At 70.2% G+C, this 55,943-nt stretch carries 53 protein-coding genes (2 of these 53 only partly in view); 29 read left to right on the top strand and 24 right to left on the bottom strand.

Annotation, left to right across the window (positions count from 1 at the left end):
* A protein-coding gene (locus AB0I12_RS06410; RefSeq protein ID WP_359925422.1) for a VOC family protein crosses the window boundary here: on the top strand, positions 1-246 show its 3' portion. The gene continues 102 nt to the left of window position 1, outside the view; 246 of the gene's 348 nt are visible here — the last part of the coding sequence; the start codon falls outside the window, past its left edge; it ends in the stop codon at positions 244-246.
* A gap of 101 nt (positions 247-347) precedes the next feature.
* On the top strand, positions 348-971 hold the full coding sequence (locus AB0I12_RS06405) for a hypothetical protein (RefSeq protein WP_359925419.1): 624 nt from the start codon (positions 348-350) through the stop codon (positions 969-971).
* 4 nt (positions 972-975) lie between these two features.
* Here AB0I12_RS06405 and AB0I12_RS06400 read toward each other — a convergent pair whose 3' ends face one another.
* Complete coding sequence (locus AB0I12_RS06400; RefSeq protein ID WP_359925416.1) at positions 976-1,536, bottom strand: TetR family transcriptional regulator; 561 nt, start codon at positions 1,534-1,536, stop codon at positions 976-978.
* Positions 1,537-1,569: 33 nt separating this feature from the next.
* Between AB0I12_RS06400 and AB0I12_RS06395 the strand changes: the two genes are divergently transcribed.
* Positions 1,570-2,313, top strand: coding sequence for an SDR family oxidoreductase (locus tag AB0I12_RS06395; protein WP_359925413.1), 744 nt, complete (start codon positions 1,570-1,572; stop codon positions 2,311-2,313).
* Here the strand turns inward: AB0I12_RS06395 and AB0I12_RS06390 are convergent.
* Positions 2,293-3,030, bottom strand: a complete 738-nt coding sequence (locus AB0I12_RS06390) for a 6-phosphogluconolactonase (RefSeq protein ID WP_359925410.1) — start codon at positions 3,028-3,030, stop codon at positions 2,293-2,295. The genes AB0I12_RS06395 and AB0I12_RS06390 overlap by 21 nt on opposite strands.
* 142 nt (positions 3,031-3,172) lie before the next feature.
* On the opposite strand from AB0I12_RS06390, the gene AB0I12_RS06385 reads away from it, so the two are divergent.
* The 3 genes from AB0I12_RS06385 to AB0I12_RS06375 all read left to right on the top strand — a co-directional run bounded on the left by AB0I12_RS06385 (position 3,173) and on the right by AB0I12_RS06375 (position 5,385).
* Positions 3,173-3,853: a DedA family protein gene (locus AB0I12_RS06385; protein WP_359925407.1), complete on the top strand. Its 681-nt coding sequence runs from the start codon at positions 3,173-3,175 to the stop codon at positions 3,851-3,853.
* 72 nt (positions 3,854-3,925) lie between these two features.
* Positions 3,926-4,540 (top strand): NAD(P)H-dependent oxidoreductase, encoded by a 615-nt coding sequence (locus tag AB0I12_RS06380; RefSeq protein ID WP_359925404.1) that lies wholly within the window; start codon positions 3,926-3,928, stop codon positions 4,538-4,540.
* A 47-nt stretch (positions 4,541-4,587) separates the two neighbouring features.
* The gene (locus AB0I12_RS06375) at positions 4,588-5,385 is read left to right on the top strand and encodes a class I SAM-dependent methyltransferase (protein ID WP_359925401.1); all 798 of its coding nucleotides are present in this window, start codon (positions 4,588-4,590) and stop codon (positions 5,383-5,385) included.
* Positions 5,386-5,502: 117 nt separating this feature from the next.
* On the opposite strand, the gene AB0I12_RS06370 is transcribed toward AB0I12_RS06375, so the two are convergent.
* The 3 genes from AB0I12_RS06370 to AB0I12_RS06360 all read right to left on the bottom strand — a co-directional run bounded on the left by AB0I12_RS06370 (position 5,503) and on the right by AB0I12_RS06360 (position 9,434).
* Complete coding sequence (locus AB0I12_RS06370) at positions 5,503-7,980, bottom strand: FtsX-like permease family protein (protein ID WP_359925398.1); 2,478 nt, start codon at positions 7,978-7,980, stop codon at positions 5,503-5,505.
* A complete protein-coding gene (locus AB0I12_RS06365; protein WP_359925395.1) occupies positions 7,977-8,762 on the bottom strand; it encodes an ABC transporter ATP-binding protein in 786 nt (261 codons plus the stop codon). Before AB0I12_RS06365 ends, AB0I12_RS06370 begins: the two co-directional genes overlap by 4 nt.
* A 75-nt stretch (positions 8,763-8,837) precedes the next feature.
* The gene (locus tag AB0I12_RS06360) at positions 8,838-9,434 is read right to left on the bottom strand and encodes a TetR/AcrR family transcriptional regulator (RefSeq protein WP_359925392.1); all 597 of its coding nucleotides are present in this window, start codon (positions 9,432-9,434) and stop codon (positions 8,838-8,840) included.
* A 109-nt stretch (positions 9,435-9,543) separates the two neighbouring features.
* On the opposite strand from AB0I12_RS06360, the gene AB0I12_RS06355 reads away from it, so the two are divergent.
* From AB0I12_RS06355 to AB0I12_RS06335, 5 genes are all read left to right on the top strand, one after another.
* Complete coding sequence (locus AB0I12_RS06355) at positions 9,544-10,545, top strand: hypothetical protein (RefSeq protein WP_359925390.1); 1,002 nt, start codon at positions 9,544-9,546, stop codon at positions 10,543-10,545.
* A 192-nt stretch (positions 10,546-10,737) separates the two neighbouring features.
* Positions 10,738-12,123: an extracellular solute-binding protein gene (locus AB0I12_RS06350; protein WP_359925387.1), complete on the top strand. Its 1,386-nt coding sequence runs from the start codon at positions 10,738-10,740 to the stop codon at positions 12,121-12,123.
* Between the two features lie 22 nt (positions 12,124-12,145).
* On the top strand, positions 12,146-13,087 hold the full coding sequence (locus AB0I12_RS06345; protein ID WP_359925385.1) for a sugar ABC transporter permease: 942 nt from the start codon (positions 12,146-12,148) through the stop codon (positions 13,085-13,087).
* Positions 13,084-13,911 (top strand): carbohydrate ABC transporter permease, encoded by an 828-nt coding sequence (locus tag AB0I12_RS06340; protein ID WP_359925383.1) that lies wholly within the window; start codon positions 13,084-13,086, stop codon positions 13,909-13,911. Before AB0I12_RS06345 ends, AB0I12_RS06340 begins: the two co-directional genes overlap by 4 nt.
* A 1,449-nt stretch (positions 13,912-15,360) precedes the next feature.
* A complete protein-coding gene (locus tag AB0I12_RS06335; protein WP_359925380.1) occupies positions 15,361-16,941 on the top strand; it encodes a DUF222 domain-containing protein in 1,581 nt (526 codons plus the stop codon).
* A gap of 544 nt (positions 16,942-17,485) precedes the next feature.
* Here AB0I12_RS06335 and AB0I12_RS06330 read toward each other — a convergent pair.
* Genes AB0I12_RS06330 through AB0I12_RS06320 form a run of 3 tightly spaced genes read right to left on the bottom strand, consistent with a single transcriptional unit; the run spans position 17,486 to position 19,900 of the window.
* Positions 17,486-18,145, bottom strand: a complete 660-nt coding sequence (locus AB0I12_RS06330; RefSeq protein ID WP_359925377.1) for a hypothetical protein — start codon at positions 18,143-18,145, stop codon at positions 17,486-17,488.
* Positions 18,142-19,353, bottom strand: coding sequence for an MFS transporter (locus tag AB0I12_RS06325; protein ID WP_359925374.1), 1,212 nt, complete (start codon positions 19,351-19,353; stop codon positions 18,142-18,144). Before AB0I12_RS06325 ends, AB0I12_RS06330 begins: the two co-directional genes overlap by 4 nt.
* A gap of 52 nt (positions 19,354-19,405) precedes the next feature.
* Complete coding sequence (locus AB0I12_RS06320; RefSeq protein WP_359925371.1) at positions 19,406-19,900, bottom strand: GyrI-like domain-containing protein; 495 nt, start codon at positions 19,898-19,900, stop codon at positions 19,406-19,408.
* A gap of 99 nt (positions 19,901-19,999) precedes the next feature.
* Between AB0I12_RS06320 and AB0I12_RS06315 the strand changes: the two genes are divergently transcribed.
* From AB0I12_RS06315 to AB0I12_RS06305, 3 genes are all read left to right on the top strand, one after another.
* On the top strand, positions 20,000-21,322 hold the full coding sequence (locus tag AB0I12_RS06315; protein WP_359925368.1) for a sensor histidine kinase: 1,323 nt from the start codon (positions 20,000-20,002) through the stop codon (positions 21,320-21,322).
* Positions 21,323-21,329: 7 nt separating this feature from the next.
* Complete coding sequence (locus tag AB0I12_RS06310; RefSeq protein ID WP_359925365.1) at positions 21,330-21,980, top strand: response regulator transcription factor; 651 nt, start codon at positions 21,330-21,332, stop codon at positions 21,978-21,980.
* A gap of 335 nt (positions 21,981-22,315) precedes the next feature.
* A complete protein-coding gene (locus AB0I12_RS06305) occupies positions 22,316-22,741 on the top strand; it encodes a CBS domain-containing protein (protein ID WP_359925362.1) in 426 nt (141 codons plus the stop codon).
* A 37-nt stretch (positions 22,742-22,778) separates the two neighbouring features.
* On the opposite strand, the gene AB0I12_RS06300 is transcribed toward AB0I12_RS06305, so the two are convergent.
* Both AB0I12_RS06300 and AB0I12_RS06295 read right to left on the bottom strand, forming a co-directional pair.
* Positions 22,779-24,128 (bottom strand): pitrilysin family protein, encoded by a 1,350-nt coding sequence (locus AB0I12_RS06300; protein ID WP_359925360.1) that lies wholly within the window; start codon positions 24,126-24,128, stop codon positions 22,779-22,781.
* On the bottom strand, positions 24,125-25,420 hold the full coding sequence (locus tag AB0I12_RS06295; RefSeq protein ID WP_359925359.1) for a pitrilysin family protein: 1,296 nt from the start codon (positions 25,418-25,420) through the stop codon (positions 24,125-24,127). Before AB0I12_RS06295 ends, AB0I12_RS06300 begins: the two co-directional genes overlap by 4 nt.
* Positions 25,421-25,536: 116 nt before the next feature.
* Here AB0I12_RS06295 and AB0I12_RS06290 point away from each other — a divergent pair, with 116 nt between their 5' ends.
* Entirely contained in the window at positions 25,537-25,884 is a 348-nt protein-coding gene (locus tag AB0I12_RS06290) for a YciI family protein (RefSeq protein WP_359925356.1), read from the top strand.
* Entirely contained in the window at positions 25,877-27,088 is a 1,212-nt protein-coding gene (locus AB0I12_RS06285) for a DUF6596 domain-containing protein (RefSeq protein WP_359925353.1), read from the top strand. Before AB0I12_RS06290 ends, AB0I12_RS06285 begins: the two co-directional genes overlap by 8 nt.
* Here AB0I12_RS06285 and hisN read toward each other — a convergent pair.
* Entirely contained in the window at positions 27,072-27,851 is a 780-nt protein-coding gene (hisN, locus tag AB0I12_RS06280; protein ID WP_355698758.1) for a histidinol-phosphatase, read from the bottom strand. The genes AB0I12_RS06285 and hisN overlap by 17 nt on opposite strands.
* A gap of 146 nt (positions 27,852-27,997) precedes the next feature.
* Between hisN and AB0I12_RS06275 the strand changes: the two genes are divergently transcribed.
* Complete coding sequence (locus AB0I12_RS06275) at positions 27,998-28,468, top strand: DUF2231 domain-containing protein (protein WP_359925350.1); 471 nt, start codon at positions 27,998-28,000, stop codon at positions 28,466-28,468.
* A 14-nt stretch (positions 28,469-28,482) separates the two neighbouring features.
* Here the strand turns inward: AB0I12_RS06275 and rsgA are convergent, their stop codons facing one another.
* The 4 genes from rsgA to AB0I12_RS06255 all read right to left on the bottom strand — a co-directional run bounded on the left by rsgA (position 28,483) and on the right by AB0I12_RS06255 (position 32,169).
* Complete coding sequence (rsgA, locus tag AB0I12_RS06270) at positions 28,483-29,460, bottom strand: ribosome small subunit-dependent GTPase A (RefSeq protein ID WP_359925347.1); 978 nt, start codon at positions 29,458-29,460, stop codon at positions 28,483-28,485.
* Positions 29,460-30,746 (bottom strand): 3-phosphoshikimate 1-carboxyvinyltransferase, encoded by a 1,287-nt coding sequence (gene aroA / locus AB0I12_RS06265; RefSeq protein WP_359925344.1) that lies wholly within the window; start codon positions 30,744-30,746, stop codon positions 29,460-29,462. The genes rsgA and aroA overlap by 1 nt, the downstream gene beginning before the upstream one ends.
* 70 nt (positions 30,747-30,816) lie before the next feature.
* On the bottom strand, positions 30,817-31,395 hold the full coding sequence (locus AB0I12_RS06260) for a DoxX family protein (protein WP_359925341.1): 579 nt from the start codon (positions 31,393-31,395) through the stop codon (positions 30,817-30,819).
* A gap of 57 nt (positions 31,396-31,452) precedes the next feature.
* Positions 31,453-32,169, bottom strand: coding sequence for a DsbA family oxidoreductase (locus AB0I12_RS06255; RefSeq protein ID WP_359925340.1), 717 nt, complete (start codon positions 32,167-32,169; stop codon positions 31,453-31,455).
* Between the two features lie 70 nt (positions 32,170-32,239).
* Between AB0I12_RS06255 and AB0I12_RS06250 the strand changes: the two genes are divergently transcribed.
* The 5 genes from AB0I12_RS06250 (at position 32,240) to AB0I12_RS06230 (ending at position 37,003) form a co-directional block, all read left to right on the top strand.
* A complete protein-coding gene (locus AB0I12_RS06250) occupies positions 32,240-33,076 on the top strand; it encodes an aminoglycoside phosphotransferase family protein (RefSeq protein ID WP_359925337.1) in 837 nt (278 codons plus the stop codon).
* Positions 33,077-33,124: 48 nt separating this feature from the next.
* Positions 33,125-34,354: a helix-turn-helix domain-containing protein gene (locus AB0I12_RS06245; RefSeq protein WP_359925335.1), complete on the top strand. Its 1,230-nt coding sequence runs from the start codon at positions 33,125-33,127 to the stop codon at positions 34,352-34,354.
* 148 nt (positions 34,355-34,502) lie between these two features.
* Complete coding sequence (locus AB0I12_RS06240) at positions 34,503-34,949, top strand: hypothetical protein (RefSeq protein ID WP_359925333.1); 447 nt, start codon at positions 34,503-34,505, stop codon at positions 34,947-34,949.
* A gap of 113 nt (positions 34,950-35,062) precedes the next feature.
* A complete protein-coding gene (locus tag AB0I12_RS06235; protein WP_359925330.1) occupies positions 35,063-35,725 on the top strand; it encodes a DUF4097 family beta strand repeat-containing protein in 663 nt (220 codons plus the stop codon).
* A gap of 45 nt (positions 35,726-35,770) precedes the next feature.
* Positions 35,771-37,003 (top strand): serine hydrolase domain-containing protein, encoded by a 1,233-nt coding sequence (locus tag AB0I12_RS06230; RefSeq protein WP_359925328.1) that lies wholly within the window; start codon positions 35,771-35,773, stop codon positions 37,001-37,003.
* A gap of 47 nt (positions 37,004-37,050) precedes the next feature.
* Here AB0I12_RS06230 and AB0I12_RS06225 read toward each other — a convergent pair whose 3' ends face one another.
* From AB0I12_RS06225 to AB0I12_RS06210, 4 genes are all read right to left on the bottom strand, one after another.
* Positions 37,051-37,830 carry an alpha/beta hydrolase gene (locus AB0I12_RS06225; protein WP_359925325.1) on the bottom strand — a complete coding sequence of 260 codons (780 nt, stop codon included), beginning with the start codon at positions 37,828-37,830 and terminating at the stop codon, positions 37,051-37,053.
* A complete protein-coding gene (locus AB0I12_RS06220) occupies positions 37,827-38,546 on the bottom strand; it encodes an alpha/beta hydrolase (protein WP_359925322.1) in 720 nt (239 codons plus the stop codon). Before AB0I12_RS06220 ends, AB0I12_RS06225 begins: the two co-directional genes overlap by 4 nt.
* 128 nt (positions 38,547-38,674) lie before the next feature.
* Positions 38,675-41,230: a BREX system ATP-binding domain-containing protein gene (locus tag AB0I12_RS06215; protein WP_359925319.1), complete on the bottom strand. Its 2,556-nt coding sequence runs from the start codon at positions 41,228-41,230 to the stop codon at positions 38,675-38,677.
* 12 nt (positions 41,231-41,242) lie between these two features.
* Positions 41,243-42,472 carry a M20/M25/M40 family metallo-hydrolase gene (locus AB0I12_RS06210; RefSeq protein WP_359925317.1) on the bottom strand — a complete coding sequence of 410 codons (1,230 nt, stop codon included), beginning with the start codon at positions 42,470-42,472 and terminating at the stop codon, positions 41,243-41,245.
* A gap of 125 nt (positions 42,473-42,597) precedes the next feature.
* Here AB0I12_RS06210 and AB0I12_RS06205 point away from each other — a divergent pair, with 125 nt between their 5' ends.
* From AB0I12_RS06205 to AB0I12_RS06190, 4 genes are all read left to right on the top strand, one after another.
* Complete coding sequence (locus AB0I12_RS06205; RefSeq protein ID WP_359925314.1) at positions 42,598-43,035, top strand: hypothetical protein; 438 nt, start codon at positions 42,598-42,600, stop codon at positions 43,033-43,035.
* An 82-nt stretch (positions 43,036-43,117) separates the two neighbouring features.
* Positions 43,118-44,242, top strand: coding sequence for a hypothetical protein (locus AB0I12_RS06200; protein WP_359925311.1), 1,125 nt, complete (start codon positions 43,118-43,120; stop codon positions 44,240-44,242).
* Positions 44,239-45,327 carry a hypothetical protein gene (locus AB0I12_RS06195; RefSeq protein ID WP_359925310.1) on the top strand — a complete coding sequence of 363 codons (1,089 nt, stop codon included), beginning with the start codon at positions 44,239-44,241 and terminating at the stop codon, positions 45,325-45,327. Before AB0I12_RS06200 ends, AB0I12_RS06195 begins: the two co-directional genes overlap by 4 nt.
* Positions 45,327-46,769, top strand: a complete 1,443-nt coding sequence (locus AB0I12_RS06190) for a hypothetical protein (protein ID WP_359925308.1) — start codon at positions 45,327-45,329, stop codon at positions 46,767-46,769. The genes AB0I12_RS06195 and AB0I12_RS06190 overlap by 1 nt, the downstream gene beginning before the upstream one ends.
* Here the strand turns inward: AB0I12_RS06190 and AB0I12_RS06185 are convergent.
* The 3 genes from AB0I12_RS06185 to AB0I12_RS06175 form a co-directional block, all read right to left on the bottom strand.
* Entirely contained in the window at positions 46,766-47,617 is an 852-nt protein-coding gene (locus tag AB0I12_RS06185) for an aminoglycoside phosphotransferase family protein (RefSeq protein WP_359925305.1), read from the bottom strand. The genes AB0I12_RS06190 and AB0I12_RS06185 overlap by 4 nt on opposite strands.
* Complete coding sequence (gene aspS / locus AB0I12_RS06180) at positions 47,617-48,906, bottom strand: aspartate--tRNA(Asn) ligase (protein WP_359925302.1); 1,290 nt, start codon at positions 48,904-48,906, stop codon at positions 47,617-47,619. Before aspS ends, AB0I12_RS06185 begins: the two co-directional genes overlap by 1 nt.
* Positions 48,907-49,166: 260 nt before the next feature.
* The gene (locus AB0I12_RS06175) at positions 49,167-51,467 is read right to left on the bottom strand and encodes a sigma-70 family RNA polymerase sigma factor (protein ID WP_359925299.1); all 2,301 of its coding nucleotides are present in this window, start codon (positions 51,465-51,467) and stop codon (positions 49,167-49,169) included.
* Positions 51,468-51,748: 281 nt separating this feature from the next.
* On the opposite strand from AB0I12_RS06175, the gene AB0I12_RS06170 reads away from it, so the two are divergent.
* Positions 51,749-52,573 (top strand): hypothetical protein, encoded by an 825-nt coding sequence (locus tag AB0I12_RS06170; protein WP_359925296.1) that lies wholly within the window; start codon positions 51,749-51,751, stop codon positions 52,571-52,573.
* An 87-nt stretch (positions 52,574-52,660) separates the two neighbouring features.
* On the opposite strand, the gene AB0I12_RS06165 is transcribed toward AB0I12_RS06170, so the two are convergent.
* A complete protein-coding gene (locus AB0I12_RS06165; RefSeq protein ID WP_359925293.1) occupies positions 52,661-53,653 on the bottom strand; it encodes an ATP-grasp domain-containing protein in 993 nt (330 codons plus the stop codon).
* Positions 53,654-53,669: 16 nt separating this feature from the next.
* A complete protein-coding gene (locus AB0I12_RS06160) occupies positions 53,670-54,878 on the bottom strand; it encodes a pyridoxal phosphate-dependent aminotransferase (protein ID WP_359925290.1) in 1,209 nt (402 codons plus the stop codon).
* Positions 54,879-54,963: 85 nt separating this feature from the next.
* On the opposite strand from AB0I12_RS06160, the gene AB0I12_RS06155 reads away from it, so the two are divergent.
* Both AB0I12_RS06155 and AB0I12_RS06150 read left to right on the top strand, forming a co-directional pair.
* Complete coding sequence (locus AB0I12_RS06155) at positions 54,964-55,599, top strand: helix-turn-helix domain-containing protein (protein ID WP_359925287.1); 636 nt, start codon at positions 54,964-54,966, stop codon at positions 55,597-55,599.
* A 9-nt stretch (positions 55,600-55,608) separates the two neighbouring features.
* A protein-coding gene (locus AB0I12_RS06150) for an SOS response-associated peptidase (protein WP_359925285.1) crosses the window boundary here: on the top strand, positions 55,609-55,943 show its beginning. 451 nt of this gene lie beyond the right edge of the window; 335 of the gene's 786 nt are visible here — the first part of the coding sequence; it begins with the start codon at positions 55,609-55,611; the stop codon falls past the right edge of the window.

Below are 55,943 nucleotides of genomic sequence, written 5' to 3'. Positions count from 1 at the left end.
AACGAATTCTTCGCGACCGTGAACCGGGAGGCGTCCGGGCCGACGCTGATGTTCCTCCAGGTCCCGGAGCCGCGCAACGGCAAGAACCGCCTGCACGTCGACCTGGCCGCGACCGACTGGGCCGCCGAGGTCGACCGCCTCGTCGGCCTGGGCGCCAAGCGCGTCGACGAGCACAACGAGTACGGCACGCATTGGATCACGCTCGCCGACCCGGAGGGCAACGTCTTCGACGTCGCCGAGCACTAGGCCCGGGTCCGGGGGATTGCCAGGTCGTCGCCCGGGGAGGAGGGTGAGAAGTGTCCGGCGGCGCCGCCGGGGCGCTGCCCTGAGCGTAAGGGGGGTGGATCGTGTACGCGCGTTCCACCACGATCAATGCCGCGCCGGCGTCGGTCGATGCCGGCATCGCGCAGGTGCGCGACGAAGTGATGCCGATGCTGCTCGACCTGGACGGCTGTATCGGCCTGTCGATGATCGTCGACCGGGAGTCCGGCCGATGCATCGCGACCAGTGCCTGGCAGTCGGAGGAGGCGATGCGGGCCTCCGACGAAGCGCTCCGGCCGGTCCGCGAGCGGATCGCGGAGACCATGGGCGGGTCGGGTCCGCAGGTGCAGGAGTGGGAGATCGCCGTACTGCACCGTGACCACCGTTCGTCCGCCGGCGCGTGCGTCCGGGCGACCTGGGTGAAGATCGACCCAGCGACGATGGACCGGGCGATCGACGTCTACAAGCTGGCCTCACTGCCGCGGCTCGAGGACCTGGCCGGGTTCTGCAGCGCGAGCCTGCTCGTCGATCGGGCCTCGGGCCATGGGGTGTCCTCGGTGACGTACGACAGTCAGGAGGCGATGAACAGTAACCGGGAGGCCGCCGCCTCGATGCGTGCCTCGACCTCCAAGGACGCCGGCGCGGAAGTCCTGGACGTCCGCGAGTTCGAGCTCGCCATCGCGCACTTACGGGTGCCCGAGATGACCTGACAGCTCAGGGAGCGTGACCGAAGGTGGCGGTGAACGCCTCCCGGAACAGGTCCGCCAGGTCTGGCTCGCCGTCGTCGGCGGCCCAGCGCAGCAAGGCGGTGTGAGTCACTCCGAGTACGGCGCTCGCGGCCGCGCGAGCGCCGTACTCCTGGCTGGGGCCGATCGCGTTCACGAACGCCTCCTGCAGGCGGAACTGGCTGTCCAGGTGGCGGGCCTGGAGCGCCGGGGTCGAGATCATCAGCCGGAGGCGTGCGAGCAGCAGGTCGTGCTCGGTGGTTGCCACCAGGTCGAGGATGGTCACGACGGTGCGGCCGATGCGGTCGGTGAGTGAACCGGTGGCCGGGAGCTCCGCGATCGTGGCCGCGGTCAACTGGTCGAAGTCGTCGTACAGGACCAGGTCTTCCTTGGTGGGGAAGTTCCGGTAGACCGTCATCGCCGAGACGCCGGCCGCGTCGGCGACGTCGTTCACCGTGGTCGTGTCGTACCCGCGGTCGGTGAACAGGCGCAGCGCCTGCCGCTGGATGCGTTGCCGGGTGTCGGCACGCTGGCGGTCCCTCAAGCTCATGTGGTAGATACTAACAACATGATAGTTTCTAACATGAATGACAGGGTGGCGTTGGTGACCGGGGCCTCGCGCGGCATCGGGCGAGCGATCGCCGAGCGGCTGGCCGCGGCGGGAGCCGAGGTGGCTGTGCACTACCACCAGGACAAGGCCGGTGCGGAGGAGACGCTGGAGCGGATCGGCGGGCGTGGGTTCGTGATCGGCGCCGAGCTCGGTGTGCCGGGGGATACCGACGCCGTCGTCGATCAGTTGACCGTGGGGCTGGCAGGCCGGCGGTTGGACGTGCTCGTGAACAACGCGGCGGCACCGCCCGCGGGTCCGATCGGTACGGACACAGAGGCGGCTTTCGACCGGTTGATGGCAGTGAACGTGCGCGCGCCGTACTTCCTGATCCAGCGCTTGCTGCCGGTGCTGTCGGACGAGGGCCGGATCGTGTCGATCTCGTCGGTCGCGACCCGGATGGCGAACCCGGCGCAGACGTCGTTCGCGATGACCAAGGGTGCGCTCGAGACGATGACACGCACGTTGGCGCAGCAGCTGGGTGCGCGAGGGATCACGGTCAATGCCGTCGCGCCCGGTGCGACCCGGACCGAGGCGAACGGGACGTTCTTCGAGGCGCCGGGGCTGACGGAGTTGATCGTCGCCCAGACGGCGCTCGGCCGGCTGGGCGGTGGTGACGATGTCGCCGAGGTGGTCGCGTTCCTCGCCTCACCCGCGGCGCGATGGATCACCGGGCAGGTCGTGGACGCTTCCGGCGGGCTACACCTCGGCGTCGGCTGATTCGCTGTCGAGGTAGAGCTGTACGTCGGGGTGGGTACGTAGCGCCGTACCGGGGTGGTCCGGGCCGATCGGCTGCGTGAGGGTGTCGTGGACGGCCTGGCGCTTGACTGCTCCGGGGACGGATCCGATCAGCGCGCGGGCGTTCAGCAGACGGGGGATGGTGACGGTGATCGCGTGGGTCGGTACGTCGTCCATCTCCGGGAAGTTGCCCTCGTCGACCTGCTGCTTGCGGCTGGTCTCGTCCAGTGCGACCAGCCGGACCGCCTCGGCGGCGCCGAAGTCGGCGGGCGGGTCGTTGAACGCCAGATGCCCGTTCACGCCGAGGCCGAACAGGACCAGGTCGAACGGCTCGTCGCCCATCAGCTTCGCGTAGGCGTCCGGGCCGTCCTCGGGATCCAGCGGGTGGAACGTTGCCTGCGGCACCTTGTCGAGGAAGTTCCGGCGCAGCCAGTTCCGGAACGACTGCGGCGCGGCGGGATCCAGCCCGACGTACTCGTCCATGTGGAAGCACTCGACCCGGCTCCAGTCGAGGCCCGGTTCGGCGGCGAGCGCGGTCAGCGTCGCGGTCTGGCTGGGGGCGGCGGCGAGCATGATCCGGGCCCGTCCGTCGGCCGCGATCGCCTTCAGGATCTCCCCCGCGGCGGCGGTCGCGGCAGCGCGGCCGAGCTCCTCGCGGCTCGGGTGCGTGCTGATGCGCGGAGCGTGCTCGACTGTCATGGACCCTCCCGGCGGCGTGTGTGCTGGGGAAAGCCTCGCACAACCGGGGGTTTTCCCCCGCTCGGTACGGTGGAGGACCAGACCCGAAGACGGCGGCTGGCTCCAGTGTGTGGACAGTGTCCACGGACATAGCGTCGTCCGCATGCTGACGACGACGAATCAGGTGATGATGGCCGCGCTGCAGGCGACGCAGGAACCGACCGGTGGGGTGGCCGGGTGGGCGATCGATCTCATGGAGCGGCTGGGGCCGGCCGGAGCGGGGGTCGCGGTCGCGCTGGAGAACCTGTTCCCGCCGTTGCCGAGCGAGGTGATCCTGCCGCTGGCCGGGTTCGCGGCGGCGCGCGGTGACTTCGGGCTGGTCGCCGCGATCGTCTGCACCACGCTCGGGTCGGTGGTGGGCGCGCTCGCGCTGTACGGCGTGGGCGCGGTGCTGGGCCGCGACCGGATGCGGGCGCTCGCCGGGAAGCTGCCGCTGGTGAAGGTGCGCGACGTCGACAAGGCCGAGGAGTGGTTCCTGCGGCACGGCGCCAAAGCGGTGCTGATCGGGCGGCTGGTTCCGGTGGTGCGCAGCCTGATCTCGGTTCCGGCCGGTGTCGAGCGGATGCGGGTCGCGCTGTTCCTGCCGCTGACCGCGATCGGGAGCCTGGTGTGGAACTCGTTGCTGATCCTGGCCGGGTATCAGCTCGGTGAGCGGTGGCATCTGGTGGAGTCCTCGGTCGGCGTGTTCCAGAAGCTCGTGATCGTGGCCGCAGTGGCGGCGGTCGGGTGGTTCGTCGTGGTGCAACTCCGGGCCAGGCGTTCGGATAGTGAGAAAGTCCAGTAGACGGCTCGACTTTGACTACTCTCGAGACTGTTGCTGCACAGTTGCCGCCGAGGTTTCCGGGAGATGGGTCAGATGCCGTCAGTCGCGTTCGAGTCGAAGGTCGCGCCGGAACCACCGGTCTGGCCCCAGTCGGTGGTCACGGTGGTGGGCAACCCGCGCGCCGGATCACGGACCGCGGCCGCTGCGGCGTCCGTCGCGGAGCTGCTCGCCTCCGAGCTCGGGACGCCGTACCGGATCGACGAGCTGATCGACCTGGTGACGCTGGCGCCGGCGATCTTCCAGGGTGACCAGGCGGGCGCCGAAACGCAGTCCGCGCTGGAGAACGCGATCGAGCTGGTGTCGTCGGCGTCGGTCATCGTCGTCGCGACACCGGTCTACAAGGGCAGTTACACCGGCCTGCTGAAGAGCTTCCTCGACGTGCTGCGTCCTTCGGCGTTGGCGGGCTCCGTGGTCGTCCCGGTGACGGTGTCGGCCGCGCCGAGCCACAAGCTGCTGGCCGACCAGCATCTGCGACCGGTGCTGGCGGAGCTGGGCGCGAGTGTCCCGGTGCCGGGCGTGATCCTGGAGGAGCGCGATCTGGAGGACCTGCAGGTCGTCCTGTCCGGCTGGATCCGCGACAACGCCGGCATCATCCAGGCCACCACGATCGCCCTGCAGCCGGTCGCCGAGCCGACGCCTGCCCGATAGCGCACAACCCGGCGCGTGCCGGGTGGTCCAGGACCTATCGTCGGTCTGTGGACGATCGGGCGCGGGTGGAGCGGAACCGGGCGGCCTGGGACCTGCGCGCTGCCGCGCACGTGTCGTCCGGGTTCTACGACGTCGACGGGTTCCGGGCAGGCGGCAGTTCGCTGCGGCCGTACGAGGTCGAGGCGGTGGGCGACGTCCGCGCGCGGCGACTGCTGCACCTCATGTGCCACTTCGGGCTGGACACGTTGTCGTGGGCACGGCTGGGCGCCGACGTCACCGGCGTGGACTTCTCCGCCGAGGCGATCAACTCGGCGCGACAGTTGGCCGACGAGGTCGGGTTGCCGGCGCGGTTCGTCCAGGCGGACGTGTACGACGTGCCCGACGTACTGGAGCCGGCGTCGTACGACGTGGTGGTGGCGACGTACGGGGTGCTGGTGTGGCTGCCCGATCTGGGCGAGTTCGCGCGGGTGGTGGCGCGGATGCTGCGCCCCGGTGGGACCGTCTTCCTCGCGGAGTTCCATCCGCTGCAGGCGATGGTGGACGAGGAGCTCCGGGTCCGTACGTCGTACTTCCGCACCGGCGCCGTCGATCGCGAGGTGACGACCAGCTACACCGGGCAGGACGTACCTGAACACGTGCAGAGCACCTGGCCCTGGACGGTCAGCGGATTGGTGAACGCACTGGCGAGCGCCGGCCTGCACATCGACCGCCTCGACGAACTCCCCGTGGACCTACGCCGGCGAAGCCCGTCGATGCTGCAGGACACCGCCGGGCTGTGGCGCCTACCGGGTGATCCCATACCGCTGCTGTTGACATGCCGAGCTCACCGCCCCGACGCGGGATAGACGCCGAGGACGCCGAAGCGTGCGCTCAGGTCGTCAAGTGCAGCCCGACCTTGAACACCCGGCGGTGGGTGTGGACGGGTCATGCGCTGTCCACACCCACCAGGAGGTGTCCAAGGTTCAGTCGTTGTGGGTGGGTTGGGTTGGGGCGTGGCGGAGGGTTGCTGTTGCGGGGATGAGGGTGGAGGCGAAGGTGAGTGCGGCGGCTGCTCCGATGATTACCAGGTAGATCCAGAGCGGGCCCGTCGGGAGGGCGTCGTTCGCGACCTTGGCGGAGAAGGGGAGCAGGCAGGCCAGCGCCACCGCGGTGCCCAGCGTGATGCCCGTGAGGGTGACCAGCGTGCTTTCGGTGGTCAGCATGCGGAGCACCTGGAAGCGGGTCGAGCCGGTCAGCCGTTGCAGGGCGAACTCGCGGCGGCGGCGCAGCGTGGTGGACACCAGCGTGTTGACGACCGAGACCGCGGTGTACGCGATCAGCATGCCGACCAGCATGTAGTTGATCCACGCCTGCGTCTGCAGGTCCTCGACGTTCGAGGCGACGAGCGTGCTGCGGTCGGCGACCTGGACACCTGGGTGGGCGGCAGCGAGCTTGGCCAGAGCCGGTCGTACGTCGGCACCGGGCTCGGCGCGGACCAGGACCTGCTTGGTCAGGCCGTCGGTCGTGTGGGCGGAAACCAGGGAAGCGGGCAGGATGATCGACTCGTATCCACGCTCGGCCGCGAACGTCGCAACCACCCGCAGCTTCACAGTGGTCCCGTCGCCCAAGGTCATCGTGATCTCGGAGCCGACGCCGCGACCGGTCTTGCTGGCCATGTACTCCGGGATCGCCGCGGTCGACCCGGTCAGCCCGGCGAGCGATCCGCTCGTCAGCCGCACCGGCGCCGTACCGTTCGCGCCCTGCGCGTCCACGCCGATCACCGGCGCACCGTCCTCGTCGAACGGAGCCTTCCGCGGGTCGTCGACCGCGCCCATGCTCCGGACGAACGCCGACGCGCTCGCCACGCCGGGGACCGCTCGCACCTCGGAGACCAGCCTCGGTGACAGGCCCGCGTCCGACACCAGTACGGCGTCGGCCCGCAGGTCCCGCGTGAACGCCTCGGAGGACGCGTGGACCTGGGTGGTCTGCATGTACAGGTTGGCGGTCGAGATGCCGACGGCAAGCATCACCGGCATCGCCGCGGCGGACAACGCCACCGTGCGCGCGGACAGGTTGCGGATCGCGAGCCGGCCGCTCACCCGGGTCAGTGCCTGGACCGGCCAGCGCCAGATGCCCAGCACCAGCTTGGTCCAGAACGGGCCGAGCAGCGCGACACCGATCGCCCAGCACAGGATCGACGGTCCGGCGGTCGACGCGGCGAGCGGGCCGGTCATCACGGTCGCGGTCACGATCAGGAGCGCCAGGCCGCCGCCCAGGAACAGCAGGCCGAACAGCAACCGGACCCAGCTGAACCATTTGCGCTGCAACGACGCCTCGACGAGCGCCTCGACCGGCTTGATCTTCGCCGATTTGCGCGCCGCGATCAGTGCGGCGCCGATCGCCGCGAGGACCGCCGCGCCGGCGCCGGCCGCGAACGGGATCCAGCCCTGGGCGAACTCGATCACCGGCGACGCGACGCCGTGCGAGCTGAGCTGGTCGAAGAGGAACCGGCCGAGGAAGATCCCTGGCACGCATCCCACGACGACAGCCGGCAGCGACACCATCAAAGCCTCACCGAGGATCATCCGCCGCACCTGGCCGGGCGTCGTACCGATGCCGCGGAGCAGCGCGAACTCACGCTCGCGGTGCTGAGCGGCGAGCGCCAGCGTGGACGCGACCACGAACATCATCGTCATCGCCGCGATACCGCCGAACGAGCCGGCGACCGCGATCAACGCCGTACGGCGGGACTCGGCGTCGGGGTGCTCGGCCAGGCCGCGGTCGACGCCGGCGCGGACGGTCAGGTTTCCGTCCACCTCTTGCAGCTTGTGCTTCACCTCGTCGAGGTCGGTGCCGGGGGCAACCAGTACGCCGACGTCCGCGAAGCGGGACGGGTTGCGGACGAAGCTCGCGGCGTCCCGGTCGGCGAAGAAGGCGTGGCCGGAGGCTTGCGGGGCGATGCCGCTGATCGTGAAGCGCTTCGGCTCACCGTTGATCAAGAGCGTCAGCTGCTCGCCCACTTTCCCCGACGAGACCACTACCTGACCGGATCGCGGCGCGTGCCCGGTGCCGAGGTGGTACGGCGCGAGCGCAGCGCTCGACCAGTTGTGACCCTCGGCAACCACAGGTCCGGCCGAGCCGTTGATGGCGGTGAAGGTGTAGTCGCCCACGGCGGAGGTGACGCCTTCGGTGGAACGGATCTGGGGGAGCAGGTCGACGGGGACGCCGACGCGTTCTGACAGGGGAGTGGGGTCTTCGACGCCGGGGCGGTGGTGGGACTGGTTGCCGGTGACGACCAGGGAGGTCGCGGCCAGCCGGTCGGGCTCGACGTTGGAGCGGATGCCGGTTTCCATCAGGCCGCCGCACGCCATCACGATCGCCGTACCGAAGACGACCGCGACGAACGTCGCGATGAATCCGCTCTTGCGGTGCCGCAAGGTGCGGACGGCGAGGCGCATCATCCCGCCACCGCCTGCAGGTTGGACCGTGCACCCAGGTGAGTCATCCGGTCGGCGACGGCTTCGGCGGTCGGCGCGGTCAGGCTGCCGGCCAGCGCACCGTCGGCGAGGAAGACCACCTGGTCGGCGTACGACGCGGCGACCGGGTCGTGCGTCACCATCACGACCGTCTGGCCCTGGGAGCGCACGGGCTCGCGGAGCAGTTCGAGGACGTCGGCGGCGGTCTGGGTGTCGAGCGCGCCGGTCGGCTCGTCGGCGAAGATCACCGCGGGCCGGGCGACGAGCGCGCGGGCGATTGCGACCCGCTGCTGCTGGCCGCCGGACAGTTCGCCGGGGCGGTGCTTGTGCCGGTCGCCGAGGCCGACGCGGTCCAGGACCTGCCGTACGGCGGCCTTGTTCGGCCGGCGCCCGTCGAGCTCCTGCGGCAGGCAGACGTTCTGCCAGACCGTCAGCGCGGGCAGCAGGTTGAAGGACTGGAACACGAACCCGATCCGCTCCCGCCGCAGCTCGGTCAGCCTGCGCTCGCTCAGGCCCGCGAGCGGCTGCCCGTCGATGTGCACGCTGCCGGACGTCGGCCGGTCGAGCCCGGCGGCACAGTGCAGGAAGGTGCTCTTGCCCGACCCGGACGGGCCCATCACCGCGGTGAAGGTGCCGGGGGCGAATTTCATCGAGATCCCGTCGAGGGCGGTGACGGTGCTCCCGCCACGGCCGTAGACCCGTCGTACATCCTGCAGGACGACCGAGTATCCGGCCCCGTCGACTGCTTCCTGCGTCCGTTTCTTCATGCCGCCGACGCTACGGAGCCGGGACGCCGCGCCCCATGGTGCTGAGCCGACGAGAGGGGTGGACGAAAGTCCACCCTAGGAACGGAACAGGGCCCGCGCTCCGGCGAGGTAGGTGTCGGGCGTCACGTCACCGATGATCAGCCGTTGCAGGACGAAACCGGGGATCAGCGCGAGCAGAACCTGGGCGATGTACTCGGGGGCGACATCGGGGTCGACGGTGCCGTCGGCCTGGGCCCGGCGGGCGACCGCCTCGAAGTTCCCGCGGAGCACGGTGTACTTGTCGCAGGCGGTGGCCATGATCGCCGGATTCCGCAAGGCCTCGGCCCAGGCCTGGATCGCGACCCGGGTGACGTCGCCGCCCGGGCGTTCGGCGACCGCCACGACGTGGTTGATCGCCGCTTCGAGAGCCATCAGCGGTGTGACGGCCTGCTCCGTCGCCAGGATCTTCTGGAACAGCTCGTCGATCGTGCTGAGCGCGTCCTCGGCGATCGCGGCGACGATCTCTTCCTTGCTCTTGAAGTAGCCGTAGACGGCGCCCGCGGACAGCCCGGACTCGCGGATCACGTCGGCCATCGTCGTCTTGTGGAAGCCCTCCTCGATCACGCAGGTGCGGGCCGCCGCGACGATCTGCGCGCGGCGCGCCAGGCGGTGTTCCTCGGTGACCTTGGGCACGTCCGCAACATAAAACGAATGTCCGTTCTTGACAAGTCGCCGGGCCGTTGCCAGGCTCGGAGTCATAAAGAACGATCATTCGGTTTTATTGCCCGAGGGAGTACCCGCCATGACCACTGAGGCGCACGCGGCCGACCGTCGCCGGCCGCCCCTGATCGCCGTCATCACGCTGCTGACCGCGGTCCTCACCGTGTTCCTGATCGCCTTCGCGTGGCCGGCCGCGCGCTCCGAGCCGCGCAACGTCCGGCTCGCGGTGTCCGGTCCGGCGCCGGCGGTCCAGCAGATCGAGACCGCGCTCGGCCAGGCGATGCCCGACGGCTTCGAGCTCACCGCCGTACCGGACCGGCAGGCGGCGGTGCAGCGGATCGAGGACCGGAAGGCGTACGGCGCCATCGTGCTGGACGCGGCGCAGCCCGAAGTACTGACCGCGTCCGCGGGCGGACCCGCCGTCGCGCAGGTGCTGACCCAGTTGTCCGCCCGGATGTCGCCGGAGAACCCCGCGAAGGTGACCGACATCGTGCCGCTGCCGAAGGACGACCCGCGCGGCGCCGGGCTGGCGGCCGGTGCGTTGCCGCTCGTGCTCGGCGGGATCATCGCGGCCGGCGCCCTCACCCAGCTGGTGCGGTCGGGGGCGAAGCGGATGATCGGGGCGATGACCTTCGCGGTCACCGGTGGTCTCGCGCTGGCCGCCGTACTGCAGTACTGGCTCGGCTCGTTCGAGGGCAGCTACCTGGGCAACGCGGGCGTGATCGCGCTGTCGATCGCGGCGATCAGCCTCACCCTGCTCGGCCTCGAGTGGCTGCTCGGTACGGCGGGGCTCGCGCTCGGCGGCGCCATGATGATGCTGCTCGGCAATCCGCTGTCCGGGATGACGAGCGCGCCCGAGATGCTGCCGACCGGATGGGGCACGCTCGGGCAGCTCCTGCCGCCCGGCGCGGCCGGTACGGCGTTGCGCTCGGTGAGCTTCTTCGACGGTGCCGGGGCCGCGCGGCCACTCGCCGTACTGGGGTGCTGGCTGCTCGCCGGGCTGCTGCTGTGCGGGGTCGGCTCGGTCCGTGCCCGGGGACGCGCCGTACCCGCTCGCCACGAGGCGCCGGCGGTCGCAGCCTGACAAAGTAGGGGTATGACACCGCGGTGACCGGATCGTTACGTCCCGGTCTCCGTGGTGCCGTGCGTTTGGGGCGACAACGTTGTCTGTCAAGCATTGACTTCGGCCGTTCAGGACTCCTACGGTCGCGGGAAAGCCCGCAGGTTTGGGTCGTGGTACCGGGATGACAACGATTGCCCGAAGGTGGACCTGATGATGTCTAGGAAACGTTTCAAGGTGGCAGCCGTCGCGAGCGCGCTGCTGCTGGCGGTCACGGCCTGCAGTCAGGGGTCGACGACCAAGCAGCCGGACGCCGGCGGTGCGCAGAGTTCCGGCCCGGCGCACATCAAGATCGCGTACCAGCAGTGGGGTCCGGGCGTGGTGATGAAGAACTTCCTCACCGGCGTGAAGTCCGAGTACGAGGCCGCGAACCCCGGCTCGACGGTCGAGATCCTGCCGATCGTCGCCTCGGAGAACGACTACTACACCAAGCTGCAGCTGATGATGCGGTCGCCGAACACCGCGCCGGACGTGGTCTACGAGGACACCTTCCTGATCAACTCCGACATCACCGCGGGCTACCTGAAGCCGCTGGACGACTACATCAACAAGTGGGACCAGTGGGGCCAGTTCGAGGACACCGCCAAGGGCGCGGCGAAGGCGCTCGACGGCAAGACCTACGGCGTACCGGACGGCACGGACACCCGCGCGCTCTGGTACAACAAGCAGATTTTCGCCAAGGCCGGCCTGCCCGCCGACTGGCAGCCGAAGAGCTGGGACGACGTTCTCAGCGCGGCCCGGACCATCAAGCAGAAGGTCCCCGGCGTGATCCCGATGAACGTGTACTCCGGCAAGCCGATGGGTGAAGCCTCGGCGATGCAGGGCTTCGAGATGCTGCTGTACGGCACGAAGGACACGCTGTACAACAACGACCAGCAGAAGTGGGTCGTCGGCAGCCAGGGCTTCAAGGACTCGCTGAACTTCGTCAAGACCGTCTACACCGAGGGCCTCGGCCCGTCGCCGAAGCAGGCGCTCGACCCGAACATGGGCAGCAAGGTCGGCACCGAACTGCTGCCCGGCGGGAAACTGGCGATCGCGCTGGACGGCTCCTGGATCTACGGCAACTGGCAGAAGACCGGCGCGAAGCCGTGGCCGCAGTGGTCCGAGGTGCTCGGCCAGACCGCGATGCCGACCCAGGACGGCAGCGGCAAGGGCAAGGTCAGCCTCTCCGGCGGCTGGACCTGGGCGATCCCGGCCAAGTCGAAGAACCCGGACGCGGCCTGGAACCTGATCAAGACCCTGCAGACCCAGAAGAACGCGGCCAAGTACGCGACCGAGGGCGCGCAGATCGCGGTCCGCAAGGACGTCGCCTCCGACGCCACGTACAAGAGCTCCTCGAAGAGCACCCAGTTCTTCACCGACCTGGTCTCCGTCACCGTCTACCGCCCGGCGTACGCGGAGTACCCGAAGGTCTCCAACGAGATCATCACCGCGATGGAGGCGGTGATGACCGGACAGTCCTCGATCGACAAGGCCGCGAAGAACTACGACGAAGCGGTCGAAGGCATCGTCGGCAAGGACAAGACGACTTCGGGCCAGTAGCCCGGGCGAAGGAATCTCCCCTGTGACGACGACTGTCGCACCCACGGCCTCGGCTCCCACTCCCTCCGGCAAGACGTCCGGGGGGAGCGGGAAGCCGCGGGCCGCCATGTTGCTCAAGATGCTGCCGCTGTCGCCGGCCATCGGACTGATGCTGGTCTTCCTGGCCGGTCCGATCATCTACTGCGTGTACGCCGCGTTCACGAACATGGCGCTCACCGGGACCGGCGCCGCGAACGTCAAGTTCGTCGGGCTGGACAACTTCCGCAAGGCGTTCGGCAGCGGCGCGTTCACGAACGCGATCTGGCTGACGCTGGTGTTCACGCTGATCTCCGCGATCATCGGTCAGAACACGCTCGGCCTCGGTCTCGCGCTGCTGATGCGCAAGTCCACCAAGGTGATCCGCAACTTCGTCGGCACCGCGGTGATCGGCGCCTGGGTGCTGCCCGAGGTGGTCGCGGCGTACCTGCTGAGCGCGTTCTTCAACGACGAGGGCACCCTCAACGTGATGCTGCACGCGGTCGGCCTGCCCGGGCAGGACTGGTTGTACGCGGCACCGATCATCGCGGTGTCGCTGGCCAACATCTGGCGCGGTACGGCGTTCTCGATGCTGGTGTACTCGGCCGCCCTGAGCGAGATCCCCAAGGAGATCGAGGAGTCCGCCGAGATGGACGGCGCGGGCGGCTGGCGGCGGCTGGCGTTCGTGACGCTGCCGATGATCACCCGCGCGATCATGACCAACCTGATGCTGATCACGCTGCAGACGCTGAGCGTGTTCGGCCTCATCTACGCGATGACCCGCGGCGGCCCGGGCACCAAGAGCCAGACGTTGCCGCTGTACATGTACGAGCAGGCGTTCAGCTTCTCGCAGATCGGCTACGGTACGGCGATCGCGCTGGTGATGCTGGCGATCGGCGCGATCTTCTCGCTGATCTACCTGCGTGGACTCAACTCGGAGGCAGCGTGATTGCGCGCGACCGTCTCAGCAAGGTGACGTCGAACCTGATCCTGCTGGCCATTGGTGTGCTGTTCGTGCTCCCGCTGCTGTGGGTGCTGTTCGCGTCGATCAACCGGACCGCGGGACTGCGGGTCGAGTTCCCGACGCACCCGACGCTCGGGAACTTCAAGGCGGTGCTGAACACCAACACGACGTACCGCCCGGTGCTCAACGGCGTCGTGCTGTGCGGTGGGGCCGCGCTGCTGACGATGGTGTGCGCCGTGCTCGCGGCGTACCCGCTGTCGCGGTTCAAGACGCGCTTCAACCGGCCGTTCCTGCTGACAGTTCTGTTCTGCACGGGGTTGCCGATCACTGCGGTGATGGTGCCTGTTTACGGGCTCTTCGTACAGCTGAACCTGGTGGACACGCTCGGCGGCACGATCATGTTCATGGCGACTGCGGCGTTGCCCTTCGCGATCTGGCTGACGAAGACGTTCATGGACGGCGTACCGCTGTCTCTCGAGGAAGCTGCGTGGGTCGACGGCGCCGGCAACATGCGCGCGCTGTGGGCGATCGTGCTGCCGCTGATGTGGCCGGGGATCGCGGTCGTGCTGATCTTCACCTTCATCGGCATGTGGGGGAACTTCTTCGTCCCGTTCATGCTGCTGCTGTCGCCGGAACGGCTGCCGGCGTCGGTCAGCATCTTCACGTTCTTCGGCCAGTACGGCGAACCGAACTACGGCCAGCTGGCGGCATACTCGCTCATCTACACCACCCCCGTCCTCCTCCTCTACCTCCTCCTCAGCCGCAAACTAGGCGGCGCCTTCGCCCTCGGCGGAGCCATCAAGGGCTAACCGGACACCGGCTGTTCTTTGGCCGGCTTCGCCGGGGTGCGGGGCAGGTGTTGAGCGGTTGAGGTATTGGCGTCGGCCGCTGTGGCGCGAAAGGACGCCGCTTCGCGGCGGCTGTTGTTTGGCCGGCTTCGCCGGGGTGCGTGGCGGGTGCTGGGCGATTGAGGCAGTGGTGTCGGCGGGTGTGGTGTGAGCGGCTGCTGCGTCGCGGCCGGCTGTCGTGCTGGGCTTCGGCTGGTGCGTGGGAAGGTCGCCGCTTGCGCCGGCTGTTCTTTGGCCGGCTCCGCCGGGGTGCGGGGCAGGTGTCGAGCGGTTGAGGTATTGGCGTCGGCTGCTGTGGCGCGAAAGGACGCCGCTTCGCGGCGGCTGTTGTTTGGCGCGGAACGTAGTGTGCAGCTTGCTGGCGCGGCCGTTGAACTTGGGCGCCCCGCTGCGCGGGTGACTGTCCTTCCCGCCTGGGCTATGCGGCGAAGCATGCGCGGTGCGCCGAGTCGTGGGATTTGGTTGGCTAGGACGACCAGGATCCACGACTCGGCGATCGGGGTGTGCGCCAATCGCCACGACCCGGCGACGGTGGCGGCGGGATGCTGGCCTGACGCTGGAAACGGGCGGAGGCGACGGGATCGGTTGTGGGGCTGGGTTGGCTGGTGGGCGCGCGTTGCGCGTCGCGGTGCAACGGCGAGCCCAGCGCATCTCATCTGCCGCGCTACCACCGCACCGCGACGCCACCGCACCGCCACAGGGGCTGGCGTCGATTGCCTCTGACGTTCGCCGCGAATTGCGCGCGGCGCCGGAGGCGGCTGATGGACTGTCGCCGCGAAGCGGTGTCATTTCAGCTGTTTGTGTGGGTCGGTGTCGGCTGCTGGGGTGTGGCGGCCGACGCCAAGGACGCCACTGCTCCGCAGCCCTTCCGGCGCGTGCGCGCGTGGCGGCGGGCCGTTGGCGGGATGAGCGTCGGCGAGAGAACACCGCTTCGCAGCGCTGTCGTTGGCCGGCCTGGCCGATGGGCGCGGATCGTGCTGGTGTTACACAGAGGCCCGTTGGCCAGTGCACTGGTGCGTGACCCACCGCGGGGAGCGCTTTCGGGGCGCGCTCTACTGCTGCGTCATCGAGCTCGACGCGGAGGCCGAGTGGCGGGGCGGGGGCTCCCAGGAGATTGCCCAGAGCAACATCTCCGCTACCTCACCACTCTCGGGCACGCCGGGCGAAGCCGACAGTCACCCTGTAGCGGTGTGCGTCGGCGGCCGTATGACACCCCTGCACCCGACGCCACCATCAGATGCTCTGCGCGTGCCGGGCCAAGAGAGCGTCGCCGCGTCCTGTCGTACGTCGCCGAGGACGCGGAGCCGTGGCGACTTGAGTGGTGTTTGCTGGTGTGGGCCCCCGAATAGCCCACAAAATAAGGGAATTCCGGCTCGGAAACTGTCGGTGGCACCGTCTAGAGTCGGTGGCATGGAACTCCTAGGCGAGCGACCGGCGTGGTCGATGAGTGGCAGCGAACTGCTGTCCACCCTCGACACAGTCGAGGCCGAGCTCGCCCGCCTGGAGGCCTACCGGCTGAGCGTGGTCGCCGCGATCGAGTCCACCGGGTACGCCGAAGAGCTCGGCGCCCGCGACACCGCCGAACTCCTGCGCTTCCGCTACCGCCTCGACCCCCCGGCCGCCCGCCGCACCCTCCGCCTCGCCCAGACCGCCCCGCACTACCCAGCCGTGGCGACCGCGCTCGAGGACACTGCCTCCTGCGAGGAGCCCGGCGAGGAATCCGGCGTGGCGGACGCCGGCGCTGGTAGTGGGTGGCTGTTGCGTCCGGCGCAGGCGGCCGCGATCGTGTTCGGGCTGGACCGGGTCCGGTCGCGGGTGCCGGTGGAGCACCTGGACGCGGCCGCGGAGCAGCTGGTCGGGTTGGCCGGTCACCTGTCACCGGGCGAGCTGCGCACTGCCGCGAAGGAGATCGCCGACCTGCTGGACTCCGACGGCCCCGAACCCGAAGAACTGAAGGCGTATGAACGCGAGTCCCTGACGCTTTCGGCTGCGGACAACGGCGTGAAGTTCAAGGGCTTCTTAGCCAACGAGAACGCCGAACTCCTGCGCGCGGTCGTGCACGCCGGTGCCCGCCCGCACAAGACCGTCGACGGCGAACACGACCCGCGGCCCCGTGACAAGCGCCAGGCCGACGCGCTGTCGGATGCCTTGAGCATCGCCGCCGCCGTGTGGGACACCACCGGCCCCACCACCGGCCGCGCAGCCGGTCCCGCCACGGGCACCGAGGGCACCGCGGGTACAGGTGGTGCCGGGAGCACCGCGGGCACAGGTGGCGCCGAGAGCACCGCGGGTACAGGGGACATGGCCGGCGCCGCGGGCGCCCCGGGCACAGCCGGCGCCCCGGGCACGGGTGGTCGGGTGGGTCGGTATGGCGCGAAGGCGAACATCACGGTCACGATCGACCTGGACGACCTCAGGTCGGCGACCGCGGACGCGGTCGGACGTACCGTCTACAGCGGCGGGCTGTCGGCGGCCACGATCCGGCGGCTGGCCTGTGACGCGAACATCATCCCGCTGGTGCTGGGCTCGAACTCCGAACCGCTGGATGTCGGGCGCCTCGAACGGCTGGTCACCAAGGCGATGCGCCGCGCCCTGGAGGCCCGTGACCGGGGCTGTGTGGTGTGTGGTGCGCCGCCGGTCATGTGCGACGCTCACCACCTGATCTCCTGGATCGACGGCGGCGACACCAAAGTCGACAACCTGGCACTGCTGTGCCGCCGCCACCACACCGACCTGCACAGGGGCCGCTGGCACGTCACCATCGTCGACGGCGTCGTCCACGTCGCCCGTCCAGCCTGGGCAGAAACACCACTTGGACGCCACCACGGCTACCGCCGACGCGCCGTCGAGCACCCGTCCCCGCCAATCCCCACCCCGCCGACCGCCCCACCGGCCGACGGCGATCCAGACCTGCCCAGCCCCCATCATTCGAAGTGGCGAGCTGATGAGGCAGCCCTTCAGCAGGCCGCCGACTTCGCGCTGACCGGCTAGCTCAAACACGACAGCCCCCGGCCACGGGCACGCGGGTGGGGAGGCCGGTGTGGTCAGAGAGGCAGGAGAGGGCGCAGCCTGCCTTGTAGGCGGCCCAGGGGCGTCCGCGGAACAACCAGTGCCGCCAACGCCGGCATCAGATGCTGTGCATGTGCTGCGCACCCACCGAAGGTGGCCGGCAAAATTACCGCTGCGGAGCGGAGTCCGTTGGCGTCGGCGCCACGCCAGAGCAGCCGATGCCAACACCCAGATGCTCGCCGCGTACTGCGCTCGCCGGTGGGGTCGTCGGTGAGGCTGCCGCCGCGGCGTGGGTTCGTGGGGGCGCAGCACGTCGCGGGAGGCGACGCCAACACCCAGATGCTCGCCGCGTACTGCGCTCGCTGGTGGGGTCGTTGGTGAGGCTGCCGCCGCGGGTTCGTGGGGGCGCAGCGCGTCGCGGGAGGTGACGCCGGCAGTAGATGCTCGCCACGTGCCGTGCTCCGCGGGTGGGGGCCGGCCGGTAGGACTGGCGCCGTGGAGCGGGGTTCTTTCGGGGCGGTGGGTTTCAGGGGGTGGTGAGGGTGTGGCGGATGTTCTGCCAGGTGGTGAGTTTTTCGGGGAAGGTGGCGGTCCACTGGGGGTCGGGGAGGCCCTGGGTGTAGCGGGCGAGGGCTATGGGGGCCAGTGCGGGGGCGGAGTCCGGGGCGGCGTCCAGGACCATGGCAAGGCGGATGGTGAAGGTCGTCAGGCGGGTGAGGCGGGCGTGGTCGGGGGTTGCTTCCAGGTCCTTCAGTTGGGTGCGGAGCTGTTTCAGGGTGCGTACGGCGGTGCGGTGCGGCGGTGGGGTGAGGTCGTCGGACGGGATGCCGAGGAGGGCCGCGGCCTCAGGTGACGGCTCGGGCGGAGTTGTCTTGCCGAAGAGGCGGGGCTTGCCGGCTTGGAGGTGGTCGGTGATCTCGGACAGGAGGGTGTCGAGAGCGGCGACAAGCTCGCCCACAGCGCTGTCGGCGGTCTTGCGGCGGTTGGATTCCAGCGCGGTGACGCGGGCGTACTCCGCCTCGACCGCGGCGCGCAGAGTCTCGGGCCAGTCGTCGAGTCCGGTCAACTCCTCGACACGGGGTGCCGACGCGTTGAGGTCGCCCGCGTTCAACGGTTTGGCGCCGGAGCGGGCCGCGTCGATCTCCTCGCCGATCTTCTTCTGTGGTCCCGGAACGATTGAGCTCACACGTCCAGCCTACGCAGGTTCCAGACCGACGGGACCACCAGCGTGACGACGGTGATCAGGACGAAGAGCGCGGCGCCGTACAGTTCGACGGCCTTCGCGCTGATCGCCACCGCGACGTACCCGACGGTGAGTTGGCCGACGGGACCGGCGATGAACGAGCCGAGCATGTCGTACGACGACACGCGCGACAGCTTGTCGATGGGTACGTGCTGGCCGAGCGCGGTCTCCCAGCTGATCCCGAAGATGTCGAAGCCGACGCCGAGGACGAAGGCCGCGATCGCCATCGCCCAGAGCTGCGGCACCAGCGCCAGGCACAGCATCACCGGGACGGTGAGCAGCATGCCGAGCATCCCGGTGCGCAGCGGGCGGCGGGGTTTGAGCCGGAGCATGATGATGCCGCTGGCAACGAGTCCGGCGCCGAAGCAGGCGCTCACGACACCCCAGCCGGCCCGGCCGAACGTGCGGTCCGCGATCACCGGTCCGAGGACCTGGTAGCAGGCCGTGTAGATCAGGTTGAGCAACGCGAACGCGAGCACGATCACCCAGAGCCACTGCCGGGAGACGAACTCGTGCCAGCCTTCGCGCAGATCGGTCACGAGCGAGCTCGCCTGCCGCGTGATCCGTGGGATCCGCAGCCGGAGCAGCAACAGCGCGCCGATCAGGAACGTGACGCCGTCGACCGCGAGGCCGACGCCGGGGCCGGTCAGGCCGACGATCACACCCGCGACCGCGCCGCCGCCGATCATTGCCGCGGAGCGCGCGAATCCCGAGATCGCGTTCGCCTGCGGGAGTTCGGCGCGGTCCACGATCGACGGCAGGATCCCGGTCATGGCCGGCATCACGAACGCCGCCGCTACCCCGTTCACCGCCTCGATCGCCGCCAGCTGCCAGATCGTCGCGTGCCCGGTGAGGACGAGCGTCGCGGCGAGTCCCTGGGTGAGGCCGCTGATCGTGTTGGCCGCGACCAGGACCAGGTGCCGGGGCAGCCGGTCGGCGATCACGCCGCCGATCAGCAGGAAGACGATGTTCGGGATGCTCCGCGCCGCCAGGACGGTACCGACCGCGCCCGCCGAGTGCGAAACGTCCAGGACGGCGAACACCAGCGCCACCGGCGCGATCGCCGACCCGAGGATCGAGACGAACCGCGCCGACACGAAGATCCGCACGTCGCGATGCCGCAGTACGGCCAGATCCTGCCGAAACCCCACCGAAGCCCCCTCGACCGACGCGCGAACCCGCAGATCCTACGGGTCGCGCGCGTCAGTCAGCGAGGCGAATACCGAGTTCGACCGCCCACTTCGTCTTGCGCGGTTCGGTCCGCGGGTCGGTCCGGTACGCCTCGTACCGGCAGCCGAAGACGTCGCCGGCCGCGCTCTCGTGCCGGTCGAGGACGAGCCCTTCGGCGGCGGCCCAGTCGAGCAGCGCTCGGTTGGCCCGCAGCGAGTGGTTGCGGTAGGTCAGCGTCGCGTAGCGCCCGGTGGGCAGCGTGCCGGCCCGCACGCGTGCGTCGCCGCGCAGGGGCGCCGGTGTCACCACGCCGACCTCCAGGTCCATCGGTCCGCTCATGTCGATCACGTGCAGGCGAAGGAAGAACGGGCCGGCATCGTCGATCGTCCGGTCGTCCAGCCAGGCGATCAGTTCGTCGAGTAGTTCGTCGCGCTTGCCCAGCATGCCGCGGAACGGCGTCACCACCCGGATTCCGAGACAGTCCCGAGCGGCCCGTTCGACGACCCGGCTCGGCTCCAGCACCTCCATCAGCCACCTCCTGCGACAACTGTGCCATTGAGTTCGGGTGTTTCCGGACAGTGCCGGTTCGGCGTACGGTCGGTGATTGTGAGAGGCAGGGTCTGGGGCATGCGGGGGAGCGTTGCGCTGGGGATCCTGGTGCTCGGGATGGCCGCGGCTGTCGGGGTGGGGCGCTGGGAGCAGGAGTTCGGCGAGCAGAGCGCCGCGGCGCATCTTGTGCTCGAGACCGTCAACGCCTGCGTCGCGCTACTGCTCGCGTTCCTGGTGTACGGGCGCTTCCTGCGGACCTACACGCGTCAGGACCTCCTGCTGTTGCAGGGACTGGTCGTCCTCGGTACGGCGAACGCGCTGCTCAGCGTCACCCTCGTCAAGAACAACCCGGCCGGTGCGTTCGGCAACTGGCTGCCGCCGGCCCTGCGGATCGTCGGCACCCTTCTGATCGCGGCAGCGGCTCTCGTCCCGAACCGCCTCGCGCGCCGGCACGGCTGGCGGCACTGGGCGCTGGCACCCGCCGTCGTCGCGATGCTCGTGGTCGGTGCCGTCGTGTACTGGCGGAAGGATTGGCTGCCGGCCGATGCCACCAGCAACGCGCTGCTGATCCCGCAGATCCTCACGCTCGTGTGCTTCGCGCTGGCCGCGGTGGCGTTCACGGTGCAGGCGCGCAGCCGGGACGACGTACTGCTGCGGTGGCTCGGTCCTGCCTGCGCGCTGGGGGCATTCGCGCGTTTGAGCTACCTGCTCTTCCCACCGGAACGTGCCGACCTGCTGTACTCCGGCAGCCTGCTGCGGACCGGCTCGTACCTGCTGCTGCTCATCGCGGCGGGCCGGGAGATCAGCCGGCACTGGGCGCTGCAGGCGGAAATCGCGGTCGTCGAGGACCGGCGACGGGTCGCCCGCGAGATGCACGACGGCGTACTGCAGGAGCTCGGCTACATCCGCTCCGAGCTCTCGGGGTTCGCGGCCACCGATCGTTCGCGGGTCGACCGGATCCTCGGCGCCAGCGAACGCGCGATGGACGAGGCGCGGCAGATGCTCGAGGCGCTCGGTCGATCGGACGACGAGCCGCTCGGTCTCGTGCTGCACCGGGCGGTCGAGCAACTGGCCCAGCGGTACGGCGTGGGGCTCGATCTCGAGCTGGACGAGTCGATCGTTGTCGACCGCCCGCAACGGCACGCGCTGGTGCGAATCGCCCGGGAAGCCGTCCTGAACGCGGTCCGGCATGGCAGGGTGGAACGTGTCAGGGTCGAGCTGGGGCGTGACCCCGAGGGGAGCCACCTGGTCGTCTCCGACAACGGGCCGGGCTTCGACGCGGTCGCCCGGCACGCGGGGTTCGGACTGGTCAGCATGCGGGAACGCGCGGAGGCGCTGCCGGGAACCTTCGACATCGACTCACGGCCGGGCGAGGGGACGACGGTGAAGATCAGATGGTGACGGGCCGATGACCGCGGATCCGCGCCGGGTGGTGATGGCCGACGACCACCCGCAGCTCCGGGCGCACATCCGGCACGCGCTGGAGGCGGGCGGGTTCGAGGTCTGCGCCGAGGCGGGCACCGGGCCGGAGGCCGTCCGGCTCACCCAGGAGCACCGGCCGGACGTCGTCCTGCTCGACATCCACATGCCCGGCGGCGGGATCCGCGCCGCCGCGGAGATCGCCCGGCTGCTGCCGGCGATCGCGATCGTGATGCTCACCGTCTCGCGCGACGACAGTGACCTGTTCGATTCGCTGCGCGCCGGCGCTTCCGGCTACCTGCTCAAGGACACCGACCCGGACCGGCTGCCGGCCGCGCTGCGCGGGGTGCTGTCCGGTGAGGCCGCGATCCCGCGGTCGCTGGTGGCCCGCATCCTGGACGAGTTCCGGGAGCCGGGCAGACGGCGGCTCGGGCGCCGCTCGCGGCCCGCGAGCCTGCTGAGCTCCCGCGAATGGGAGGTGATGGCCCTGCTCGCCGAGGGACTGACCACGGACGAGGTGGCCAAGCGGCTGTTCCTGTCCCCGACGACGGTCCGGGTGCACGTCTCGTCGGTGCTGCGCAAGCTTCGCGTCAAGGACCGGCAGGCGGCGATCGACCTGCTCCGGGACGACCCGTCCTGACGCCTCCCATGGACCGATCACGAGGGCGGTCTCCCTCCCTACCGCCCTCGCGATTCGGTCTACCCCCCCGGAGCCCCACATCCCCCGTGAGCACCGCATGCGGTAACGCTATGTAACGAGACGGGGTCTTGGCCAGGGACCAAGGTCCTTTTGAGCGTTCAAACACCTAAACGCTGCTGAGCGCGGGAGACGGCCCCGACCGGCCGCGGGTCGATGCCAAGAGCAACCAATTTCGGTTGTCTTTCGTTGTCACCGGTTGTGACAGGCGAGGGCCTGCCGCTCCGGGCCGGAGTTCGCTACCTTTGGGTATTGGTCCTCGATCTGCAGGAGGCTCCGTGAAGATCAACGACGTACTGCGCGGCAAAGGCAACGAGGTCGTCACCATCTCCCCAGAAGCCACTGTCACCGAGCTGCTCGCACTGCTGGCCGACCGCAACATCGGCGCGGTGGTGGTCAGTCCGGACGGATCGTCCGTGGCGGGCATCGTGTCCGAGCGCGACATCGTCCGGCTCTGGAACGGTACGCCGGACGCGGGCGACGTCCGGGTCAGCGCGATCATGACGGCGGAGGTGCACACCTGTACGCCGGACGACCTGATCGACAACCTCATGCGGCTGATGACGGACCGCCGGATCCGGCACGTCCCGGTCGTTGTCGACGGCAACCTTGCGGGGCTGGTCAGCATCGGTGACGTGGTCAAGTCCCGGATCGGCGAGCTCGAGTTCGAGAAGGAGCAGCTGTCCAACTACATCAGCAGTTGATGTCCGCTGCCCCCGGGCGAGCCGGGGGCAGCGGTCTTCAGCTCACCTCGATCAGGTCCCCGAGGTCGAGGCCCTCGAGTTGTGGCCGAACGTCCTTGGCTTCGCCGACGACGACTACCAGCAGGCCGTCGGTCCCGACGTACCGCCGGTAGGCCTCGGTCGCCTCGGCGGCGGTGGTGGCCGCGATGTTCGTCAGGTAGGTGTCGGCGAAGTCGATCGGCACGCCGTTCGCGATGTTGCTGCCGACCTGCTGGGCCACCGAGTCGGCCTGCTCGTAGCGCAGCGGGGCGGTGCGGATCAGGCTGTCCTTCGCCTCCTGCACCTCCTGCTCGGTGAGCCCGTCGCGCGCCTCCAGCAGGATCCGCAGCGCGTCCCCGATCGCGGCGCCGGTCACCTCGGTCCGGACCGCGCCGCCGAGGCTGAACGTCCCGCCCTTGCGGGGCGCCGCGAAGCTGGTCCGGGTGCCGTACGTGTACCCCTTCTCCTCGCGGAGCACGGTGTCCACGCGGGACGTGATGGTCCCGCCGACCACGTGGTTCGCGACCGCGGCCGCACCCCACGCCGGGTCCCGCCGGTCGGGGCCGGCGCAGCCGATCAGCAGCTGGCTCTGCACCGAGCCCGGCCGGTCGACGAGCACGACCCGGTTGCCCGGGAGGTAGATCGGCTCCGGCGTCTCCAGCGCCGTACCGGCCGAGGAGGTCCAGCCGCCGAACGCCTCGTCGATGATGCCGGCCACGTCCACGCCGGTCGCGTCACCGGCGAACAGGATCTCCGCCCGCTCCGGGCCGATGTTCTTACGGTAGAAGTCGGCGACCTCGACGTTCGTCAGCGGCCTGATCGTGTCCGGCCGGCCCGCGGTCGGCCGGGACCGCCGCGTCGACGGGTCGAACAGGTACGCCGCGAACGCCTCGCGCGCCCGGTACCCGGCATTGGCCCGCTCCTGGTTGATCTCGCCGAGCCGGATCGTCACGTGCCGCCCGACGTCGGCCTGGTTGAACGCCGGCCGGGTGATCGCCTCGGCCAGCAGCCGCACCGCCGGGGCGAGATGCGACACCGGCACCGAGATCTCGACGTGCAGCGCGTCCGAGCTGACGTCCACGCCGTACGCCGCTCCGTGCCGCTCCAGCGCGGCGGCGAACTCGTTGGCCGAATGCAGCTCGGTGCCCTCGTCGAGGGTCCGCGACATGATCGTCGCGACGCCTTCCAGCTCCCGCGGTTCGGCGATCAGCGGCATCGCGATCGTGACCCGGACGGTGGCGACGTACTGCCCCGGGCGGTCGTAGACGTGCACCGGCGTACCGGTGCCGATCCGGGTGGTGACCGCCTCCGGGAACTTCCACGGACGCGGCGCGCCGACGGCCGGCGGGGTGGTCAGAACCTGGTTCATTCCTGCGCTCCCGACTCCGGTGCGGACTCTTGGCGGCGGTAGGTCACCTGGACGCGGCCCGTGGCCCGGATCCACTTCCGGGCGGCGGTCTGGACCTGCTCGACGGTCACGGCCTGGATCTGGTCGATCCGGGTGTTGATCCGGTTCGCGTCACCGAACAGCAGTGCGTGGTGCGAGATCTCGTCGGCGCGGCCGGCGCAGGTGGCCAGCTGCTCGAGCCAGTCCCGCTCGGCCTGGGCCTGCACCGTGGCCAGCTCGTCCGCGGTGACGCCGTCCGCGGCCAGCTTCTCGATCTCCTCGAGCAGCGCGTCCTCGACCTGCTGCAGGTCGACGCCGTCGGACGCGATCCCGGTCAGCGTCCCGAACGACACACCGCCGATCAGCGGCAGCGCGCCGCCGGACACCGACTGCGCGATCTGCTCGTCACGGACCAGCCGCCGGTTCAGCCGGCCGCTCTGCCCCGCGGCGAGGATGTCGAGCGCGAGCCCGGCGGCGTCCAGCTCGGGCGTCCCGTCGACGGGCAGCCGGAACATCATCGTGACCAGGTCGGACGGTACGTCGGACACCACGTCGTCACGCTGGACGCCGGTCATCGGGCCGATCGTCCCGTCCGGCGCCGGCGGCGGCGCGGGGATCGCGGGCAGGTGGCCGAAGTACCGCTTGGCGGCGTCGAACGCGTCGTCCTCGGACACGTCGCCGACGATCGTCAGGACCGCGTTGTTCGGGCCGTAGTACTTCCGGAAGAACGCGTGCACGTCCTCCACCGAGGCCGCGTCCAGGTCGGCCATCGAGCCGATCGTCATGTGCGCGTACGGGTGGCCTTCGGGGAACGCGAGCCCGACGAGCCGCTCGTAGGAGTCGCCGTACGGGCGGTTGTCGTACGACTGCCGCTTCTCCTCCTTGACGACGTCGCGCTGGTTGTCCAGGTTCTCCTGGTTGACCGCGTCGAGCAGGTAACCCATCCGGTCCGCCTCGAGCCAGAGCGCGAGGTCCAGGCCGCCGCTGGGCAGCGACTCGAAGTAGTTGGTCCGGTCGAAGAAGGTGCTCGCGTTGAGGCTGGCGCCGGCGGTCTCCAGCAGGCTGAAGTGCTGACCGGAGGCGACGTTGCGCGACCCCTGGAACATCAGGTGCTCGAACAGGTGCGCGAACCCGGTCAGGCCCGGCGGTTCGTGGCGCGACCCGACGTCGTACCAGAGGTTGACGGCGACGATGGGGACGGCGCGGTCCGAGCTGACGACGACCCGCAGGCCGTTGTCGAGCGTCTGCTCCGCGATGGGGTACGTCAAGGGCATACCGGCCACCATACGTGGTCGGGAAACCTGTCCGGGGCGGTTGTCGATTCCGGGCCGGGTCACGCATCGGGATGGTGAATGCTGGAACCGGAGCACGACGAGAGAGGTGACCCGTGATGGGCAAGTACCTGGTGATGATCTACGACGACGAGGCGAAGTGGGCCGCGGCCGACCCGTCGGTGGCGGAGCAGAACCACAAGAACCACCTGGCGTTCGCGGAGACCAACGGCGCCGCGCTGCGCGGCGGCGGCCAGCTCGACTCGAGCACCACCGCGACCTCGGTCCGCGCGGACGGCAACGGCGGGTACGTCGTCACCGACGGCGTCTTCGCCGAGACCAAGGAAGTACTCGGCGGGTACTACGTCATCGAGGCCGCCGACCTGGACGAGGCGCTCGCGATCGCCAAGCAGGTCCCGTCGCCGATGGGCGGTGTCGAGGTCCGTCCACTGGTCAACGGTGGCTGATCCGGCCGCGCCGTCAGTGGCAGAGGCCGTCGCGGCGGCCCACTCGACCGAGTGGGCCGCCGTGCTGGCCGCGACCGCGCGGGTCGCCGCGGACCTGGACCTGGCGGAGGACTGCGTCCAGGACGCATACGCGAAGGCCCTGGTGCACTGGCGGGACCAGGGCGTGCCGCGGCGGCCGGGTGCTTGGCTGACGACGGTCGCCACCCGCCGGGCGCTGGAGCTGCGGCGCCGGGCCGACGTGGCCCGGCGCAAGCTGCCCTTGCTGATGCCCGAGGACGACGTCCAGGACCGCACCTTTCCCGACGATCGCCTGCGGCTGGTGTTCACCTGCTGTCACCCGGCACTCGCCCAAGAGGCACAGATCGCGCTGACGCTGCGCCTGGTGTGCGGGCTGTCGTCGGCCGAGATCGCCAAGGCGTTCCTGGTGAAGGAGACCACGATGCAGGCCCGCATCACCCGGGCGAAGCAGAAGATCTCGCGGTCGGGCATCCCGTACCGGATCCCGAAGGCGCCCGACCTCCCCGAACGCATCGGCGCGGTCCTCGACGTGGTCCACCTCGTGTACGCCGCCGGCCACACGGCCGCTGACGGCGACGCTCTCACGAGAAACGATCTCGGTCGTCGGGGCCTCGACCTCGCCCGGATGATCCGTCTGTTGCTGCCGGACAGCTCGGAGGCCGCCGGGCTACTGGCGCTGCTGTTGCTCACGCAGGCACGGGAGGCCGCGCGGGTGACCAACGGCCGGTTGGTGTTGATGGAGGACCAGGACCGCTCGCTGTGGGACCGAGAGCTCGTCGACGAGGGACTACGGCTGGTGCCCGAGGCGCTGCGACCGGCCGGGCGGTTCGGGCTGATGTCCGCGATCGCGGCCGTGCACGCGGAGGCCGCACGCTGGGAGGACACGGACTGGTCGGAGATCCTCGGGCTATACGACGTCCTGCTCGAGCGCTGGCCTTCCCCGGTGGTGGCGCTGAACCGGGTGGTGGCGATCAGCTATGTCGCAGGGCCCGAGGCCGCGCTCGCGCAGTTGCCGGACGATCCGGCGCTGGCGACGTACCCGTATCTGGCGTCGACGCGGGGCGAGTTGCTGTGGCGGTGCGGGCGGATCCAGGACGCGCGGGCGGCGTACGAGGAGGCGCTGGCGTTCACCAGCAATGCGGTCGAGGCGGAATTCCTGCAGCGGCGGATCACTCGAGGCGCTTGAGGACCTCGTCGTGCAGGCGGCCGTTGGTGGCGACGGCGTTCGGGCCGTTCGGGCCGGGCACGCCGTCGACGGAGGTGAACGTGCCGCCGGCCTCGTCGACGATGATCGCGAGCGCGGCCATGTCGTACAGGTTCAGCTCCGGCTCGGCGGCGATGTCGACCGCGCCTTCGGCGACCAGCATGTACGACCAGAAGTCGCCGTACGCGCGGGTCCGCCAGCAGGAGTCCATCAGGTCGGCCCACTGGTTCTTCTTGCCGAGCTTCTCCCAGCCCTTGAGCGAGGCGTACGACAGCGACGCGTCCTCGATCCGGCTGACGTCGCTGACCCGGCAGGGCTGCGACGAGTGCAGCGCGCGGCCCGTCCAGGCGCCGTCGCCGTACGACGCCCACCAGCGCTTGCCGAGCGCCGGCGCGGAGACGACACCGACGACGACCTGGTCCTCGATCATCAGGCTGATCAGCGTGGCCCAGACCGGCACGCCGCGGATGTAGTTCTTGGTGCCGTCGATCGGGTCGACCACCCAGCGCCGCACACCCCAGCCGCTGGTGCCGTCCTCCTCGCCCACGAACGCGTCCCGCGGTCGCGCCCGGGCGAGCGTCTTGCGCATCACGTCCTCGACCTTCTTGTCCGACTCGCTCACCGGGGTGAGGTCGGGCTTGGTGGCCACGTGCAGGTCGAGCGCCTTGTAGCGGTCCATCGTGGTCGAGTCCGCATCGTCGGCCAGGATGTGGGCGAGCCGCAGGTCATCCGTGTGCGAAGGCATGCCGGAAGGCTAGCCTGAACGACAGGCGAACGCTGCGGACGTCCGGGGAACGTTGCGGATCGGTTGCGGCGCCGATTGAACCGAATGCGGTCGTTGAACGTGCCATTAGTGTCTGACCACGTCCTGACGACCGCCGGGAGGCGTCAATGTTCGAGCGCTTCGGTGACCTGCCGCTGCACGTGCTCGTGATCCATCTGACCGTGGTGCTGCTGCCGGTGGCCGCGCTCACCGGGATCGTGTTCGCCGTGGTGCCGCGGTGGCGCCGGCTGTTGCGCTGGCCGGCGCTGGTGCTCGGCGTCGGGACGGTCGTCTGCGCGTACGTGGCGAAGAAGAGCGGCGAGGCGTTCGTGACCGCCGTACCGACGCTCGCGAAGGTGGTCGCGCTGCACGAGAAGCGCGGGAACCTGCTGTTCTGGTACTGCCTGACCTTCGCGGTCGTTGCCGTGGCCGCCTTCCTGCTGCTGCGCGAACGCGACGGCCGGACAGGGACGAGCCGTCCGCTCGAGTTGCTGACGCAGGCCGCCGTGGTCGTGGTCGGCGTACTGGTCATCTGGCAGACCATCCGCACCGGGGACGCCGGCGCCCGGGCGGTGTGGGAAGGACAGCTCCCCAAGTAGCGGGCGGTACGCCGTCAGTAGCTGGTCGTGGCGCGGCTGGCCAGCAGACGGCGGAACGACGCGACCCGGTCGGTGTCGGCGCGGCCGTCCGCGACGGCCTCGTCCAGTGCGCAGTCAGGGGCGTCGGCGGCGTGGGTGCAGCCGCGCGGGCAGTCCGCGGCCAGCTCTGCCAGGTCCGGGAAGGCGTGGATCAACTTGTCCGGGTCCACGTGAGCCAGGCCGAACGAACGGATGCCAGGCGTGTCGATCAGCCAGCCGCCGTCCGGCAGCCGGAGTACGACCGTGTTCGTCGACGTATGGCGCCCGCGGCCGGTGACCTCGTTGACGATGCCGACCGCTCGGGCGGCACCGGGGATGATGCCGTTGACGAGAGTGGACTTGCCGACGCCGGAGTGGCCGACCAGGACGCTGGTCCGGCCGTCGAGCTGCTCGCGGAGCTTCGTCAGGTCGCCGCCCTGGTGCGTGGCGACCGACTCGACGCCGAGCGGCCGGTAGATCGAGAGCAACGGGTCCGGATCGGCCAGGTCGGTCTTGGTGAGGCAGAGCAGCGGCCGCATGCCGGCGTCGAACGCGGCGACCAGGAACCGGTCGATGAGCCCGGTCCGGGGCTCCGGGTTGGCGACCGCGACGACGATCACGAGCTGGTCGGCGTTCGCCACCAGCGGGCGCTCGACCGGGTCGTCGTCATCGGCCGAGCGGCGCAGCAGCGTCGTCCGGGGGAGCACCTCGACGATCCGCGCGAGGGTGCCTTCGTCGCCGCTGGCGTCGCCGTCGAGCTTCACCCGGTCACCGACGATCACGCCGGTACGGCCGAGCTGCCGGGCCTTCATCGCGGTCACCTGGCGATCGTCGACCCAGCAGGTGTACCGGCCGCGGTCCCGGGTGATGACGAAGCCTTCGGCCGCGTCGTCGTACGAGGGGCGGTCCTTGGTCCGCGGCCGCGTGCGGCGCTTGGGCCGGTCGTACCGGGCCTCCTCGTCGTACCGCGACATCAGCCGGCGAGCTCCGACCAGAGCTGGGGGAACTCGGGCAGGGTCTTCGCCGTGGTGCCGATGTTCTCGATCAGCAGGTCGTCGACGAGCAGGCCGACGACAGCGGCGGCGTGCGCCATCCGGTGGTCGGCGTAGGTGTGGAAGAGCCCGCCGTGCAAGGGCTTCGGCCGGATCGCCAGGCCGTCCTCGAGCTGCGTGACGTCGCCGCCGAGCGCGTTGAACTCGGTCTCGAGCGCCGCCAGCCGGTCGGTCTCGTGGTTGCGCAGGTGCGCGATGCCGCGCAGGTACGACGGTCCGTCGGCGAAGGCGGACACCGCCGCGATCACCGGGGACAGCTCGCCGACCTCGCTCAGGTCGAGGTCACAGCCCTGCACCCGGCCCGTTCCGCGGACCGTGAGGCCGTCGTCGGTCCGGGTGACCGAGGCGCCGAAGCGGGTGAAGATCTCCGGCAGTTGGCCGCCGGGCTGGGTGGTCTCCGCCGGCCAGCCGGTCACCGTGACCGAGCCGCCGGTGATGACGGCGGCGGCCAGGAACGGCGCCGCGTTCGACAGGTCCGGCTCGATCGCCGTGTCCAGCGCGTGAATGGGGCCGGGAGCAACCACCCACCGGTTCGGCTCCGCGTCGTCGACCTGGACGCCGCGCTCGCGCAGCATCGCCACCGACATGTCCAGGTGCGGCTGTGAGGGCACCGGCTTGCCGTCGTGGCGGATGTCGACGCCCTCGTCGTACCGTGCGCCGGCCAGCAGCAGCGCGGACACGAACTGGCTCGACCCGGAGGCGTCCAGCGTCACCTTGCCGCCCCGCACCGAACCGATGCCCGACACGGTGTACGGCATCCGGCCGGTGCCGCCGTCGTCGATCTGGACGCCGAGGGTGCGCAGCGCGTCCAGGATGACGCCCATCGGCCGCTCTCGTGCGTACGGGTCGCCGTCGAAGCCGACCAGCCCGTCGGCCAGCGCGGCCACCGGCGGAACGAACCGCATCACGGTGCCGGCCAGGCCGCAGTCCACGTTCGCCGGGCCCTTGAGCGAGCCCGGGATGACGGTCACCGTCGTACCGCTGTCGGTGCTGTGCTTTTCTGTGATGGCGACGCCGAGGGAGACCAGGGCGGACCGCATCAGCGCGGTGTCGCGGGCCGCGAGCAGGCCGGTCAGGTGCGACGGGCCGTCCGCGATCGCGGCGAGGACGAGCGCACGGTTGCTGATCGACTTCGATCCGGGCACCGTGACCGTGCCTGTCACTGCTCCCGCCGCCCGCGGCGCCGCCCAGCCCTGCTGCTCCGTCATGCCACTCCTTCGGCTCGTCCGTCCAGCTCCGAGCCTAGGGCATCGGCCTGCGCCGACCATGCTGGGAGCGTCAGCCGAGATGCAGCTCCGCCTTCGCGAGTTTCGCGGCGTGCTTGGCCTCGCGGGCCAGGTCCTTCGCCTCCCGCTTTGCGGCCTTGGCGCCGCGCTTGGTCTCTCGCTTCGCCGCCTTCGCGCCGTGGCTCGCCCGCCATGCCACGCCGGGCTTGCCCTCGGTGTCGACCGCGGCGAGCAGCAGACCGCCCAGCAGACCCAGGTTCTTCATGAACTGGATCCGCTGCGCCTGCCGGGACTCCTTGTCCTTCATCTGCCAGAACGGGTGCCCGGCGACGGTCACCGGCAGCAGCGTGGCCGCGAGCGTGGCCGCGCCGAGCCGCCGGCCCTTGCCGGTTGCGAGCGCGAGGCCGCCGATCACCTGCACGGCCCCGTTCAGCCGGACCAGGTTGACTGTGGTCTCCGGGATCCGGTCGCTGACCTGCGTCGGGGCGACCTTCTTCACCATCGGCACGAGCCGGTCCGTGACCGGCTGGGCCTTGGGCACGAGCGGCTCGGGGTTGCGGATCGAGTTCGCACCCTGGACGACGAAAATCATGGACAGCAACGGCCTGGCCAGTGCGCGCACGACAGTCATGCCTCCTTCATACACCAAGACGTATACGGGAGTTGTGTAACTCCCGGTACCCAACTGTCAGAGCGCGCAGCCGTCCGGGCCGCAAGTCGCGTCGTCGCCGGCAGCCGGGGCGGTGATGAGGGTGACCGGCCCGCGGGCCCGGCTCAGTGCTTCCTTGAAGACCTCGACGGGCTGGGCGCCGCTCACGCCGTACTTCTCGTCGATGACGAAGAACGGTACGCCGTTGGCGCCGTACGCCACGGCCTGCGCCTGGTCCGCCGCGACCTCCTCGGTGTACGTCGTACCGGCCAGGACCTCACGCACACGGTCGGCGGGGAGGCCGACCTCTGTGGCCAGCTCGGTCAGCGTGGCGTGGTCACCGACCGGGAGGCCGTCGGTGAAGTAGGCCTTGAGCAGACGCTCCTTGAGGCGGCCCTGCGTGTCAGCGGGAACCTCACCGGACGCACCGAGGTCGTGAGCCAGGTGCAGGAGGCGGTGCGCATCGACAGTGTTGACCGGCTTCGCCTGGTCGAGGTGGTACTCCAGTCCGACCTCAGCCGCCACCTCGGTGACGTGGGCGTTCGCCTGGAGACCCCACTCGCGGCCGCGGCCGTACTTCTCACCCAACCGGGTCGCCAGGTCCCGCGGGTCGTCGTTCGTCGACGAAGGGTCGAGCTGGAAGCTGTGCCAGACGATCTCCGCGGTGTCGCCGCTCTCGGCGAGGGCCTGCTCGAGCCGCCGCTTCCCGATGTAGCACCACGGACAGACGACGTCGGACCACACATCAATGCGCATAACTGTCCGCAACTGACCGCTTTGTGGACCTATTCCCAACCAGCCACCGGTGTGACGCGTCTGACGCTCCATGGACGAAGAGCTGGTTCGGACCCTGTTGAGCGAGCAGTACCCCGATCTCGCGGATCTGCCGCTCAAGGAGGTCATCGGCGGCTGGGGCAACCAGATGTGGCGCCTGGGCGACGACCTGGCCGTGAGGCTGCCCCGTCACGCCGGCGCCCCCCAGGTGCTCCACAGAGAACACCGGTGGCTGCCTGACCTCGCCGCCCAGCTGCCGTTGCCCATCCCGGTCCCGCGGCACCTCGGCGCTCCGTCGGACCGCTTCCCGCGGACCTGGCTGGTCACCACCTGGGTGCACGGGGAACCAGCGGACCACGCACCGCTCAGCGATCCGGCAGCGGCCGACGTACTGGCCGGTTTCCTGAACGCGCTGCATACCGAACCACCGGTCGGCGCGCCGGTGAGCGAGCGGTCGACCCTTTCGCCGAGCCCGGGCTGGGACGAGGTGCAGGCGCACGTCGGCCGCGCCGAAGAGATCCGTGCGGTCTGGGAGGACGCACTCGCGGCGCCGACATGGGACCGGGCGCCGGTGTGGGTGCACGGTGATCTGCACCCGGCGAACGTGGTGGTTGCCGACGGCATACTCACCGGCGTAGTGGACTTCGAGGAGCTGGGCTCCGGTGACCCGGCGACCGACCTCGCTTCGGCCTGGATCCTGCTCCCGGAGCCGGAGCGCTTCCTCGCTGCGTACGGCGCGGACGAGGCGACGGTACGGCGGGCACGCGGCTGGGCCCTGACGCGGGCGCTGTTCCTGATCGCGATGGGCATCAACGGTGAGCTGGGCAAACCCGGCGGCAAGACCCACTGGGGCCCGATCGGCCGCGCGGCCCTCGACCGGCTGCTCTGACGTCGGGTTCTAGAATCGCCCGCTGGAACGGGAGGAGGGCCAGCGGACGTGCGTGATGAGTTGGCGGGGCAGCTGGCACAGCTGCGCGACCTCACCGGTCGCAGCCTGCGTGAGCTCGCCCGTGACATCAACGCCAGCAGCTCTTCGCTGTCGCGGTACTTCGCCGGCCAGGCCGTTCCGCCGTGGCCGACAGTCGTCGCGCTCTGCAAGGTGGCCGGCCGCGACCCCAGACCGCTGCGTGAGGTGTGGGAACGCGCCAGGGGCGCGCCACAGACGAAGCAAGCCGTCGCGCTGCAGGTCCGCAACGACCTGCCGCACGATGTCACCGCCTTCACCGGTCGCCGCGCCGAATTGGACCTGCTCGTCGACGCGGCCCGCAGTACGTCGCTCGTGGCGATCGACGGCATGGGTGGAGTCGGCAAGACCGCGCTCGCCGTCCATGCCGCACATCTGCTGACCCCGGACTTCGCGGACGGGCAGCTGTACCTGGACCTTCACGGCTTCGCGCCTGGGCGAGAGCGCCTCGACCCCGTGGAGGCGTTGCGGGTCCTTCTGGGTGCCCTCGGACTGCCGCCTGCCCGGATTCCCGACGGGCTCGCTGAGCGGTCCGCGCTCTGGCGGTCGGAGCTGGCCACGCGGCGCGCGATCGTGCTGCTCGACAACGCCGCCGATGCCGAGCAGGTCGGCCACCTGCTGCCCGGCGCCGGCCGGAGCTTCGTGGTCGTCACCAGCCGGCGGCGCATGGTCGAGCTCGACGGCGTCCAGCCGATCTCGCTCGACGTCCTGCCCGGCGAGGAGGCGGCCCAGCTCTTCGTCGAGTCCGCCGGCGGCGACCGGCCCGGTGACGTGGCCGAGGTGCTGCGGCGGTGCGGCAATCTGCCGCTCGCGATCCGGGTCGCAGCCGCGCGGCTTCGGCACCGGCCCGCGTGGACTCTCGACACCCTGGTGGAGCGGCTGCGCGACGGCGACCTCACGGTGTCGGAGGTCTTCGAGATGTCGCTGCGGCAGCTGGACCCCGCGCAGCGGCGGATGTTCCGACTGCTCGGACTGGTACCGGTGAGGACATCGACGCGTACGGCGCGGCCGCGCTGGCTGGAATCCCGCTGCCGAACGCGCGGTCGCTGCTGGAGGACCTGGTCGACGTCCACCTCGTCCAAGAGCCCGCGGCGGGCCGGTACCGGATGCACGACCTGTTGCGGCAGGTGGCCCGCGCCGACGACCCGACGGCCGTGCCTCGAGTATCTGGTGCCTGAGGCGCGGGCGGGTCTCGTCTCCTGAGTGTCCCGTCCCGTCCCGGGACACCGTCGGCGCAGCCCCGGGCCGCCGGTGAACTCGCAGGTCAGGGCGTGACAGCCGGCAGCCGGCCTGTCCCGCGAGGCGTTCCGCGGATTGTCCGTACGACCGAGCCGCACCGAAGCTCGGGGCCATGGACACGAAGCCATGGGTCGTGCAGGGAACCGTCGCCGCGCCGGTCGCCGCAGTCGCCGGACTGCTCCTCGCCGTACGCGAAGGCCGGGTTGGCGACGACAACCTGCTCGTCCTGGCCAGAGCGTCGGCTGCCCGCCGCGGTGCCATGACCGTCATCGCCGGTGAGGTGGCGGGCACCTATCGCGCCGAGCTGGCGGGTCCTGTCGAGCCGGTCGAGATCCAGGCCGACAGCCGCAGCTCGACGCTGGCAGTGCAGAGCTGGTACGGCGGGGTCTACGCCGTCACCGCCTGCGCTGCCGGAGCGCTCGTGACCCACCGGGTACACCGCGTCGTACCCGAGCATCCGGGGTTCGCCGACGGGATCGCCGAGATCGGGCTGCGGACGCGGATCGACCGCGACCTGCGCGACGTACTGAACGTCATCGCCGACCGGCTCGGCTGCTGACACCTGCCCCGACACCGCGGGCGCGGCCGTGTCAGTGCGGCGGCGGTCCGGTGTCAGGACGCTCCTCGAGAGTTGGGGCAACAACAAGAGTTCACAACCAGGAAGGCACCACAATGTCTACGTTCACCACCCCCGAGCCGATCTCCGCCGTGCTGAACATCCCCGCCGGAAGCATCACGTTCGTCGCCGCCGACCAGGCCGAGACCACGGTCGAGGTGCGGCCGGCCAACGCCGCGAAGAGCCGCGACGTGAAGGCGGCCGAGGCGACCAAGGTCGAGTACGCCGACGGCGTGCTGCGGGTCGAGGTCGTCGCGAAGAACCAGTACTTCGGGCCGTCCGGCGCCGTCGCGGTGACCGTCCAGCTGCCGGCCGGTTCCCGGGCCGAGGTGAAGACGGCCAGCGTCGAGCTCCGGGCGACCGGACCGCTCGGTGACGTCGTCGTCGAGGGCGCACAGGGCCCGATCGACCTCCAGGACGTCGCGAGCGCCCGCATCGCTTCCTCGGCGAGCGACGTCTCCATCGGCCGGCTGAACGGGCCCGCGGAGATCCGCACCAGCAAGGGCGACATCCGGATCGCCGAGGCCGTCCGCGGTGACCTCGTCCTGCGCACCGACGTCGGCGAGATCGAGGTCGGCGCCGCGGCCGGAGTCTCGGCCGCGCTGGACGCCGGCACCGCCACCGGCCGGATCGACAACGCGCTCAAGAACAGCGGCGCCGCGGAACTGACCATCCACGCGACCACCAGCGTCGGCGACATCGTCGCCCGTAGCCTCTGACAGCTCGCTTTCCGACTCTCTGTCCGATCGAAGGGAAACACCGCTATGTCAACCACTCCGTCCGGCTTCACCGAGACCGGGCTGCGCCGGCTGCACGACGTGCTGGCCCAGCACGTCGACTCCGGGAAGATCCCCGGCGTCGTCGCCCTGGTCAGCCGCGGCGACGGTGAACCGCACGTCGAGACGCTCGGCACGATGCGTCACGAGGGCGGTGCGCCGATGCAGCGGGACACCATCTTCCGGATGGCCTCGACGTCGAAGCCGGTCTCGATCGCCGCCGCGATGGTGCTGCTCGACGAGTGCCGGCTGCGGCTCGACGACACCGTCGAGGAGTGGCTGCCCGAGCTGGCCGGCCGGCAGGTGCTGAAGCGGATCGACAGCCAGGTGGACGACACCGTGCCCGCCAAGCGGCCGATCACCGTCCGGGACGTGCTGACCTCCACGTTCGGGCTCGGCATGGACATGACGATGATCGGTACGCCGATCATGGGCGCCCTGTTCGAGCAGGGCATCACCCCCAACGGCCCGGTGCCGATGCCGGAGCCGGACGAGTGGATGCGGCGCCTCGGCACCCTCCCGCTGATGTACCAGCCGGGCGAGCGCTGGCAGTACCAGATCAGCAGCGACCTGGTCGGCGTCCTCGTCGCCCGGGTCACCGGTCGGTCGTACGACGAGTTCCTGCGCGAGCGGGTCTTCGGACCGCTGGGCATGAAGGACACCGGGTTCTCGGTGCCCGCCGACCAGATCCACCGGCTGCCACCGCTGTACGCGCCGGACCCCGCGACCGGCGAGTTCCAGGTGTGGGACGAGGCCGAGGGCGGCCGGCACAGCGCTCCGCCGGCCTTCCAGGGCGGTGGCGGCGGCCTGAACTCGACCGCCGACGACTACCACGCCTACTTCCGGATGCTGCTGAACCACGGCGTCCACCAGGGCGAGCGGATCCTGTCCCGCCCGGCGGTGCAGCTGATGACCAGCAACAGCCTCACCGCCGAGCAGTTGGCCGCCCGGGAGACCCTGGCCCGGGACAACGTGCACATCTCGTTCGGCCAGGGGCAGCAGGGCGGCTGGGGCTTCGGGATGGCCGTGCGCACCTACCGGGGCGACTACGCGCCGATCGGGCAGTTCGGCTGGGACGGCGGCGCCGGTACGTCGACGTACGCCGACCCGGTCAACCAGGTCGTCGGCATCCTGCTCACCCAGGTCGGTACGACGGTGCCGTCCTCGGTGCAGCTCATGAACGACTTCTGGACCACGCTCTACCAGGCCCTGGAGGACTGAGAGCGCTCCGAAGGCCGGACCGCGTGCTGCGGTCCGGCCTTCAGTTCTCAGCGGGCGGCCTGCTCGATCACACGGGTCACGGTGCCCGGCTGGGACAGGGCGACCAAGTGGGACGCTCCGGCGACCTCCACCGTCGTGGCGTGGGCGCGGTCGGCCATGAAGCGCTCGGCGGCCGGCGCGATCGCGTGGTCGCCGGTCGGGATCACGGCGTACTTCGGCAGCGCGGCTGGAGCGCCGGCGGGGATCTTCTCGTCGAAGACCGCGGCGTTGACCGGGCGCTGCGACGCCCCGAGTACGGCGGCCTGCCGCGCGGGGAGGTCGGCGGCGAACACCCGGCGGAACGACTCCGGCTTCATCACCAGATCCACCCCTCCGGGGTAGCTGATCGCGTTCGTCGTGTCCGGCCCGATCTCGCTGCCCGGGTACTGCGAGTTCAGCGCCCCGAGCGTCTCACCGGCCTGCGGGACGAACGCGGCGACGTACACCAGCGACTTCACCCCGGCGCTTCCGGCGAGCTGGCTCACCAGCGCTCCGCCGTACGAGTGGCCGACGAGCACCTTCGGGCCGGGGACGGTGTCGAGCACGCCCTTGAGGTACGCCGTGTCCGACGCGATTCCCCGCAGTGGTACGGCGGGGGCGACCACGGTGTACCCGTCCCGCTGCAGCCGGCTGGTCACCTCGGACCAGCTGGCCCCGTCGGCGAAGGCGCCATGGAGCAGGACGATGGTGGGCTTCGGCTTGTGTTCGGTCTGAGCGCTCGCCGTGGTCACACCGGCGAGGGTGAGGACGGCCGCGGCGGCGACCGTCGCCAGGTGCCTGGGCTTCATCGGTTCGCACCTGCCTCGACGGCGCTCGCGATGAAGTCGGCGACGGCCTTCGGCTGCGAGACGGCGACCGCGTGCGAGCCGTCGACTTCGATCGTGACGGCCTTGGCGCGGGCGGCCATCGTGCGCTGGCCGTCCGGGTGGATCGCCTCGTCACCGGTGGCGACCAGGTCGTAGACCGGGAGCCGCTTCCAGCTCGCCGCGCCGGACTTCTCGTCGAACGCCGCCGCGGCGATCGGCCGCTGCGTCCGGCCGAGCAGCTCGGCGTCCTCGACGTCGGCCGCGAACAGCGCCCGGAACTTCGACCGGTCGATGCTCAGCCAGGTCTCCTCGCCGCCGTCCCCGGTGGGCAGCTGGTGCGGGACCAGGCCGGACGCGAAGTCGTTCGCGGGGAAGCTGCCGAGCAGGTCCTGCAGGCTCTCGCCCTCCTCCGGGAGGAACGCGGCGACGTACACCAGCGCGGCGACGTTGTCGGCCTGGTTGGCGGCCGCGGTGATGACCGCACCGCCGTACGAGTGCCCGACCAGGACGACCGGGCCGTCGATCTCCCGGACCTGGGCGGCAACCCGGCTGCCGTCGAGGGCGGGGCCGCGCAGCTCGTTGGCGACCGCGATCGCCGGGATGCCGCGGCGGGTGAGCTCGGCGATCACACCGGACCAGCTGGCGTTCTCCGCGAACGCACCGTGAACCAGGACGACGGTGGGGGTCTTGTCAGTCATCTTCCTCGATCTCCTTCTTCGGTTGCTTGGTAGAAGGAAACCTCTGGAGGCCGCTCCGACGGATCGAGCGAACAGGTGAACCTGTCAGCGCCGGCCGGCGTGCTGAGAGCGGGCCGTGCACCCAAATCTCATGCGTTCGGGGGAGGGGCGAACCGCTCCAGCACCAGCCGGGTGAGCTGGACCCGCGAGTTCACGCCGAGCTTGCCGAACACCGCCCGCAGGTGGGTCCCGACGGTGCTGGCCGACACCACCAGTTCCTCGGCCGCAGACCGGTTCGTGTGCCCCTCAGCCACGAGCAGAGCGACCCGTCGCTCCATGGGCGTGAGTGCCTCCCAGCCCTGTTGAGCCCGTGGCGGTACGGCGGTCCAGCGCCTTCGTCGTACCCCGGCTGCCTGCAGCACCGCCTGGATGCGCCCAGCTGGTGCTGTGGCGCCGAGAGCCGTCAGACTGTCCAAAGCCCGCTCCAGAGCCTGTACGCCGGTCTTGCGATCACCTGCTTCCAGCGCGGCTCGCCCGTAGCGCTCCTCGGCCTGAGCGAGCAGCAACGGCCGCTGCGCCGTACGGACGATCTCGACAGCCGCAGCGAGCTGCTCCACGTCGTTGCCGGCAGCCACGACAGCACGCGCACCACGGCCGGCGGCTGACTCTGACAGCTCGTCCACGAGATTGGCTTGCAGCAGTACGCCGATGCGCTCAGGGAAGTCCTGTGGCGTCGCAGCCAGCTGGCTGACCGCCTTGGCGTCGCCGTCCGCGATGGCCAGCAGGGCCCTGATCGTCGGGTCGCTGCCGGCCAGCTTCCGGGCCTGAGTGAGGTGACCGCGGAGCAGGGCGACCAGTGCGAGTACCTGTTCCGCTGCCGTGGCCAGACCGCTCACTTGCAGCTGGTCCATCCACCGCAGACCGGAGTTGGCTGCTTCTTCCGCTTCCTGCAGGTTGCCGGCCGCGTACTCGAGCCGCGCGCGCAGCACCGCCAGCTGCGGCCCCGCCCACGAGTCGCCAACGGTCATGAGCTCTCGGACGCGGTCCAGTGCGCTGGGGAGCTCGTCGGTCTCAGCACGGCAGTAGAGCTCGCCGACTTCGACCAGCGTGGTCGGCAGACTCCCCAGACCGGTGTCCGCTTGCCGTGCACCGGCGTACAGGTCGCGGGCCTCGGCGTACCTGCCGTCGGCTTGGGCTTGCTCGGCAGCAGCGACCTGCAGGAGCGCGTGTGCGACCGGGTCTTGCACGGAGGGTGCTTGTTGGCCGGCCAGTGCGCGGAAGGCGGCGAGCCGTTCGGCCAGATGCGGTGCCGCGCCCGGGGCGCTGAGCTCCTTCACGTCCAGACGCTGACTGGCCCACTGGTACGGCGCCAGGTGCAGCCGGATCGTCGCCTGCAGGTCCGGCGTGATCGGCCCGTGGTAGAGCGCCGTACCGCTCAGCAGGTCGTCGGCGAACGCCTTGGCCCGGTCGTACTGCCACGCGGCCAGCAGGACGCCCACCACGTCCACACCGACCTCAGCGCGCAGCGGATCGTCGACGTGAGTGAGGTCGAACGCCTCCTGGATCACCTCTGCGGCGGTGGTCGACATAGTCGCCAGCAGGTCCCGCGCCGCTTCCCGCAGCGTCGCGACAGCCGTCGTGTCGCCGGACTGGGCGACTGCGAGGACATGCGGTGCCGCAGCGGCCGCACCGCGCCCGGCGGACATCAGCTGGTTCGCGATCGCGCCGTGCAGCGCTCGCTGCGCAGACGGCGGTACGTCGGCCAGCGCCGCGGAGCGCAGGAGCTCGTGCCGGAAGCGCAGCACGGACCCTGCATCCGTGAGCAGACCGGCCTGGATCGTCTCGTCCAACGGCGCAGCAAGCCTGGCGACCGGCGCGGCCATCAATACGGCGACGTCTTCCAGGCGGAACTCGCTGCCGAAGACAGCAGCTGTACGGACCAGGTCCCGGGCCGACTCGGACAGCTCCCCGGTGCGACGGCGTACACCCTCGACGAGGCCGGCGGACAGGTCGCTGTCGCTCAGGTACAGACCCGCGATGAGCTGCTCGGCCAGGAACGGGATGCCCTGGACGCCGGCCAGCTGCACCGCGAGCGACGGGTCGACCGTGTGGTTCAGACGGTCCGCAGCAAGGTCCTGGATCGCCTCCGCGGTCAGGGGTGCGAGCGGGATGGCGTGCACCGGGACGTTCACGGCCTCGACGAGCTGGTCGGCCGGGCCGCCGGGGCTCGGGCGGGTGGCGAGCAACCAGAGGAGATTCGCGGCGGGAAGACGGGCGACGACCACCCGCAGTACGAAAGCTGTCAGCGGATCCGACCAATGGGCGTCGTCCAGCACGATCAGGGCGCGCACACCAGCGAGACGACGACCGATCAGGTCAGCCAGCCGCTCAGCGAGCCAGAGCGGCTGGGTGTTGAGCGCTGCCAGCTCCAGGAACTGGTCGGTATCGATCAGCGGCTCAGTCCCGGCCCTGAGCGCAGGCGCGAGCGAGGCGAGCGGACTGATGTTGTCGGTCTGGTGTGCGACCGCACTGGCGACCAGGAAGCCCTGCCGCTCGGCCTGCTCCACAGCGGCTGCCAGGAGCGCTGACTTGCCGATCCCGGGCTCGCCACTGACGACCGCCAGCGAGGCCTGCCCGTTCGCGGCCGCTCGCAGAGCATCCAGGAGCTTGCCGAGCTCCTCAGAGCGTCCCCGCAGCGGCACCATGGTGGATTTGTATCAACCGCAGCGACGGACAGCCAGCAGGGCATACGTACGGGCGGCGTGCAGTACGTCGGCCAGCACCACGTGCTCGTCGGCCGCGTGGGCGTACCGGACGTCACCCGGCCCGTACTGGAGCGTGGGGATGCCCGCTGCGGCGTACTGCCGGAGATCGGATCCGTACGGCGCTCCCTTGACCGCCGGGACCGCTCCGCCTGCGTCAGACACTGCGGCGACCGTGTCCGCGAGCAGCGGGTCGCCCTCAGGCAGCAGACCCGACGCGAACTCGCCGCCCGGCCAGCTGACCGTGACCGGATGGTCGCGCAGCCACTCGTCCTTCGCGCACGCCTCCGCGACCGCGTCCTCGAAGGCGGTCCGCGCGTCCGCGACGGCCTCGCCGAGACGTACGCCGTACCGGCCCTCGGCGATCAGGCGGTCAGGCACGGTGCTTGCCCAGTCGCCGGCCGCGACGGTGCCGACGGACAGCGGGTTGGCGAGGTCGAGGTGGGCGAGCAGCGGGTGCGGGTCCCGGTTGCGCTCGCGCTCGAGCTCCTGCAGCGCGGTCTGGATCACGGTGAACTTCTCGATCGCGCTCACCCCGCGGCTCCGGGTCGAGCCGTGCGTGGCGAGCCCGGGCACCTCCAGGCGGAAGGTCAGCGAGCCCGCGTTGGCCGGGATGACCGTCCCGGCGGTCGGCTCGGCGATCAGGCACGCCTCGCCGCGATGACCGCGGCGCAACGTCGCGAACGCGCCGACGCCGCCGTCCTCCTCGCCGATCACGGTGTGCACCGCGAGCGGCTTGCGCAGCGTGATGCCCGCGGCAACAACGGCCGCCACCGCACCGAGCACCGCGGCGACACCGCCCTTCATGTCACAGGTCCCGCGCCCCCACATCACGCCGTCCTCGATCCGCGCGTCGAACACCTCACCCGGCACCACGTCGACATGCCCGTTGAGAATCAGCCCCGGCGTACGGTCGCCGCCCAGGACGCCGACGCAGCCCCAGGCCTCGGCCCGCTCGACCTCCATACCTGGGAACTGCGGATCCGCCGTCAGCTCCGGCAGCTCGAGCCGCCAGTGGTCGACGGCGAGCCCCAGCTCCGTCAACCGCCCGGCACACCATGCCTGGACGTCGACCTCCGCCGCGGTCCCGTCCACACTCGGAATCCGCACCAGCTCCCGCAGTTCGCCGATGATCCGGTCCTCGTCGATCGCGGCCAGAACGGCCTGCTCAGTCTCGTAAGTCACGGCACTGGAATACCACCAATCGGCCGACAAAGTCTGACCGTTCAGCCGACAGACCGCGCGGTGCGGCGCTGACAACATTCCTCAGGAGTCGGCCCGCCGGGCCGTCCGACAAGGGGGAAACCACCATGCACCGCAAGAAGAAGATCCTGATCACCACCGCCGCCGTCCTCGCCATCGGCGCCGGCTCGGCCTTCGCCTACTGGAGCACCACCGGCTCCGGCTCCGGCACGGGCACCACCGCGAACTCGAACGGGACCATCACCCTGCACGCGTCCTTCGACACCGGCATCACGCCGGGCGGGACCAGGGAGGTCACCTTCACCGCCGACAACCCCGGCTCCTCGAGCCTGCGGGTCGGCACGGTCACCTCGGTGGTCTCGGCCTCGGGCACCTGTGACGCCACCTGGTTCAGCCTCCCGGCGGTCGTCCAGAACCAGACCATCGCGCCAGCCACCACCGGCGTCGCGCTGGCGAACAAGGGAACCCTCACGTTCTCCGACTCCGCCGACAACCAGGACGCCTGCAAGGGCGCCACGCTCACGCTGGCACTGACGAGCAACTAATCACGCGGCCGTGGTTTCCCAGGCCTGGGCGAGGCGCACGCCTCGTCCGGGCCGGGACCGCACCAGTTCTTGGGGGAGTGAGATGCAAGGCACGCGAAAGGCCCGCCACCGGTTGATCAGATTCGTGATCGCCGGCGTGTGCCTGCTGCTCGCCGCAGCCGGCCTGGCGTACGCCGCGCAGCCGGCCAAGCCCGGCCTCACGCTGGGCATCTCGCCGGCCAGCCAGTCGGTGACCCGCGGCCAGACCGCGACGTACGCCGTGAGCGCGACGTCCACCGGCGGCTTCACCGGCGCGGTGACGTTCAGCGTCAGCGGACTGCCGAGCGGAGCGACGGCCGCCTTCAACCCGGCCTCGGTGACTTTGAGCTCAGGCGGTACGGCGAGCACGACGCTGACCGTGACGACGACGTCGACAACACCGACCGGATCTGTCACGTTCACCGTGCAAGGCACCAGCAGCAAGGTCAACGGCAGCGTCTCCGGCGGTCTAACCGTCAACGCCCCGCTGTCGAGCGCCATCGCGATGACCGTGACGCCGGCCTCGGTCACTCTCGCACCTGGGTCCACCGCGGTGTTCACCACGCAACTGACCCGCACGAACTTCCCGGGCGCGGTCGCCTTCGGCATCGTCGGGGGTCTGCCGCCCGGCGCGACCACGACCTTCACGCCGAACCCGACCACCGGCAACTCCTCGACGCTCCAGGTCACCACACCGCCGACCGCCGACGACGGCACCTTTACGCTCTACCTGGTCGCCTCCGGCAAGAACCCGGCCGGCGTCACGCAGTACGCCTACGCGAGCGTCCAACTCGTCCTCGCGACCACCGGAAAGCCGTTCGCGATCAGCGGCAACCTGTCCGGCGCCCTCGCACCCGGCATCTCACGCCCGCTCGACCTGACACTCACCAACCCGAACAAGAAGCCGATCTCCGTGACGAACCTGACCGTCACCGTGCAGTCCGTCACCCGGACCCAGTACGCGACCACCCACAACCTGCCCTGCGGACCGTCCGACTACAAAGTCACCCAGTACACCGGCACCTACCCACTGACGGTTCCCGGCACCAGCAACACCACCCTGTCCACCCAAGGCATCCCACAGTCCTTTTGGCCCCAGGTAGCCATGCTCAACACCACCACCAACCAAGACGGTTGCAAGAGCGCCGCCCTCACCCTCGCCTACTCAGGCGCCGGGAGCGGATCATGACTCGACGCTTCTTGCTCATGCTCGGCACGGTCGTGCTCGCCTTGACCGCCGGTGGAGTCGCGTGGGCGTTCTGGACCGCGTCCGGCGCCGGCACCGGCAGCGCCGCGACAGGCACACTCGACGCGCCCACCAACGTGACCGCCGTGGCGACGCCAGGCATCGGCACAGTCCCCGTTACCTGGACCGCCTCCTCACAAGCGACCGGCTACTACGTCACCCGCGTGCGGAATAGCGACGGTACGACGGCCGCAGCGTGTGGCACGTCTGCGACGCAGCCGACGACCGCCACGTCCTGCGACGACGCCGGTGTGGCGGACGGCGCCTACCACTACACAGTCACCGCGGTCCTCACCACCTGGACAGCGATCAGCGCACCGAGCGCGAACGTCACCGTGAACAACACCCGGCCGTCGGTCACGGTTAACCAGGCCGCTGGCCAGACCGACCCCACCGCTGTCGCACCGATCAACTTCACCGCGGTCTTCAGCGACAGCGTGGCCGACTTCACCAGCTCCGACGTGACCGTGTCGCCGTCGAGCGCGACCGTGACTGTCACCGGCAGCGGTACGACGTACAACCTCGCCGTCACCGGGCTTCCGGGCAGCAGCGCTGTGACCGTATCGATCGCCGCGAACGCCGCACACGATCCCGCCGGCGCCGGCAACACCGCGTCGACGAGCACCGACAACTCCGTCCTGCACGACGTGACCGCCCCGACTGCGCCGGCTCCGACGGCCAGTGCGGCGGTCACCTTCGGCACCTTCGTCAACGGCGGTGCGGTCACCTTGACGAGCGCTGCCACGGACGCGCACTCCGGCGTCGCCTCGGTCGCGTACTACTACTGCGCGGGATCCACCGGCGCCTGCACAAGTGCGAACTGGACCGCGATCGGATCATCGACCGCCGCAACCAATGGCTTCCCGGTCGGCTCGAACGCTCCGTTCGCCGCGGACGGCCCGTACCGGATCGTTGCCGTGGCCACCGACGCCGCGGGCAACCTGAGCGCGCCGAGCCCGGCCACGCAGTTGTCCGTCGACACCACTCCACCCAGCGTCTCCCGCCCGATCGTGAACGGACACTCGTGATGAGCACCATCAGACTGCGGCGGAAGATCGCCGTTGCCGCACTGGCCGTGCTACTGGCAACCGTCGGCCTGCTGAACGCCGGCCCGGCCTTCGCAGCCAACGCAGCCAGCGGCGAGGGAACCATGAACGTCTCGCCGAGCTCAGTGGCAGCAGGGTCTACAGGCAACCAGCTCACCTTCACCTTCAAGGCAGGCGGCAACAAGTTCGCGAATGGATCGAAGGTGGCGTTGACGGTGCCGGCGGGATGGACCCCGCCATCGACGACCTTGGGCACCCCCGGCTATACGACAGCGTCCGGTCTATCGTGCGGGCCTGGCAGCCTGTCGATCTCCGGTGCAGGCCCTTGGACGATCACCGTGAGCCAGACCTGTGACGCCGGAGCCGAGCTCACCCTGCTGTACGGCGCAGGCAACAATCCGAGCCACGTCACGGCTCCGTCCACGCCGCAAACGGCAACCTTCACCGCGGCATCTCAGGGAGGCCAGTCCGGCAGCCTCGTCAACCTGACCTCGGGCTCGCCGGTGGTGAACGTAGTGACTGGCCCGCCCGCCAAGCTGGCGTTCACGACTCAGCCGCCCCCGACCGGAACGGCCGGCGCGATTCTTGCTGCCTTCCGGGTCACCGTTCAGGACGCGTCAGGCAACACCGTCACCACGTCCAACGACCCGATCACGCTCTCCGCGAGCGGGCCGCCGGGCGGCGACTTCAGCTCGGCGCCCTCGACGTACACGAACGTCCCAGCGGTTTCCGGTGTCGCGACGTTCAACGCAGTCGCGCTGAGTCTGACCGGCACCTACACGCTGACTGCTAGCCGGTCAGGCCTGACGTCGGCGACCAGTACGTCGATCGTCGTCAGTGCCGGTGCGGCGGCCAAGCTCGCCTTCGCCCAGGGGCCGTCCAACGGGTTCGCCGGTACGCCCCTGTCGCCGGCGGTCACCGTGCAGGTGCAGGACCAGAACGGTAACCCGGTCTCAGCAGCTGGGGTGGCGGTCACGCTGACTGCGTCGGCCGGGCTGATCGACTCCGGTGCGACGGCGACGACCAATAGTTCGGGCTTGGCGACGTTCAGCGGCGTGACGATCAACAGTGCGGCGCTCGGCCTCACGCTGACCGCATCCGCGTCCAACCTGACCTCGGCCGGGCCGTCGGCGAGCTTCAACGTCACTGTTGCGGTCAGCAACGGTGCGACATTGGGCGGGACGACATCCGACGGCAGCGGGTCCGGGGTGAAGTCAGTGGCGTACTACTACTGCGCGGGCTACTCCGGCGCATGCACGAGCGCCAACTGGACCTCCATCGGCTCCTCGACAGTAGCCAACTACCAGATCAGCTGGACCGGCCAGCCGGCGAACGGTGTCTACCGGGTTGTTGCCGTCAGCACCGACAACGTCAGCAACGTCAGCCAGCCCAGCGCAGCCACCCCGGTGACGGTCGCCAACTAGCCCCCGAGCAGTTCCAAGACGCGCCGGCCGCCGTGGTTGACCATCTCTTGGGCGTAGGTCGGGCGGTCGTGGACGAATTCGGCGACGCTTGCGAAGGCGGCGGCCGCGCAGATGGCGGTTACGGCGTGGCCATTCGCGCGGAGTGCTGACTCCAGGAACAGCTCGTCGACGCCGTCCGCGGCGCCGTCGCGGGCGGCGGAGGCGGCGAGGGACACCAGGTCGTAGGCGCGTGCTCCGCCGCCGGCGGCTTCGATGTCGATGATGCCGGTGATGCGGCCGTCGGCCGCCAGGAGGTTGCCCATGTTCAGGTCGCCGTGCACGAAGTCGTGGTGCGCCAACTCCTCGTTCCGGTACGGCGCGCACAACGCGCCGTACCGTCGCAGCAACTCCGTGGCCTCGTCGTCGTACCCGGCCACGCGTTCCCACACGCCGTCCCAGCCGTCGAAGACGACGCCGTGGGACCAGCCTGACCAGGTGACCTCGTGGTTCTCGGGGAGCAGGTCGCGCTGGAGCTCGCAGATCTCGATCACCTGTTGCGCCAGGGCAGCATCCAGCGTCGGTGCCGAGCCCGGCACGAGCTCCTGCAACTGGTACGGCGATCCGGCCGCGGTCGTGCCGACGGCCAGCCACGCGGGCGTGGGATAGCCGACGGCACGTGCGCGGCGGACGAGCTCGGCGGCCTTCTGTACCCTCGGTGCCCAGGCCGGGTTGCCGGTCCACTTGAGGACGACGCCGTCGGTCAGCTCGTACGCCGTCGACTGCAGACCACCGGTCAGTTGCCGCACGACCCGATAACTGGTGCCCAGGGCAACATTCAACTCGGCGACAACCGACGCGGTGGTGTCCATCAGGGGGTCAACCGGTGCAGGTCGCGCGGGAACAGCGTGACCTCACGGACGTTCTCCGCTCCGGTCAGCCGGGCGACGAACCGCTCCAGCCCGATCGCGAACCCGCCGTGCGGCGGCATCCCGTGCTTGAACGCCTGCAGGTACGAGCTGTACGCCGGGGCGTCCGCCGACTCACCCTGCGCTGCCAGGGCCGCGACGTAGTCCGAGTACCGGTGCAGACGCTGGCCTCCGGTGACCAGCTCGACCCCGCGGAACAGCAGGTCGAACGAGTTCGACCAGCGCGGGTCGGACGGCTGCGGATGGGTGTAGAACGGGCGCTTCACCATCGGGTAGCCCTCGACCGCGACGAAGTCGCTGCCGTGCTCGCGCAGCGCCCACTCGCCGACCGCACGCTCGTCCGCGGGCGCCAGGTCCGGCTCGTCCGGGTCCGCGCCGGCGATCTTCAGCGCCTCGCTGAAGTGCACCACCGGTACGTCGACCGGGATCTCCGGCACCGTCACGCCGAGCCGCTCCAGCGCGCCGCCCGCCCGCGAACCCACCGCCGACAACATCTCCGAGATCACGGAACGCAGGACGGCGAGGACGTCGCGGTGGTCGGTGATGAACCCGAACTCCGCGTCCAGCGAGACGTACTCGGCGAGGTGCCGGACGGTGTCGTGCGGCTCGGCCCGGAACACCGGACCGACCTCGAAGACCCGCTCGAACACGCCGACCATCGTCTGCTTGTAGAACTGCGGCGACTGCGCCAGGTACGCCGGCCGGCCGAAGTAGTCCAGCTCGAACACGTTCGCGCCGGACTCGGTGGCCGCACCGACGATCTTCGGCGTCTGGATCTCCGTGAAGCCCTGCCCGTCCAGCGCGGACCGGAAACCGTGGATCGCGGCCGCCGCCACTTCCCACCCGGCCCGCACCACCGGATGCCGCAGCGCGACCGGTGCGTTGTCGAGTACGACGGGCAGCCCTGCCCCGACCGCCGGACGCCACAGCTCGATCGGCGGCGTCGCGGCCGGCTCGGTCAGCGGCTCGATCACCGGGTCGACGATCTCCGCGCCGCCGGGAGCCTGCGGGTTGGCGGCGACCGTACCGGTCACCTGGACCACGGTCTCCTCACCGAGCTCGTCCAGCTGCGTCTGGGTTTCCTCGGACTTGACGACGATCTGGCTGAGGCCGGACCGGTCGCGCAGGATCAGGAAACTGACGGCGGCGAGCCGTCGTCTTCGGTGCACCCAGCCGGCCACCGTGACGGTCTGGCCCACTGCTGAGGGGATCTCATGGCTGAGAATTCGCATCGCTGTTTTCACCTCCAGGTCTTCATCCGAACCCCGGAGGTGTGGGCGAAGGGGAATCTCGCGGTGCCACCACACCTTCACCGAGCCCTGTCAGGTGACAACGGCCCGGCCTCTTGCACAACAGTCGCTCAGGAGTGTCTTCGCCACCGCTCCACGCATCGCCTTCACAGCTACCGGCGACTCTCTCGGACGTGGGGCACGGCGCTACTCGGTTCCCTCAACGCGAACAGGACCAGGATAGGCGACCCGGCAACCGGATTTCACCGCCGCGTCGTCGCCGGCGGGATCTGAGCCGTGTCGGTGTCCTCGCGACCGCCGACGCGAGCGTGGACGGTGAAGGCGTTGCTGGAGCCGTTGCCGGGCAGCCACGCGTTCCACTCCGAGTTCAGCGGCTTCTTGTAGCTGTTCGTCGTACAGGTGGCGCGACGGATGTCACTGGTCCGCTCACAGGTCCAGCCGAGGTCGAACGACGGCAGGAAGGTCAGATTGCGTCCCCACGAGATGTCGAGGGTCACCTTGCGGCCCTGCGCGCCGTTCACCTTCAGGAACCGGTTGTAGACGAACGGGTTCGGGTCGTCGTGCGGCGTCGGCGTCAGGAGCTGCAGCAGCGACTCGTCCTGTTGCAGCGCGGGCAGCACCTCGGAGTCGGTGTCGCTGACCAGATCGGCCGCCGCGGCCACCGTGAACGTCCGCGCCGCGTCGGACGACTTTTCCGGTACGTCGAAGTCGGCCGGCAGCGCAGCGGGTCGCGCCGGGTTCAGCGCCGTACACGTCGCGGTCTTCTGCGAGCAGGTCCAGCCGGCCGGCTTCGCAACGATCGGCCATTCGAGGGCGCTGCCGTAGCTCAGCTTCAGCGTCACCTTCGACCGGCCGGTGCGCGGGGCAACGGTCAGGATCCGGTGGTGGACGTCCGGGTCGGCGCGGCCGTCGAGGATCTTCAGCAGGTTCTCGTCGGTGCTGGGCTTGGCCTGCACCGACGCCGAGTCGTCGTCGTACAGCCGGCCGGTCTTCGCCGAGACGGTGAACGTCCGGTCCGCGTTCGAACCACCGGTCGGCGCGTCGAATGTGACCGCCAGCGGCTTCGGGGCCGCCGGGTCGTTCGCCGTGCACGAGCCGGACGCCTGGCTGCAGACCCAGCCCGGCGGGTTGGCGCTCAGCGGCCACTCGAGCTCGGCGCCGTACTTGAGGCCGACCACCACCGGATCGGCGTTTCCGGCCGGCGTCTTGATCGTGATCACGAACCGGATCCCGGACGCGTCGTCGCGCGCCGACCGCGGGGTCGCCACCGGGGTCTCCTGCAGCACCGGGCTGCCGCCGCCCTGCGGGATGCTGATCGTCACCAGTCCTTCGTCGAGCACCGGAGTGGTGGGCGTCGGCTTCGGCGGCGTGGGTGTGGTCGGAGGCGGCGTCGGGACCGGCGTCGTCGCGGTCGGAGTCGCGCTGGGCTGGGTCGGCGCGGTGGTCGGTGCCGTGGTCGGGGCCGTCGTGGGCGCGCTCGTGGGAGCCTGCGTCGGCTTGGACGCCGGCGGCTTGGCCGACGGTGGTTTCGCCGTCGGCTTCGGCGGGACCGTCGGGTTCTGGCCGGGTGGCTGGGTCGCCTGGGTCGGGGCCGGCTGGTTGATGGCGGCCGGGGGAGTGTCGTTGCCGGTCAGCGCCATCGCGGCGAGTGCGGCCGCGACGGCGACGACCACCACGGCGCCGGCGCCGACCGCGGTCCGGGTGCTGTTCTCGGTGGCCTTCTTCCAGCCGGTGACGAAGAAGCCGACCAGCCCGACCTTGGCGCCCGAGGCGGCGGCCAGGTAGCCGAGGCCCGCGGTGCCCAGCAGGGCCGGGGCGAGCAGCGCCGGCAGCGCGCTGTTGACCTCGACGAGCTCGAGGTACACCGCGGTGCACTTCGCACACTCGTCGAGGTGCTCGCGGACGTTCCGGTTCTCGCGCTTGGTCAGGCCGCCGCGGACGTACGCGCCGAGGCGCTCGGTCGTCCAGCGGCAACGGTCCCCGCCGACGTCGGCCAGGTGCTGCTGCAGGTACGCCTGCCGCAGGCCTTCCCGGGCCCGGTAGGCCAGCGCGGACACGCCGTTCGCGGTCAGGCCGAGCAGGGGAGCGATCGCGGCCGGCTTCTCACCCTCGACCTCGGTGTGCCACAGCACCGCCTGCCAGCGCTCCGGGAGGCTGGCGAACGCCTTGGCCGCCGCGCCGCTCTCGAACCCGGTGACGGTCGGGTCGTCGAAGGTCTCCGGCTCCCGCTCGTACGACGCGATGTCGTCGGTGGTCTGCACCTTCTTGCCGGAGCGGATCCGGTCGACGTGTACCCGCCGGACCGTCGTCAGCAGGTACGCACGGAACGAGACGTCCGGCCCGCCGCCGCCGCGCAGCGCGTCCAGGACCTTCGCGAACGCGTCACTGGCGAGGTCGTCGGCGTCGTTGGCGGGGACCAGTTGGCGGGCCATTCGCTCGGCGGCGTGGTGGTGCCGCGCATACAGCTCGCCGTACGCCTCCAGGTCGCCGTTGCGGACGCGCGCGATCAGTTCGGCGTCGCTCGGTGCGTCCGGCGTCTCCATTCAGCTCCCCCGTGGGTTCTCTCTGACGACTCTCAGTGCGGCAACGTGACGGTGCGTCACTTTTGGTTGCCGAGGACAAGGCTCCCACGTGTGACGGCGGAACGCATCATCTCTGACGCGGAACGGTGCCTCTTTCCTGACGAGATCACCAGGCCCGAAGTTACGCCGAAAAAAGTTCTGGAAATCCGCGTCATGAACCGCGACCGGCGCTGTCTCATCGGCGTACGACGCTTCCGGCCGACCGGTCGGGAGACTGACGGGGCTGTTTTTCGAGGAGGGCCATGTCGCTGTTCGCGGACATCCGCAGACGGTTCGACCTGCGTCCGGCCAAGTCCCTGAACCTGGCGGGGTCGCCCGCCCGGACCAAGCCGGAAGCGTCGTCCACCACAAGTTCGGGGGAACCACCGTGCGGGCGGAAGGAACCGCACGGCACAGCTGGTACCGATTACAGCGCCTATCTCGCGATCGCCGAGGCGCTGCACGACGGTGCCGATGTCGTGCCTGCATCGGACGAGACCGGACGCCGCCTCGCGGCCGATGGAGTCTCGCTGGTGGAGGCACTTGATGGGCTGAGTGCGTTGTACCGCTCGATCGCCGGGGGCGAGCCGGCTTTCGTCGCGGTACGCGCACTCAGTTCCAGCTGGGCCGAGGCCTCCCTTGTCTACCTGCACTCGCTGTCGTGCGAGGACCCGCTGACCGGGCTGTCCAGCCTGGCGCACCTGCGGTCCCGGCTCGGCGAGCTCTACCGAGAGGCGGAATTCCGTGGAACTTCCGTACCGCAAACCCACGCACTGGTGGTTGTCGAACCGCTCAATCCGCCGGGCACGACGCCGTTCGACCGCGAACTCCGCCTCGTCGACGTCGCGGAATGCCTGCGGATCGTGTTCTGCGGCGGTGACGTACTGGGCCGCGTCGGCTCACACCGCGCGGCGGCGCTCGTCGGCCGCGAGCCGAACCTGCCGGACCAGGTCGCGACGGTACGAGCCCTGATCACGCAGTGGCGGCTGGACACCGAAGTACCCCAGCTGGCCCGGATCTGGATCGAGGGCCTGCCGGGTAGCGACGCGATGGCCGGGAGGTTGCTCGACGAGCTGGCCAGAACCTGAGACCTGCGTCCGGACGCCTACAGGGGGGCGGCCGGGCGCATCAATCCGGCGGCGGATCGCCTGACACGGGGTGGGCGATCCGCCGCCTCATGCCTTGAGCAACCTTTCCACGAGCTCGTCGTAGGTCAGTCCGGCGCCCTTCGCGGCGACCGGGACCAGGCTGCCCCGGGTGAGGCCGGGCAGCGCGTTCACCTCCAGGCAGTACGGCGTACCGGCGTCGTCGCAGCGGAAGTCGACCCGGGAGTACGTCGGACCGAACCCGAGGGCCTGATGCGCGCGGACCGCGAGGTCCTGCAACTCCTCGGCGAAGTCCACCGCGATCTCCGCGGGACAGACCTCGCGCACGGCGCCCGGCTGGTACTTCGCCGCGTAGTCGAAGACCTCCGTGGTCAGCTCGATCTCCACCACGGGCAGCGCTGTCCCACCGATCACGGCGACGGTGAACTCCCGGCCTCCGAGGAACGGCTCGACGAGCAGCTCGCCGTCGGCCCGCACGGCATCCAGCGTGTCGACCTTGCGCACGGCCACACTGGAGCCGTCGGCAACGGGCTTGACCACGACCGGTCCGCTCGCCAGCAGCTGTTTGACTCCGACCGGCGGCTCGCGCTGCTCCGACGGGTTGTACAGCACCCGCGCCGGCACCGGGATCCCGGCGGCCTCGAGCACCGCCTGACAACGACCCTTGTGCCAGGCAACGGCACAGACGTCGTGACCCGCACCCGTGAACGGGATGCCCGCCAGCTCCAGCAACGCCTGCACGTGCCCGTCCTCACCCCAGCCGCCGTGCAAAGCGATGAACACCTTGTCGGCGCTGCGCAGTTGCTCCGGTCCACCCGTGAGCGCGGCGTACATCCGGCGTCGCAACACAGCGCGGTCCGCCGGCGCCGGAGGCTCCTTGGGCACCGGTACGACGGAATCGCCGGCCGGCACAGGGTCGGCCAGGATCGGCTGCTCCGCGGCCGGATCGATCAGCACCACGTCGTGACCGCGACCGGCGAGCGCCTGAGCCACTGCCCAGCCGGATGACCGCGAGACGTCCCGCTCCGAACTCTCGCCGCCACATAGCACCGCGACTCGCACGTTGCCTCCTCCTTCGTTACTGCTGGTAGCTGTCCAGGAACCGGCCGATCCGGCGGATCGCCACCTCCAGGTCGCCCGCCTCGGGAAGCGTGACGATCCGGACATGGTCCGGCCGCGGCCAGTTGAAGCCGGTGCCCTGGACGATGTGGATCTTCTCCCGCAGCAACAGGTCGAGCACGAACTTCTCGTCGTCGTGGATCGGGTGCACCTGCGGGTCGATCCGCGGGAAGGCGTACAGCCCGCCCTTCGGTTTGACGCAGGACACCCCGGGAAGTTCGTTCAGGGTCTCCCAGGCCGTGGTGCGCTGGGCCTCGAGCCGGCCGCCAGGGCGGATCAGCTCGTCCAGCGTGTGGTCGGTCAACGCGGCCTCGATGACGTGCTGGGCGAGCGCGTTCGGGCACAGCCGCATCCCGGCCAGCATGGTCAGGCCCTCGAGGTAGTTGCGGGCCGCCGCGCGCGGACCGGAGACGACCAGCCAGCCGGCCCGGAAGCCGGCGATCCGGTGACTCTTCGACAGGCCGCCGAACGTCAGGGTCAGGACGTCCGGCGCGAGCGCGCCGAAATGGTGGTGGGTGGCGCCGTCGTACACGATCCGGTCGTAGATCTCGTCGCTGAACACCATCAGCGAGTGCCGGCGGGCCAGTTCGGCGATCCCGGCGAGAACCTCGGGCGAGTAGACCGCGCCGGTCGGGTTGTTCGGGTTGATCACCACGATCGCCTTGGTGCGGTCGGTGATCTTCGCCTCCAGGTCGGCGAGATCGGGCTGCCACTCGGCGGACTCGTCGCACACGTAGTGCACCGGCGTACCGCCCGCGAACCGGGTCACGGCGGTCCACAGCGGATAGTCCGGGCTGGGGATGAGCACCTCGTCGCCGGTGTCGACCAGCGCCTGGATCGCCATCCCGGCCAGCTCGGAGACCCCGTTGCCGAGGTAGACCGCGTGCTCGTCGACGTCGGTGTAGCCGCGCTGGGAGTAGTACGTCGCCAGCGCCTGCCGCGCGGAGAGGATGCCGCGGGCATCGGTGTACCCGTGCGCGGTCGGGAGCCGCGCGACCAGGTCGGCGAGCACCGCCTCGGGGGCCGCGAAGCCGAACGGCGCCGGGTTGCCGATGTTCAGCCGCAGGATGCTGTGCCCGGCGGCCTCCAGCGCGTCGGCCTGCTCGACCACCGGCCCGCGGATCTCGTAACACACGCCGGTCAGCTTGCTGGACTGCCGAAACTCCATCGCCCCACCCCTTCGTCGTCTGCGGACGGCATGCTACTTGGTTCTTCCAAGTACATACTTGGCGGGTCCAAGCTAGGCTGTCCACATGCCCCGCCGAAGCTATGCGCAGTACGACGCCGCTGCCCGGTCCCTGGATGTGGTCGGCGAGCGGTGGACGCTGCTGATCGTCCGCGAGCTCGCCTTCGGTCCACGGCGGTACACCGATCTGCACGCCGACCTCCCGGGGATCAGCACCGACGTTCTCGCGGCGCGGTTGAAGGAGCTGGAGGCGGACGGAGTCTTGGAACGGCGGACGTTCGCGCCGTCGGCGCCCGTCCGGGTCTACGACCTGACCGAGCGCGGCAGGGAACTCGTCCCGGTGGTGATGGCGCTGGCCTCGTGGGGGAGTCCACTGCTGGCCGAGCACCTTTCGACGGACGCTGTGCGCCACCACTGGTACCTGCTGCCGCTGGCCGAGATCCTGCGCCGGGCGGCCGGCGGGGTCGACGGTGTGGTCGAGCTGCACGTCGAGGGCAGCAACTGCCGGCTGCGGTTCGAGTCCTGGCGCGCAACCGTCGTACCGGACGAGGCTCCCGAAGCGGTGGTCACCGTGTCACAGAAGGTCGCCGACGAGCTGCTCGCGGGGCGTCTCGCGTGGGCGGACGCGGTCGCGGACGGACAGGTCGCCGTCGACGGCTCCTCGGCCGTGGCGACCCAGCTTTCTGTCGGTCGTGCCCCCTAGGCTGGGGCTATGTGCGGTAGGTATGCGTCCAGCCGGGCCCCGTCGGACCTCGTCGAGGAGTTCGAGATCCAGGCGGGCAACGTCCGTGAGTCCGTCGACGAGCTCGGCGAGAACTACAACGTCGCGCCGACCAACCAGGTGATCGCGGTGGTCGAGCGGAAGAACCGCGAGCAGCCCGACGAGACCGTCCGCAAACTGACCACGGTCAAGTGGGGGCTGGTGCCGTCCTGGGCCAAGGACACCTCGATCGGGAACCGGCTGATCAACGCCCGGATGGAGACCGTCGCGGAGAAGCCGGCCTTCAAGAAGGCGTTCGCCACCCGCCGCTGCATCCTGCCCGCCGA

The organism is Kribbella sp. NPDC050459 (genome assembly GCF_040655315.1).
Classification (GTDB): Bacteria; Actinomycetota; Actinomycetes; order Propionibacteriales; family Kribbellaceae; genus Kribbella.
This window is presented reverse-complemented; position numbering and strand designations above follow the sequence as displayed.

What these genes read in the sequence shown, in the direction of transcription:
- AB0I12_RS06400 (WP_359925416.1), bottom strand. Translation starts at nt 1,536, where the DNA reads ATGAGCTTGAGGGACCGCCAGCGTGCCGACACCCGGCAACGCATCCAG.
- AB0I12_RS06230 (WP_359925328.1), top strand. Translation starts at nt 35,771, where the DNA reads ATGTCAACCACTCCGTCCGGCTTCACCGAGACCGGGCTGCGCCGGCTG.
- AB0I12_RS06275 (WP_359925350.1), top strand. Translation starts at nt 27,998, where the DNA reads ATGTTCGAGCGCTTCGGTGACCTGCCGCTGCACGTGCTCGTGATCCAT.
- rsgA (WP_359925347.1), bottom strand. Translation starts at nt 29,460, where the DNA reads ATGTCGCGGTACGACGAGGAGGCCCGGTACGACCGGCCCAAGCGCCGC.
- AB0I12_RS06235 (WP_359925330.1), top strand. Translation starts at nt 35,063, where the DNA reads ATGTCTACGTTCACCACCCCCGAGCCGATCTCCGCCGTGCTGAACATC.
- AB0I12_RS06380 (WP_359925404.1), top strand. Translation starts at nt 3,926, where the DNA reads ATGCCGTCAGTCGCGTTCGAGTCGAAGGTCGCGCCGGAACCACCGGTC.
- AB0I12_RS06300 (WP_359925360.1), bottom strand. Translation starts at nt 24,128, where the DNA reads ATGAACCAGGTTCTGACCACCCCGCCGGCCGTCGGCGCGCCGCGTCCG.
- AB0I12_RS06155 (WP_359925287.1), top strand. Translation starts at nt 54,964, where the DNA reads ATGCCCCGCCGAAGCTATGCGCAGTACGACGCCGCTGCCCGGTCCCTG.
- AB0I12_RS06315 (WP_359925368.1), top strand. Translation starts at nt 20,000, where the DNA reads ATGCGGGGGAGCGTTGCGCTGGGGATCCTGGTGCTCGGGATGGCCGCG.
- AB0I12_RS06185 (WP_359925305.1), bottom strand. Translation starts at nt 47,617, where the DNA reads ATGGACACCACCGCGTCGGTTGTCGCCGAGTTGAATGTTGCCCTGGGC.
- aroA (WP_359925344.1), bottom strand. Translation starts at nt 30,746, where the DNA reads ATGACGGAGCAGCAGGGCTGGGCGGCGCCGCGGGCGGCGGGAGCAGTG.
- AB0I12_RS06160 (WP_359925290.1), bottom strand. Translation starts at nt 54,878, where the DNA reads ATGGAGTTTCGGCAGTCCAGCAAGCTGACCGGCGTGTGTTACGAGATC.
- AB0I12_RS06295 (WP_359925359.1), bottom strand. Translation starts at nt 25,420, where the DNA reads ATGCCCTTGACGTACCCCATCGCGGAGCAGACGCTCGACAACGGCCTG.
- AB0I12_RS06370 (WP_359925398.1), bottom strand. Translation starts at nt 7,980, where the DNA reads ATGATGCGCCTCGCCGTCCGCACCTTGCGGCACCGCAAGAGCGGATTC.
- AB0I12_RS06255 (WP_359925340.1), bottom strand. Translation starts at nt 32,169, where the DNA reads ATGCGCATTGATGTGTGGTCCGACGTCGTCTGTCCGTGGTGCTACATC.
- AB0I12_RS06350 (WP_359925387.1), top strand. Translation starts at nt 10,738, where the DNA reads ATGTCTAGGAAACGTTTCAAGGTGGCAGCCGTCGCGAGCGCGCTGCTG.
- AB0I12_RS06365 (WP_359925395.1), bottom strand. Translation starts at nt 8,762, where the DNA reads ATGAAGAAACGGACGCAGGAAGCAGTCGACGGGGCCGGATACTCGGTC.
- AB0I12_RS06390 (WP_359925410.1), bottom strand. Translation starts at nt 3,030, where the DNA reads ATGACAGTCGAGCACGCTCCGCGCATCAGCACGCACCCGAGCCGCGAG.
- AB0I12_RS06395 (WP_359925413.1), top strand. Translation starts at nt 1,570, where the DNA reads ATGAATGACAGGGTGGCGTTGGTGACCGGGGCCTCGCGCGGCATCGGG.
- AB0I12_RS06205 (WP_359925314.1), top strand. Translation starts at nt 42,598, where the DNA reads ATGCACCGCAAGAAGAAGATCCTGATCACCACCGCCGCCGTCCTCGCC.
- AB0I12_RS06195 (WP_359925310.1), top strand. Translation starts at nt 44,239, where the DNA reads ATGACTCGACGCTTCTTGCTCATGCTCGGCACGGTCGTGCTCGCCTTG.
- hisN (WP_355698758.1), bottom strand. Translation starts at nt 27,851, where the DNA reads ATGCCTTCGCACACGGATGACCTGCGGCTCGCCCACATCCTGGCCGAC.
- AB0I12_RS06190 (WP_359925308.1), top strand. Translation starts at nt 45,327, where the DNA reads ATGAGCACCATCAGACTGCGGCGGAAGATCGCCGTTGCCGCACTGGCC.
- AB0I12_RS06170 (WP_359925296.1), top strand. Translation starts at nt 51,749, where the DNA reads ATGTCGCTGTTCGCGGACATCCGCAGACGGTTCGACCTGCGTCCGGCC.
- AB0I12_RS06200 (WP_359925311.1), top strand. Translation starts at nt 43,118, where the DNA reads ATGCAAGGCACGCGAAAGGCCCGCCACCGGTTGATCAGATTCGTGATC.
- AB0I12_RS06290 (WP_359925356.1), top strand. Translation starts at nt 25,537, where the DNA reads ATGGGCAAGTACCTGGTGATGATCTACGACGACGAGGCGAAGTGGGCC.
- AB0I12_RS06220 (WP_359925322.1), bottom strand. Translation starts at nt 38,546, where the DNA reads ATGACTGACAAGACCCCCACCGTCGTCCTGGTTCACGGTGCGTTCGCG.
- AB0I12_RS06335 (WP_359925380.1), top strand. Translation starts at nt 15,361, where the DNA reads ATGGAACTCCTAGGCGAGCGACCGGCGTGGTCGATGAGTGGCAGCGAA.
- AB0I12_RS06240 (WP_359925333.1), top strand. Translation starts at nt 34,503, where the DNA reads ATGGACACGAAGCCATGGGTCGTGCAGGGAACCGTCGCCGCGCCGGTC.
- AB0I12_RS06355 (WP_359925390.1), top strand. Translation starts at nt 9,544, where the DNA reads ATGACCACTGAGGCGCACGCGGCCGACCGTCGCCGGCCGCCCCTGATC.
- AB0I12_RS06225 (WP_359925325.1), bottom strand. Translation starts at nt 37,830, where the DNA reads ATGAAGCCCAGGCACCTGGCGACGGTCGCCGCCGCGGCCGTCCTCACC.
- AB0I12_RS06320 (WP_359925371.1), bottom strand. Translation starts at nt 19,900, where the DNA reads ATGGAGGTGCTGGAGCCGAGCCGGGTCGTCGAACGGGCCGCTCGGGAC.
- AB0I12_RS06250 (WP_359925337.1), top strand. Translation starts at nt 32,240, where the DNA reads ATGGACGAAGAGCTGGTTCGGACCCTGTTGAGCGAGCAGTACCCCGAT.
- AB0I12_RS06310 (WP_359925365.1), top strand. Translation starts at nt 21,330, where the DNA reads ATGACCGCGGATCCGCGCCGGGTGGTGATGGCCGACGACCACCCGCAG.
- AB0I12_RS06385 (WP_359925407.1), top strand. Translation starts at nt 3,173, where the DNA reads ATGCTGACGACGACGAATCAGGTGATGATGGCCGCGCTGCAGGCGACG.
- aspS (WP_359925302.1), bottom strand. Translation starts at nt 48,906, where the DNA reads ATGCGAATTCTCAGCCATGAGATCCCCTCAGCAGTGGGCCAGACCGTC.
- AB0I12_RS06215 (WP_359925319.1), bottom strand. Translation starts at nt 41,230, where the DNA reads ATGGTGCCGCTGCGGGGACGCTCTGAGGAGCTCGGCAAGCTCCTGGAT.
- AB0I12_RS06260 (WP_359925341.1), bottom strand. Translation starts at nt 31,395, where the DNA reads ATGACTGTCGTGCGCGCACTGGCCAGGCCGTTGCTGTCCATGATTTTC.
- AB0I12_RS06175 (WP_359925299.1), bottom strand. Translation starts at nt 51,467, where the DNA reads ATGGAGACGCCGGACGCACCGAGCGACGCCGAACTGATCGCGCGCGTC.